At 60.3% G+C, this 57671-nt stretch carries 51 protein-coding genes (1 of these 51 running past the window's edge); 9 read left to right on the top strand and 42 right to left on the bottom strand.

Translation table 11 applies throughout. The annotated features are described in order from the left end of the window. The 11 genes from kdpB to B3N48_RS20400 all read right to left on the bottom strand — a co-directional run. On the bottom strand, positions 1-1501 hold the 5' portion of the coding sequence (gene kdpB, locus B3N48_RS20450; protein WP_296186967.1) for a potassium-transporting ATPase subunit KdpB. It extends 566 nt beyond the left edge of the window; 1501 of the gene's 2067 nt are visible here — the first part of the coding sequence; it begins with the start codon at positions 1499-1501; the stop codon falls past the left edge of the window. 10 nt (positions 1502-1511) lie between these two features. Further along, on the bottom strand, positions 1512-3206 hold the full coding sequence (kdpA, locus tag B3N48_RS20445) for a potassium-transporting ATPase subunit KdpA (RefSeq protein ID WP_296186965.1): 1695 nt from the start codon (positions 3204-3206) through the stop codon (positions 1512-1514). A 5-nt stretch (positions 3207-3211) separates the two neighbouring features. Further along, on the bottom strand, positions 3212-3307 hold the full coding sequence (kdpF, locus tag B3N48_RS20440; protein WP_296186962.1) for a K(+)-transporting ATPase subunit F: 96 nt from the start codon (positions 3305-3307) through the stop codon (positions 3212-3214). Between the two features lie 701 nt (positions 3308-4008). Then, complete coding sequence (locus tag B3N48_RS20435) at positions 4009-5061, bottom strand: AI-2E family transporter (RefSeq protein WP_296186961.1); 1053 nt, start codon at positions 5059-5061, stop codon at positions 4009-4011. Positions 5062-5159: 98 nt separating this feature from the next. Continuing rightward, the gene (locus B3N48_RS20430; protein WP_296186959.1) at positions 5160-5987 is read right to left on the bottom strand and encodes a DUF4892 domain-containing protein; all 828 of its coding nucleotides are present in this window, start codon (positions 5985-5987) and stop codon (positions 5160-5162) included. 138 nt (positions 5988-6125) lie between these two features. Beyond that, entirely contained in the window at positions 6126-6980 is an 855-nt protein-coding gene (locus tag B3N48_RS20425; protein ID WP_296186958.1) for an alpha/beta fold hydrolase, read from the bottom strand. Then, positions 6977-7810, bottom strand: coding sequence for an alpha/beta fold hydrolase (locus B3N48_RS20420; protein WP_296186956.1), 834 nt, complete (start codon positions 7808-7810; stop codon positions 6977-6979). Before B3N48_RS20420 ends, B3N48_RS20425 begins: the two co-directional genes overlap by 4 nt. A 120-nt stretch (positions 7811-7930) precedes the next feature. Beyond that, positions 7931-8374 carry a hotdog fold thioesterase gene (locus tag B3N48_RS20415; RefSeq protein WP_296186954.1) on the bottom strand — a complete coding sequence of 148 codons (444 nt, stop codon included), beginning with the start codon at positions 8372-8374 and terminating at the stop codon, positions 7931-7933. A gap of 181 nt (positions 8375-8555) precedes the next feature. Continuing rightward, positions 8556-9014, bottom strand: coding sequence for a phosphohistidine phosphatase SixA (sixA, locus tag B3N48_RS20410; protein WP_296186953.1), 459 nt, complete (start codon positions 9012-9014; stop codon positions 8556-8558). Then, positions 9011-9301, bottom strand: coding sequence for a DUF4389 domain-containing protein (locus B3N48_RS20405; protein ID WP_296187564.1), 291 nt, complete (start codon positions 9299-9301; stop codon positions 9011-9013). Before B3N48_RS20405 ends, sixA begins: the two co-directional genes overlap by 4 nt. 92 nt (positions 9302-9393) lie before the next feature. Next, positions 9394-10419, bottom strand: a complete 1026-nt coding sequence (locus B3N48_RS20400; RefSeq protein WP_296186951.1) for an NAD(P)H-dependent glycerol-3-phosphate dehydrogenase — start codon at positions 10417-10419, stop codon at positions 9394-9396. A 268-nt stretch (positions 10420-10687) separates the two neighbouring features. Between B3N48_RS20400 and B3N48_RS20395 the strand changes: the two genes are divergently transcribed. From B3N48_RS20395 to B3N48_RS20380, 4 genes are all read left to right on the top strand, one after another. After that, positions 10688-12613 (top strand): response regulator, encoded by a 1926-nt coding sequence (locus tag B3N48_RS20395; RefSeq protein ID WP_296186950.1) that lies wholly within the window; start codon positions 10688-10690, stop codon positions 12611-12613. Positions 12614-12826: 213 nt separating this feature from the next. Beyond that, on the top strand, positions 12827-13342 hold the full coding sequence (gene fabA, locus B3N48_RS20390) for a 3-hydroxyacyl-[acyl-carrier-protein] dehydratase FabA (RefSeq protein ID WP_166598593.1): 516 nt from the start codon (positions 12827-12829) through the stop codon (positions 13340-13342). A 10-nt stretch (positions 13343-13352) separates the two neighbouring features. Then, positions 13353-14573: a beta-ketoacyl-ACP synthase I gene (gene fabB, locus B3N48_RS20385; protein WP_296186945.1), complete on the top strand. Its 1221-nt coding sequence runs from the start codon at positions 13353-13355 to the stop codon at positions 14571-14573. A gap of 146 nt (positions 14574-14719) precedes the next feature. After that, the gene (locus B3N48_RS20380; protein WP_296186943.1) at positions 14720-15580 is read left to right on the top strand and encodes a pirin family protein; all 861 of its coding nucleotides are present in this window, start codon (positions 14720-14722) and stop codon (positions 15578-15580) included. Positions 15581-15656: 76 nt separating this feature from the next. On the opposite strand, the gene B3N48_RS20375 is transcribed toward B3N48_RS20380, so the two are convergent. Together B3N48_RS20375 and htpG are read right to left on the bottom strand one after the other, a co-directional pair. Then, positions 15657-16388, bottom strand: a complete 732-nt coding sequence (locus B3N48_RS20375; RefSeq protein ID WP_296186942.1) for a dienelactone hydrolase family protein — start codon at positions 16386-16388, stop codon at positions 15657-15659. A 77-nt stretch (positions 16389-16465) separates the two neighbouring features. Then, a complete protein-coding gene (htpG, locus tag B3N48_RS20370) occupies positions 16466-18370 on the bottom strand; it encodes a molecular chaperone HtpG (RefSeq protein ID WP_296186941.1) in 1905 nt (634 codons plus the stop codon). A gap of 339 nt (positions 18371-18709) precedes the next feature. Here htpG and B3N48_RS20365 point away from each other — a divergent pair, with 339 nt between their 5' ends. After that, entirely contained in the window at positions 18710-18964 is a 255-nt protein-coding gene (locus B3N48_RS20365; RefSeq protein ID WP_296186936.1) for a hypothetical protein, read from the top strand. A 102-nt stretch (positions 18965-19066) separates the two neighbouring features. On the opposite strand, the gene brnQ is transcribed toward B3N48_RS20365, so the two are convergent. The 10 genes from brnQ to sdhC all read right to left on the bottom strand — a co-directional run bounded on the left by brnQ (position 19067) and on the right by sdhC (position 32720). Further along, positions 19067-20380 (bottom strand): branched-chain amino acid transport system II carrier protein, encoded by a 1314-nt coding sequence (gene brnQ / locus B3N48_RS20360; protein ID WP_296186934.1) that lies wholly within the window; start codon positions 20378-20380, stop codon positions 19067-19069. A 788-nt stretch (positions 20381-21168) separates the two neighbouring features. Further along, positions 21169-22056: a succinate--CoA ligase subunit alpha gene (sucD, locus tag B3N48_RS20355; RefSeq protein ID WP_296186932.1), complete on the bottom strand. Its 888-nt coding sequence runs from the start codon at positions 22054-22056 to the stop codon at positions 21169-21171. After that, a complete protein-coding gene (gene sucC, locus B3N48_RS20350; protein WP_296186930.1) occupies positions 22056-23222 on the bottom strand; it encodes an ADP-forming succinate--CoA ligase subunit beta in 1167 nt (388 codons plus the stop codon). Before sucC ends, sucD begins: the two co-directional genes overlap by 1 nt. Positions 23223-23433: 211 nt before the next feature. Next, positions 23434-24873, bottom strand: coding sequence for a dihydrolipoyl dehydrogenase (gene lpdA, locus B3N48_RS20345; RefSeq protein ID WP_296186929.1), 1440 nt, complete (start codon positions 24871-24873; stop codon positions 23434-23436). A 173-nt stretch (positions 24874-25046) separates the two neighbouring features. Continuing rightward, the gene (gene odhB, locus B3N48_RS20340; protein ID WP_296186928.1) at positions 25047-26294 is read right to left on the bottom strand and encodes a 2-oxoglutarate dehydrogenase complex dihydrolipoyllysine-residue succinyltransferase; all 1248 of its coding nucleotides are present in this window, start codon (positions 26292-26294) and stop codon (positions 25047-25049) included. A 41-nt stretch (positions 26295-26335) separates the two neighbouring features. Next, on the bottom strand, positions 26336-29167 hold the full coding sequence (locus B3N48_RS20335) for a 2-oxoglutarate dehydrogenase E1 component (protein ID WP_296186927.1): 2832 nt from the start codon (positions 29165-29167) through the stop codon (positions 26336-26338). Positions 29168-29492: 325 nt separating this feature from the next. Beyond that, positions 29493-30197, bottom strand: a complete 705-nt coding sequence (locus B3N48_RS20330; RefSeq protein WP_296186926.1) for a succinate dehydrogenase iron-sulfur subunit — start codon at positions 30195-30197, stop codon at positions 29493-29495. A gap of 10 nt (positions 30198-30207) precedes the next feature. After that, positions 30208-31980, bottom strand: a complete 1773-nt coding sequence (sdhA, locus tag B3N48_RS20325) for a succinate dehydrogenase flavoprotein subunit (protein ID WP_296186925.1) — start codon at positions 31978-31980, stop codon at positions 30208-30210. Between the two features lie 3 nt (positions 31981-31983). After that, entirely contained in the window at positions 31984-32352 is a 369-nt protein-coding gene (gene sdhD, locus B3N48_RS20320) for a succinate dehydrogenase, hydrophobic membrane anchor protein (protein ID WP_296186924.1), read from the bottom strand. After that, entirely contained in the window at positions 32346-32720 is a 375-nt protein-coding gene (sdhC, locus tag B3N48_RS20315; RefSeq protein ID WP_296186922.1) for a succinate dehydrogenase, cytochrome b556 subunit, read from the bottom strand. Before sdhC ends, sdhD begins: the two co-directional genes overlap by 7 nt. 363 nt (positions 32721-33083) lie before the next feature. On the opposite strand from sdhC, the gene gltA reads away from it, so the two are divergent. Beyond that, positions 33084-34373 carry a citrate synthase gene (gene gltA, locus B3N48_RS20310; protein WP_296186921.1) on the top strand — a complete coding sequence of 430 codons (1290 nt, stop codon included), beginning with the start codon at positions 33084-33086 and terminating at the stop codon, positions 34371-34373. An 89-nt stretch (positions 34374-34462) separates the two neighbouring features. On the opposite strand, the gene B3N48_RS20305 is transcribed toward gltA, so the two are convergent. The 9 genes from B3N48_RS20305 to B3N48_RS20265 form a co-directional block, all read right to left on the bottom strand. Beyond that, a complete protein-coding gene (locus B3N48_RS20305; protein ID WP_296186920.1) occupies positions 34463-35068 on the bottom strand; it encodes an START domain-containing protein in 606 nt (201 codons plus the stop codon). A 73-nt stretch (positions 35069-35141) separates the two neighbouring features. Continuing rightward, positions 35142-35399 carry a YkgJ family cysteine cluster protein gene (locus B3N48_RS20300; protein WP_296186919.1) on the bottom strand — a complete coding sequence of 86 codons (258 nt, stop codon included), beginning with the start codon at positions 35397-35399 and terminating at the stop codon, positions 35142-35144. Positions 35400-35495: 96 nt separating this feature from the next. Next, positions 35496-36212 (bottom strand): translation initiation factor 2, encoded by a 717-nt coding sequence (locus B3N48_RS20295; protein WP_296186917.1) that lies wholly within the window; start codon positions 36210-36212, stop codon positions 35496-35498. 119 nt (positions 36213-36331) lie between these two features. Next, positions 36332-37771: a PLP-dependent aminotransferase family protein gene (locus tag B3N48_RS20290; protein ID WP_296186916.1), complete on the bottom strand. Its 1440-nt coding sequence runs from the start codon at positions 37769-37771 to the stop codon at positions 36332-36334. A gap of 229 nt (positions 37772-38000) precedes the next feature. After that, positions 38001-38816 carry an OmpA family protein gene (locus B3N48_RS20285; protein ID WP_296186915.1) on the bottom strand — a complete coding sequence of 272 codons (816 nt, stop codon included), beginning with the start codon at positions 38814-38816 and terminating at the stop codon, positions 38001-38003. Continuing rightward, positions 38813-39166, bottom strand: coding sequence for a DUF4398 domain-containing protein (locus tag B3N48_RS20280; RefSeq protein ID WP_296187563.1), 354 nt, complete (start codon positions 39164-39166; stop codon positions 38813-38815). Before B3N48_RS20280 ends, B3N48_RS20285 begins: the two co-directional genes overlap by 4 nt. 22 nt (positions 39167-39188) lie before the next feature. Then, positions 39189-40016, bottom strand: coding sequence for a substrate-binding periplasmic protein (locus B3N48_RS20275; protein ID WP_296186914.1), 828 nt, complete (start codon positions 40014-40016; stop codon positions 39189-39191). Positions 40017-40157: 141 nt separating this feature from the next. After that, entirely contained in the window at positions 40158-41087 is a 930-nt protein-coding gene (locus tag B3N48_RS20270; RefSeq protein ID WP_296186913.1) for an electron transfer flavoprotein subunit alpha/FixB family protein, read from the bottom strand. Continuing rightward, positions 41087-41836 (bottom strand): electron transfer flavoprotein subunit beta/FixA family protein, encoded by a 750-nt coding sequence (locus B3N48_RS20265; protein WP_296186912.1) that lies wholly within the window; start codon positions 41834-41836, stop codon positions 41087-41089. Before B3N48_RS20265 ends, B3N48_RS20270 begins: the two co-directional genes overlap by 1 nt. A 527-nt stretch (positions 41837-42363) precedes the next feature. Between B3N48_RS20265 and B3N48_RS20260 the strand changes: the two genes are divergently transcribed. After that, entirely contained in the window at positions 42364-44028 is a 1665-nt protein-coding gene (locus B3N48_RS20260; protein ID WP_296186910.1) for an electron transfer flavoprotein-ubiquinone oxidoreductase, read from the top strand. Positions 44029-44239: 211 nt separating this feature from the next. Here B3N48_RS20260 and B3N48_RS20255 read toward each other — a convergent pair whose 3' ends face one another. Continuing rightward, positions 44240-45145 (bottom strand): AraC family transcriptional regulator, encoded by a 906-nt coding sequence (locus B3N48_RS20255; RefSeq protein WP_296186907.1) that lies wholly within the window; start codon positions 45143-45145, stop codon positions 44240-44242. Between the two features lie 179 nt (positions 45146-45324). Here B3N48_RS20255 and B3N48_RS20250 point away from each other — a divergent pair, with 179 nt between their 5' ends. Further along, positions 45325-46377, top strand: coding sequence for an NAD(P)-dependent alcohol dehydrogenase (locus B3N48_RS20250; RefSeq protein WP_296186905.1), 1053 nt, complete (start codon positions 45325-45327; stop codon positions 46375-46377). Between the two features lie 174 nt (positions 46378-46551). Here the strand turns inward: B3N48_RS20250 and B3N48_RS20245 are convergent, their stop codons facing one another. The 5 genes from B3N48_RS20245 to B3N48_RS20225 form a co-directional block, all read right to left on the bottom strand. After that, positions 46552-47358 carry an IclR family transcriptional regulator gene (locus B3N48_RS20245; protein WP_296186902.1) on the bottom strand — a complete coding sequence of 269 codons (807 nt, stop codon included), beginning with the start codon at positions 47356-47358 and terminating at the stop codon, positions 46552-46554. Positions 47359-47422: 64 nt separating this feature from the next. Then, positions 47423-48736, bottom strand: coding sequence for an MFS transporter (locus tag B3N48_RS20240; RefSeq protein ID WP_296186899.1), 1314 nt, complete (start codon positions 48734-48736; stop codon positions 47423-47425). A 262-nt stretch (positions 48737-48998) separates the two neighbouring features. Next, on the bottom strand, positions 48999-50147 hold the full coding sequence (gene dgoD, locus B3N48_RS20235) for a galactonate dehydratase (RefSeq protein ID WP_296186898.1): 1149 nt from the start codon (positions 50145-50147) through the stop codon (positions 48999-49001). Between the two features lie 111 nt (positions 50148-50258). Next, positions 50259-50894 (bottom strand): 2-dehydro-3-deoxy-6-phosphogalactonate aldolase, encoded by a 636-nt coding sequence (locus B3N48_RS20230; RefSeq protein ID WP_296186897.1) that lies wholly within the window; start codon positions 50892-50894, stop codon positions 50259-50261. Position 50895: 1 nt separating this feature from the next. Continuing rightward, positions 50896-51912 carry a 2-dehydro-3-deoxygalactonokinase gene (locus B3N48_RS20225; protein ID WP_296186896.1) on the bottom strand — a complete coding sequence of 339 codons (1017 nt, stop codon included), beginning with the start codon at positions 51910-51912 and terminating at the stop codon, positions 50896-50898. 355 nt (positions 51913-52267) lie between these two features. Between B3N48_RS20225 and B3N48_RS20220 the strand changes: the two genes are divergently transcribed. Continuing rightward, on the top strand, positions 52268-53431 hold the full coding sequence (locus B3N48_RS20220; RefSeq protein ID WP_296186895.1) for an acyltransferase family protein: 1164 nt from the start codon (positions 52268-52270) through the stop codon (positions 53429-53431). A 411-nt stretch (positions 53432-53842) separates the two neighbouring features. Here B3N48_RS20220 and asd read toward each other — a convergent pair whose 3' ends face one another. The 4 genes from asd to B3N48_RS20200 form a co-directional block, all read right to left on the bottom strand. Beyond that, positions 53843-54955, bottom strand: a complete 1113-nt coding sequence (gene asd, locus B3N48_RS20215) for an aspartate-semialdehyde dehydrogenase (protein ID WP_296186893.1) — start codon at positions 54953-54955, stop codon at positions 53843-53845. An 81-nt stretch (positions 54956-55036) separates the two neighbouring features. After that, complete coding sequence (gene leuB, locus B3N48_RS20210; protein WP_296186891.1) at positions 55037-56119, bottom strand: 3-isopropylmalate dehydrogenase; 1083 nt, start codon at positions 56117-56119, stop codon at positions 55037-55039. A 138-nt stretch (positions 56120-56257) separates the two neighbouring features. After that, complete coding sequence (gene leuD / locus B3N48_RS20205; RefSeq protein ID WP_296186890.1) at positions 56258-56896, bottom strand: 3-isopropylmalate dehydratase small subunit; 639 nt, start codon at positions 56894-56896, stop codon at positions 56258-56260. 10 nt (positions 56897-56906) lie between these two features. Then, a partial coding sequence (locus B3N48_RS20200) for an aconitase family protein (RefSeq protein WP_296186888.1) occupies positions 56907-57671 on the bottom strand: 765 nt, incomplete at its 5' end.

Raw genomic sequence — 57671 nt, 5'->3', positions numbered from 1 at the left:
TCGCTTCGGCCAGCACGTCATCAACGCCCGCTTCTGCGGCAATCGCCGCAGCGGTCAGCGGGTTGTCGCCGGTGACCATGACCGTGCGAATCCCCAGCTTGCGCAGTTCCTCGAAGCGCTCGCGAATGCCCGGCTTGACCACGTCCTTGAGGTGAATCGCGCCCAGCAGGGTGTGATCGACCGCGACCAGCAGCGGCGTGCCGCCGGTCTTGGCGATCTTGTCGATCTCCCTGGCCAGACTGGCCGGCAAGTCGGTGCGGTCACGGCCAATGAAGCTGAGCAACGAATCCACAGCACCCTTGCGGTACGCACGGCCGGCAAAGTCGACACCGGACAAACGCGTTTCGGCGCTGAACGGCACGGCGGTGAGTTCGCTGGCCGCAGGTTCGGTCGTGGGATGCAACGCGCGCAGGTACTCGACGATGGACTTGCCTTCGGCGGTATCGTCCGCCAGCGAGGCCAGCAGCGTGCCTTCGCTCAATTCCTTGCCGCTCACGCCAGGCGCCGCGTAAACGGCTGCACAGCGACGGTTGCCGAAGGTGATGGTGCCGGTCTTGTCCAGCAGCAACACGTGTACATCCCCCGCCGCTTCCACAGCGCGTCCGGATTTGGCGATCACGTTCAGGCGCACCAGACGGTCCATGCCGGCGATGCCGATGGCCGACAGCAGACCGCCGATGGTGGTCGGGATCAGCGTCACCAACAACGCCACCAGAAACACCAGCGGCAGGCTGCCCCCGGCGAAATGGGCGAAGGGTTGCAGGGTCACGACCACCAGCAGGAAGATCAGGGTCAGACCGATCAGCAGAATGTCCAGCGCGACTTCGTTGGGGGTTTTCTGGCGTTTGGCGCCTTCCACCAGCGCAATCATGCGGGCCAGCGTGGACTCACCGGGGTTGGCGCTGATGCGCACCAAGAGCCAGTCCGAGACCAGGCGGGTATTGCCGGTGACCGCCGAACGGTCACCACCGGACTCGCGAATCACCGGCGCGGATTCGCCGGTGATTGCCGCTTCGTTGACTGCCGCGATGCCCGCGATGACTTCGCCGTCACCGGGAATCAGCTCCCCCGCTTCGACGCGCACCACATCGCCTTTGCGCAGGGTGCTGGCGTTGACCGTGACAAACGCACCGCCCGCCCCTTGCAGCCGGGCTTTGAGGCCCTCGGTGCCGGCCTTCAGGCTGTCGGCCCGGGCCTTGCCACGGCCTTCGGCCAGGGCCTCGGCGAAGTTGGCGAACAACACGGTGAACCACAACCACACCGCGATCTGCACCGCAACGAAGGTCGGCACGGCCGGGTTGGGGATCAGGCATAACAGCGTGGTCAGGATCGCGGTGAGTTCGACCACCAGCATCACCGGCGCGCGGTGCAACTGACGTGGATCGAGCTTGACGAAGGACTGGACCAGCGCCGGGCGCCACAGCGCGGTCAGGCCGGTTTTGGCAGGCTCTACGCTCGGGGCGTTCGCCGGGTTCTTTGTTACAGGCGCATGCATGTTCATGATTCAGTCCTCAGAAACCCAGGCTCAAGTGTTCGGCAATCGGTCCCAGGGCCAGGGTCGGCAGGAACGTCAGGCCACCCACCAGCAAAATGGTCACGGTCAGCAGGGCGACGAACAGCGGGCCGTGGGTCGGGAAGCTGTTGAGGCCGAGGGGCGCGGTCTTCTTCGCCGCCAGGCTGCCCGCCAACGCCAACACCGGCAGGATGTAGCCGAAGCGGCCGATGAACATCGACAGGCCGAGCATCAGGTTATGGAACAACGTGTTGGCGCTGAACCCGCCGAACGCCGAGCCGTTGTTCGCCGTGGCCGAGGTGTAGGCGTAAAGCAGCTGACTGAAACCGTGGGCGCCGGGGTTGCTCACCGCGCCCGCCGGGCCGGGCAGCGACGCCGCCAGCGCACCGAACACCAGCACGCCGATGGGCATGACGATCAGGGTTGCGACCAGCAGTTTCACTTCACGGGCCTGCAATTTCTTGCCGAGGTATTCCGGCGTGCGGCCAATCATCAGCCCCGCGAGGAACACTGCGATCAGCACGTTCAGCAGCATGCCGTAGAGCCCCGCACCGACTCCGCCGAAGATCACTTCGCCGACCATCATGTTGACCATCGCGATCATGCCGGTCAGCGGGTTGAGGCTGTCGTGCATGCCGTTGACCGAGCCATTGGACGCTGCGGTCGTGGTGGTCGCCCACAACACGGTAGCGGTGGTGCCAAAGCGGGTTTCCTTGCCTTCCATCGGCGCGGTCTGCTCGACCGAGGCCATGTTCAGCGTCGGGTTGGGCTGATATTCGGCCCACAACGCCGTGGCACCGCCGATCAAGAACAGCGCCAGCATGCACGCCAGGATCGCGCGACTTTGGCGCATGTCCTTGACGTAATGGCCAAAGGTGAACACCAGCGCCACCGGAATCAGGATGATCGACACCAGCTCGAACAGGTTGCTCCACGCGGTCGGGTTCTCGAACGGGTGCGCCGAGTTGACGCCGAAGAAGCCGCCGCCGTTGGTGCCCAGTTGTTTGATCGCGATCTGGCTGGCCGCCGGGCCGAGCGGAAGGGTCTGGTCGGCGCCTTGCAGCGTGACCGCATCGACGTAATGAGCGAAGGTTTGCGGCACGCCCTGCCAGACCAGAAACAGCGCCAGCACGATACACAACGGCAGCAGGCCGTAGAGGGTCGCGCGGGTCATGTCGGTCCAGAAGTTGCCGAGGTGTTGGGTCGAGCGACGACCAATCCCGCGACAGAATGCCACCAGCACGGCAATGCCCGTGGCCGCACTGACGAAATTCTGCACGGTCAGCCCCGCCATCTGGCTCAGGTAGCTCAGGGACGACTCGCCGCTGTAGCTCTGCCAGTTGGTATTGGTGACGAAACTCATCGCCGTGTTGAACGCCAGCGACCACTCCATCCCCGGCAGGCCTTGCGGATTAAGAGGCAACGCGCCCTGGAACAGCAGGATCGCGAACAGCGCGACAAACCCCGCCAGGTTGAACGCCAGCAGGGCCAGAGTGTAGGTTTTCCAGTTCTGCTCGACCTTGGGATCGACGCCGGACAGGCGATAACACACACGTTCGATCGGGCCCATCACCGGGGTCAGCCAGGTGCGCTCACCTTCCATGACCTTGTAATAGAACCGGCCCAGCCACGGCGCGGGCAGCAACACCAGCGCAAAAAACGCCAGAATCAGCAGATAGTCATTAGTGTGCATGGCCGTCATTCCTCGACCCGACCGGCACGCAACAGCGCCACCAGCAAATACACGAACAACCCCGCCGCCAACAGCAGAGACACCCCATCCACAACGCTCATGAAAAACTCTCCGTCATACGGCAATTGCCGTGGGACGAATTGTCGGATCGAGGGGTGTAAAGGAACGAGGTCGAGGGTCGGTGAATGGCATAAAGAAAGCGTAAAGAGTCGCGCAGCGTCGCCCCCCAGCGCCCGCACGCTGCCTATTCGCGGCCGTCGATCCTCTGGCGTCTCCTAAAGGGAGTGTGACGTGCCGACGATCCGGGCCTGGCGCAGGACCTGTAGGAGCAGCCGGAGGTACGACGGCCGCGATAGCGGTGTTTCACACGCCGCATCATCAACCGACCCGAGGCCTTCGTCCGACCGCGGCCCGTGCCGTCGTGCCTCCGGCGGCCCTACAGGGATTGTGGCGTGCCGAGGACCCGGGCCTGGCGCAGAACCCGTAGGAGCAGCCGGAGGTACGACGGCCGCGATAGCGGTGTTTCACACGCCGCATCATCAACTGATTCACCCGGGCGGCGGCCTGACCGTCGTCGTCGACCTGCCGCGCCTCTGCCCCCTACCCCCGCCTTGCGTCGAACGCGCCCCCGTGGGAGTGAGCTTGCTCACGAAGATTAAGGACCATGCGATAGAGTTGGTGTGCTTGTGCCCTGGCCTTCGTGAGCAAGCTCACCGCCACAAGCCCGACGATGGCCCTGGACTCGAGGTTCACATCCCCTCACCTGTCTGCGCGTAAGACAGCATGGGGGCACCTCGCATCGTCACTTGGGCAACTGCCGCGCGCGGCTGTCCCCTGCCCAGTCCAGCAACAGGCTGTAGGCCACGGCCAGCAAGGTCGGGCCGATAAACAGGCCGATGAAGCCGAACGCCAGCAACCCGCCGAACACCCCCAACAGCACAATGACCAACGGCAGGTTGCCGCCCCGGCTGATCAGATATGGCTTGAGCACGTTGTCCACACCACTGACGATGAACGTGCCCCACAGCCCCAGAAAAATCGCCATGCCGTAGTCGCCCTTCCACGCCAGCCAGGCGGTTGCGGGAATCCAGATCAGTGGCGGGCCCATGGGCACCAGACTCAGCAGAAACGTGCCAATCCCCAGCACCAGCGCCCCGGGCACGCCCGCGATGAGGAAGCCGATCAACGCCAGCACCGCCTGCGCCGCGGCCGTGCCGATCACCCCGTTGACCACCCGCTGCACCGTCCCCGCCACCAGATCGAGGTAATACGGGGCCCTGTCACCGATCAGCCGCTCCAGCAGGCTCAGCACGAACGCTGCCAGCCGTGGGCCGTCGCGGTAGAAAAAGAACACGAAGACAATGCTCAATGTGAGTTCGAGAATGCCGCCACCGATCTGCGCACTGCGCGCCAGCAGCCAGTTACCGACCTGCCCCAGGTACGGTTTGAGGCTCGCCAGCAGCGCTGCGCCCTGTTGATCAATGGTGTTCCAGTAACCCACCAGCCGCTCTCCCACCAACGGGACACTGACCAGCCAGGTCGGCGGATCGGGCAGGCCGTCCACCTGCACGTCTTTGACGAATGCCGTCGCGTCCCGCACGTGGTCGGCCAGGTTGAACCCCAGCCACACCAACGGCGCGGCCACCAACAGCATCCAGCCGAGGGTCAAGATGCCTGCCGCCAGCGACTCGCGCCCATCGAGTGCGCGAGTCAGCAGGCGCATCAACGGCCAACTGGCATACGCCAGCACCGCGCCCCAGAACAGCGCCGACCAGAACGGCGCCATGACCCACAGGCAGGCACCGAGCAGCGCCAGCAGCAGAATCTGCACCAACAGACGATCGTTATTGAACATGGATTCAGTCCATAGAAAAGAAGTCCGCAGACCTGAGCATAACGGCGGACCCTCTGGTTCGCCTCGTCATGTCGTCGTGCGTGGTTGTAGAACGCGGGTCAGCGGATGAGTTCGAGGGTCAGCCCCGGCGTTGGTGCGCTACCCGCTTCCAGCCGCGCAGCCCGTACGCCTTTGCCTACCAGGGCCTCGCGCCAGGCTTCGCCTTGCGGACCGGAAATCGTCACGCGCAGGGTGCTGTCCAGATTCAATCCTCGAGACAACAACGTCAGCCAAGGGTCCGTCGGCGCGCCGGTCAGCATTGGCAAGGTCAAGTCGCCGGAGCTTTTCAGCTCCCGCAACAGGGTCGCGGAGGTTGGCAAGAGTTCGCCCAGCGGCGCGCTGGCCTGGAACTGTTCGACATGCAGCATGGCCCGACGATTGCCGCGGGTGATGCTGTACAGGGCGACCAGGGTGTCGCTGTCCGGTGTCAGCCGCAGCAGCAAATAAGCTTGCCCGTTATCGCTGCCATACAGCCGGGAATTGCCGAACACCTCGTTGGCCCACAGGCTGCTTTCGCCGCAGTCACGGGCCTGGCACCAAAACAGCAACTGCGCGCCCTGCTGTTGCAACGCCTCGCGGGCAGCGGAGAAGGCTTCGTCGGCGGAGCGCTCGGGGGGCAGTTGGTAGGTCACGGAAGTGGCCGTGCCGCGCGCCGAGACCTGCCCGTCGAAACGCAGCTGGCCGCTGATCTTGCGAATAGCGCCCATGGGAAAGACCCGCTCCAGCTCCGAGGCGGGCCGGTAATCGACGATCTCGGCGTCAGTGGGACGAGGCAGATTGGGGAAATCCTGACTGCCTGCGACGTCGGCAGCATGGGCCATCGTCAACGGGCCGCTCAGGCACAACAGCAACCCCAACGCATGGGTCAGACGCATAGGGGTTCTCATCGCAGGGCAATCGGAAGGCAAACAGACGCCGCGCAGAGCGGCGGCGGAGGGAAAGGTGAACGGGTCAAGCGTGAGCAGTGGTCCATCGTGCAGTCTCCTGTTTCAACCCGCTCAGCCTCGGCAGTTGCAGGTCGCAAGTCAAGAAACGGCGAAGAACCGATTGAAACAGTCTGCAACAGAGCTCGCGCCCGCGTCATCGTTGAGGTGCAGATGGTGGCCGCCAGGCAGCACAGTGACGTCGAAAGCCACGCTGTCGAGCAAGGTTTTGTTCTGCGCCAGGATCCCGTCCTCGGCCACGATCAACTGTGCAGGACAGCGAACGCCGTTGACGAAGGAAAGCGCCTGCGAACGCGTCAGACGAATCGGCGACGCCAGGGTCAAGCGGCTGTCGCTGCGCCAGGTGTAGCCACCGGGCACCGGCATCAAACCTCGCTGGGCCAGCAGTTCGGCGGCTTCACGGCTCACCGCCACCGCCCCCTTCATTCGTGCTTCGACGGCCCGGTTCATGTCGGCGTACACCGGTTTGCGCTTGCTGGATTGTGTCAGCTGCGCCTGCAACGCGGCGCCCATGCGCTCGGCCGCTGACTCGGGCTCGCCCAACGGCGGAATCAGACCGTCGATCAGTGCCAATCGGTTTACCCGGTCAGGTAACGACCCCGCCACAATCACCGAGACGATCGCCCCCAGCGAATGTCCCAGCAACGAAAATGTTTCCCAGCCCATCTGCTGCGCGACCTGCAACACGTCATGGGCGTAATCCGGCAGGCCATAGCCGGCACCCGGCGGACGGTGATCCGAATGGCCATGCCCCGCCATGTCCAGCGCCAGAATGCGCAGCCCTTCGAGCTTCGGCGCCAGGCGGGCGAAGCTGTTGGCGTTGTCCAGCCAGCCATGCAGCGCGATGACCGGCTGACCCTCCTGAGGACCGAACAGGTGCGCCGCCAGTTCGATGTGCGGCAGGCTCAAACGGACGTCTTCGACGGAGCAGGTCATGCGTGGGCTCGCTGAGGCGGCGGCAGATCAGGTTCGGATGCGGCGCGGGCGGCCCAACGGGAAAACAGCTGCTTGAGCATCTGTGCGGTGTCCTCGGGGTACTCTAGCGGGAACATATGCCCGCCGGGCACACAAAGGTACTCGCCTTCGCGCATGCTTTTTACTGACAGCGCGTGATGACGGCGCACCACGTCGCTCTGCTCGCCACGGACCATGGCCAGCGGCACCTTCAGATGCCGGGCGATACCCGGGCTGGTGTGGGGCACGCTGCGGTAAATGCTCATCTCGATGGCAGGGTCGAAGCGCAGACGCAGTTGCTCGCCGTGGGGTTGCAGGCCGTGCAACAGGTAGGCTTCAAAACACTCGGGGTCGAAACGGCGAAACAGGGTCTTGCCGGAGAAGTAATGGCGCGCTGCATCAACGTCACTGAACACCTCACGACGCCCCAGCGTGCGGCCGGCCGGGGTGATGCGATCAATGAACCCGAAGCGCTTGGCAGCACGGATCATCCACTGATCGAAACGGGTGAGCACCGGGGAATCGAGCATCACCACGCCGCGGTACAGCTCGGGATGCCGCAAGGCCGCGTGATAGTGCAATACGCCGCCAAGGGAATGCCCCACGCCCCAGACCGGTTGCGATAGCGCTTGCAGGTGGTGAATCAGCTCATCCACCAGCGTCGTCCAGTTGTCGGTCACTGGAAAGCGCGGGTCATGCGCATGCTGCTCCAGGTGGGTAACCTCGAACTCATCCCCCAGCACGGCGAACAGCTTGCCGTAGGTGGCTGAAGGAAAGCCATTGGCGTGAGCGAAAAAAACGTGTTGGGCCATGCCCGCGCACCGTGAGAGCCGTGATCAAGGCGCCATTGTGCGCATCGGGTTCTGGCATCAGCAATGACCGGAACTGCCATCGGTGATGGCACTCCGGTCAACGGCGGCACTATTGCGCATTCAGCGCGCAGGCGGCTGTTCGCCGAGGGGCACGACTGCCACGGTCAGGCGCGAGATGCAACTGGCCTTGCCGTCGTCACTGGTCAGGCGGATGTCCCAAACGTGGGTCATGCGGCCAATGTGAACCGGGTGCGCCACGGCGGTTACGCGACCGCTGCGCAGGCCCCGCAGGTGGTTGGCGTTGACTTCGATGCCGACGCAGTAATATTTGCTCGTGTCGATGACCAGGTAGCTCGCGGAGGAACCGACAGTTTCCGCGAGCACCACCGACGCGCCGCCATGCAGCAGGCCATAAGGCTGATGGGTGCGATGATCGACGGCCATGCTGGCGGTCAGGGATTGATCGTCCACCGCCTCGAAGCGAATATCCAGTTGCTCGCCAATGGTGTTCTTCTGCATGGCATTAAGAGCATCGAGGTCGGGGGTTTCACGCCATAGGCTCATGGTTTTTCCTTGTTGTTTCATGAAGTCATTCGAGAGGTAATCGTTGTGCAGACGCCCTCGCCCTTGTAGGAGTGAGCTTGCTCGCGATAGCGGTATACCTGCGCCGGATACAGTGATTGACACAACGCATCGCGAGCAAGCTCACTCCTACAGGGGACAATGACCGACCCTGATTTCGGCGTCACTCCGGATGCCGAACGCCCAGCAGGTTCAGCGCCCCCGCCAGCGGAAAATCGCCTTCCAGCTCGGCCAGGCTGGCGGTCTGCATGGGCTCGGCCTGCTGCACATTGCCATGCACAGCCAGGCCGATCAACGACCCGACCAGGGGCTGATGGCTGACCAGCAACACGTTATCTGAGGCATAGAGGTCCAGATTTTCCAACGCCTTGCGCGGGTCGCTGTCCGGGGTCAACCATGGCACGGTCACCACGGCATCGGCAAAACCCAGCGCCTGACGCACCAATTCCGCCGTTTGCTGGGCGCGAACGTAGGGGCTGGCGATGATCCAGCGCAAGGGCTGCCCCAGCAAGTGTGCGGCGCTGTTCAGGACTTCTTTGCGCCCATTGGCGGTCAGCTCCCGTTCGGCGTCCGTGCGCGCCCGGTACTGAGCTTCGCCGTGGCGCAGAATCCACACTTTCATCGCTTCGGCTCCTCGTCGCGCACCGGGTGACGGGCGGCAGGCACGGTGTGTGGCGCTTCACCCTCAGGGGCTCGGGGCGCGGGCCAGTCGGCGAACGGCCACGGTTTCTGGTCGGTGTGGAACGTACCGAAGCGGCCTATGTGCGCCAGAAACTGGCTCAAGCTATCGCCGAACGACATCAGGCTCAGGCTGGGCGCGCCGTAAACCAGGCGATAGCCCAGTTGAACCAGCACCACGACGACAAGGACAATCTCAGCGACCTGCCAGACCACGACAAACACCACCATCCAGAGAATGCGCAGCAGGATCGATTCGTGTGAGTTGAAGTTTGATGCGTTCAAAGTGTTCTCCATGAGGCCAGGGGCGAGAGGCCGTTCAATCAATTGAAACCGCTGGTCGAGATGAAGTCGACGTCGGTCTTGGGTTCGGCACGCATGAGCAGTTCGATGACCTGCTCCAGCGTGCGCCCTTCGAAGAGAATGGCGTGCAGGCCGGCGACCAGCGGCATGTACACCTGCACTTCCTGGGCCTTGGCCTTGAGCACTTTCAGCGTGTTCACGCCCTCGGCGACTTCGCCCAGTCGGGTCACGGCCTCCTCCAGGCTCAAGCCCTGCCCCAGCGCAAAGCCGACCTGATAATTGCGGCTTTTTGGCGATGAGCAGGTCACGATCAGGTCACCGACACCGGCGAGTCCGAGAAAGGTCATCGGGTTTGCGCCCTGGCTGACCGCGAAGCGGGTCATCTCGGCCAGTGCCCGGGTGATCAGCATGCTTTTGGTGTTTTCGCCCATGCCCAGCGCCACGGCCATGCCGGCGATGATGGCGTAGACGTTTTTCAGCGCCCCGCCCAACTCCACGCCAAAACGGTCGGCGCTGGCGTACACGCGGAAGGTGCGACCGTGCAGCGCGGCCTGAACCTGCTGGCAGAGGTCTTCGTCTTCACTGGCGACCACCGTGGCGGTCAGCGCATGCTCGGCAATCTCGCGGGCCAGGTTGGGGCCGGACAGCACGCCAATCCGCGATTTCGGCGCGATGTCTTCGAGGATTTCACTCATCAGCTTGAACGTCTGCGCCTCGATGCCTTTGGTCAGGCTGACCAGCATCTTGCCGGTCAGCACATCAACGTGAGGCGTCAATACGCTGCGCAGCGCACTGGACGGGAGCGCGACGAATACCAACGACGCGGCCTGCAAAACGCTTGGCAGGTCGGTCGCCGGCTCCACCGCCTCGAGCACCTTGACGCCCTTGAGGTAGCGCGGGTTCTCGCGATTGACGCGAATCGCCTCGGCCTGTTCGGGGTCTCGCATCCATTGCAAGACCCGGTGACCATTTTCGGCCAGCAGGTTGGCCACCGCCGTGCCGAAACTGCCGCCACCCAGAACGGCGATCGGTTGCTGTTGGGTCATAAAACCATCCATCTAGAGCCATCGGATTTGGCGATGCAGCATTATACGGAGCGCGATGCCTGCCACCAGCGGCAAAACACCTCGGCGCCTCACATAAGCGGGAGCCCTACTCTTAATGAGGAAATCGCCTACGGCTCGGTTAAGATGCGCGCTCCGGATGAAAATTCCACCGCAGCGCCGATGACCTGTCGTCAGGTCGCTAACCGTCGAGACACGTTCATGGCCCCACTCACATGATCGCGATGTGCATGCCCCGAGGAGCGCGGCCTTGACCACGCAACGTGGCTGGAACATCAGCACCCGCACGCAGATTCTCAGCCTGGGCCCGGCCTTGTTGCTGACTCTGCTGCTCATCAGCTTTTTTACCGTCGTTCGCATTCAGGATTTGCGTCAGGAGCTGACGCACACCGGGCAACTGATCGCCAACCAGCTGGCACCTGCTTGCGAATATGGCGTCATCGTCGGCAATGACGACGTGCTCGAGAGCCTGATGAGGGCCACCATGAACACGCCCCACGTGCGTTTTCTCGAGGTCCAGGACAACACCGGCAAGGTGCTGGTGCACGTCGAAGAGCCGGGTGAACTGGCGCAGTCCCGGCAGATGGACGTCTTTCAGGCACCGATTCGTCTGCAACAGATCAAGCCTGAGAGCCATCGCACAGACATTGCCGACGACACGGTCAGCGTGCCTGTCGAGGACTACCTGGGCCGTGTGCTAGTGGGCATGTCCAGCGATGCCTTCAACGTGCGGGAACAGGAGATCCTGTTGAAGGCGGGCATTCTTGCCCTGTTCGCCCTGCTCTTCACCTACATCCTCGCGCGGCGGCTGTCGCTGAGCCTGTCCCAGCCGATCAGCGCCATGAGCGCCGCGGTGAAAGCCATTCAACACGGCGACTACAGCGCGCCGTTACCCGTGGCCGACGACGCTGAACTGGGCGATCTGGCGCGCCACATCAACAACCTCGCGCTGGGACTGGAGAAGGCCAGCCGCGAACAAAAACAGGCCATGGACGAACTGATCAGAACCCGCGAAGAAGCCGAGCGGGCGAACAGCGCGAAATCGGAATTTCTGGCCATGATGAGCCATGAACTGCGCACCCCTATGAATGGGGTACTGGGCATGCTGCAACTGATGGAAACCACGAAGATGACCGAGGAACAGGCCGAGTATGCCGCCTTGGCCACTGAGTCCACCGAGCATCTGTTGCGGGTCATCAATGACATCCTTGATTTCTCTCGCTTCGAACGGGATGCGCTGGAACTGGAGAACATCTCTTTCAACCTCGCCGACCTGATCGCCACGTCGGTCCAGGCGTTTGCCCACAACGCGCAACAGCGAGGTCTTGCGCTGGAACTTGCTCTCTCGCCGGGTCTGGACCTGTTGCGCGTCAAGGGCGACCCCACCCGTATCCGACAGATTCTGGTGAACCTGATCGGCAACGCCCTGAAATTCACCGAGTTCGGCAGTGTGCGGGTCGAGACCGCGTGGCAGGAACAGGACGCGCAGCACATCCTTTTTACCTGTGCGGTACGTGACAGCGGCATCGGCATTTCGGCGCAGCTCCTGGAGTCGATGTTCGATGCCTTCCAACAGGCCGACAACTCGATCTCCAGGCGTTACGGCGGCACGGGCCTGGGATTGCCCATCGCCCGCAACCTCGCCGAGCGCATGGGCGGGTCGCTGAACGCCGAGAGCAGCGAAGGGCTCGGTTCGGTGTTCACGCTGCGGATTCCCTTGCAGCGGGTCCAGCAAGAGGAGCCGCTTCCGTTGGCCGGTACGGTGGGCGAAGTCCCTCAGGACCGGGACGGCTGCGTGCTGCTGGTGGAAGACAACCCGGTCAATCGGACCGTAGTCGAAGCCATGCTACGCAGCCTGGGCTTGCAGGTCAGCGTGGCGGGAGACGGCGCGCAAGCGGTGAGCATGGCCAGCAAGGAACAGTTCGCCCTGATCCTGATGGACTGTCGTTTGCCGGTGATGGACGGCTACGAGGCCACCCGCCGGATACGCGAACTTCCCGGGCTCGAAACCCTGCCCATCATCGCCCTGACCGCCAACGCCCGGCACGGGGATCGCGACCTGTGCCTGCAATCAGGAATGAACGATTACTTGGCCAAACCCTTCAAACGTGCTGATTTAGAGCAGCTTTTGGCGCGCTGGTTGACCTTTAAGCCATCTGCGACTGGCGATAAATGATAAATTGCGGCAGTCTTGTGTGCCGTGATCGACCCGCGCCAACCTGCGGACGGACAATTTCAGTGCACAGGTGTACATTCATTTCGCCCGTGCTGTGACTTTCACTACAACGCAATAGTCTATGAGTAGGCTGCCAGACAGGGGCATATCCCGGCTGGCCAGATTGGGTAAGAACTGCCACACCCTGCCGCACAGGATTATCGAGGAGCTCGCATGACCAAACAAAACGCCTTTACCCGGGAAGACCTGCTGCGCTGCAGTCGCGGTGAGCTGTTCGGCCCAGGTAATGCGCAACTGCCCGCCCCTAACATGCTGATGATGGACCGCATCGTTCATATCAGCGAAGAAGGCGGCAAGTTCGGCAAAGGTGAATTGGTCGCCGAACTGGACATCACTCCAGACCTGTGGTTTTTCGGCTGTCACTTCGAAGGCGATCCGGTGATGCCTGGCTGCCTGGGCCTCGACGCCATGTGGCAACTGGTCGGTTTCTTTCTGGGCTGGCAAGGCCTGCCGGGGCGTGGCCGTGCGCTGGGTTCGGGCGAAGTGAAGTTCTTCGGTCAGGTCCTGCCGACCGCGAAGAAAGTCACCTACAACATTCACATCAAGCGCGTCCTCAAAGGCAAGCTGAACCTGGCCATCGCCGACGGTTCGGTCAGTGTCGACGGTCGCGAAATCTACACCGCCGAAGGCCTCCGCGTCGGCGTGTTCACCTCCACTGACAATTTCTAAGGGTATTCGCATGCGCCGCGTCGTTATCACTGGTCTGGGCATTGTTTCCTGCTTGGGCAATGACAAAGACACCGTTTCCGCCAACCTGCGTGCAAGCCGCCCTGGCATCCGTTTCAACCCGGAATATGCCGAAATGGGCCTGCGCAGTCAGGTGTCCGGCTCCATCGACCTCAACCTCGAAGAGCTGATCGACCGCAAGATCTACCGTTTTGTCGGTCACGCCGCGGCCTATGCCTACCTGGCGATGCAGGATGCGGTCAAGGACTCCGGCCTGACTGAAGAGCAAGTGTCCAACCCGCGTACAGGCCTGATCGCCGGTTCCGGTGGCGCGTCGACCCTGAACCAGATGGAAGCGTTGGACATCCTGCGCGAGAAAGGCGTCAAGCGCGTTGGTCCTTACCGCGTCACCCGCACCATGAGCAGCACCGTGTCGGCGTGCCTCGCGACGCCGTTCAAGATCAAGGGCCTGAACTACTCCATCGCATCGGCCTGCGCGACCAGTGCTCACTGCATCGGTACCGCCATGGAACAGATTCAGATGGGCAAGCAGGACATCGTTTTCGCCGGTGGCGGTGAAGAGGAGCACTGGAGCCAGTCGTTCCTGTTCGACGCCATGGGCGCCCTGTCCAGCAAGCGCAACGAAACCCCTGAAAAGGCCTCTCGTGCCTACGACGCAGACCGTGACGGCTTCGTGATCGCCGGCGGTGGCGGCATGGTCGTGGTCGAGGAGCTGGAACACGCCCTGGCCCGTGGTGCGAAAATCTACGCCGAACTGGTGGGCTACGGCGCAACCTCCGACGGCTACGACATGGTCGCGCCAAGCGGCGAAGGCGCTATCCGCTGCATGCAGCAGGCGCTGTCCACCGTCGATGGCAAGATCGACTACCTGAACACCCACGGCACGTCGACTCCAGTCGGCGACGTCGCGGAAATGAAAGGCGTGCGTGAAGTGTTCGGCAGCAACGCGCCAGCCATCAGCTCCACCAAGAGCCTGTCGGGTCACTCTCTGGGCGCCGCCGGCGTTCACGAAGCGATCTACTGCATGCTGATGATGGAAGGCAATTTCATGGCAGGCTCGGCGAACATCGACGAACTGGATCCGGAAGTCGCTGACCTGCCGATCCTGACCAAGACTCGCGAAAACGCCGAGATCAACCTGGTCATGAGCAACAGCTTCGGCTTCGGCGGCACCAACGCTACGCTGGTGATGAAGCGCTGGACCGGCCAGTGATTCGAGCCGTTCTTCGCACCTGAAAAAGGCGCCCTTCGAGGCGCCTTTTTCATGCCTGTCAACACACCGCGCCTGAGAGCACAGACGATCCAGACACTGCGGTTTATGCTGGGTACCTTGTCGCCACGTTCACCGAGAGCCCTGCCATGTTGACCATCATTCCCCGTGCAGAAGACGTCGAAGGCCAGCCGATCCTGCGCCCCCTGCCCTCCGCACAATGCCGTAGCGTCGGACCCTTCGTGTTCTTTGATCACTTGCTGGAAACGTCCTACCCGCCAGGTACCGGCATGGACATTCGCCAACACCCTCACATCGGGCTGTCGACCCTCACCTACCTGTTCGAAGGCGAAATCCACCATAAGGACAGCCTCGGCAGCGACCAACACGTCAAGCCCGGCGAGGTGAGTTGGATGACCGCAGGGCGCGCCATCGCCCACATCGAACGCACTCCGCAGGCGCTGCATGCCAGCGGCTCGCGCCTGCACGGCCTGCAAGTCTGGCTCGCCTCGCCCAAGGCACATGAACAAGGGGTGGGCCACTACAGCCACCACCCCGCCTCCACGTTGCCCGTGAGCGACGGCATGGGCATCGCGATCCGCATGATCGCCGGCAGCGGGTTCTGCCTGACGTCGCCGGTTCCCGTGCTGTCACCAACCCTGTACGCTGAACTGAAGATGCAGACCGCCACCACACTGCTGATCCCTGCGGAACATGAGCAGCGTGCGCTTTATGTGATTGAAGGTGATGTCGAGCTGGACGGCGCAACCGTGGATCCACACACACTGGTGGTGCTGAAGCCCGGCATGGAACCGACGCTGTGTGCGACCAGCGAATCCCATGCGGTGCTGATCGGCGGCGCGGCGCTGGACGGCCCAAGGCGGATGAACTGGAATTTCGTCGCCAGCGACCCGGCGCTTATCGATCAGGCCAGAGCGAAATGGGCAGCGGGCGACTGGCCGATCGTCCCGGGGGAAGTGGCGCGGATCGAGCTGCCCAAGAGCAGATAAAAGCAGCTGGGAGCCAGAAGCTGCAAGTCGGAGCGGCGCGCATCTGACCTGCCGCTCCGACCTTGAAGCTTGACGCTTAAGAATGCTGTTGGAAGACCTCATCCAGCAGGTTATGCATGGCGGTAAACGCACGCTTGGACACGGTCGGGTTGTACATCTGCACGCCCGGGTTGTTTGCGTGGGGGTCGGTGAACGAGTGGAATGCCCCGCCGTAGCTCAACAGTTGCCAATCGACGTTGGCCGCGCTCATTTCCGCTTCGAAGGCGGGCAACTGCTCTTTCGGCACCAGTGGGTCGGAGGCACCGTGCAGTACCAGGACTTTCCCTTTGATGTTCTTCGCGTCAGCAGGGTTGGTCGTGTCCAACGTGCCATGGAATGACACGGCGGCTTTCAGCGGCGCGCCCGTGCGCGCCAGCTCCAGCGCACAGCAGCCACCGAAGCAGAAACCGAAGGCCGCCACACGGCCCTGATCTACGGCAGCGACTGATTGCGTCGACAGCTGATCCAGCGCCGCCTGCATGCGTTTGTTCAGCAGCTTGCGGTCATTCTTCAACGGCCCCATCGCAGCCACGGCCTGATCGGCGTTGGTCGGACGTACGCTCTGGCCATACAAGTCTGCCAACAACACCACGTAGCCTTGGCTCGCCACCTGTTTGGCGATCTGCTCGGCATCTTCACTGATGCCCATCCAATTGGGAGCCATGACCAACCCCGGAGCGCCTTGGGCGCCCTCTGCGAAAACCAGACGGCTTTCGTAGGGCTGGCCGTCGATCTGATACACCACGGACTGCACAGTAACGTTGCTCATTGCTCACTCCTGCATTTGCGAAGGTGGGGAGACCAAATGACAAAACCCGCCGAAGCGGGTTTTGACGGGGGTTGATGTCAGACCGAGAGCTCGACCAACAGCTTGTTCAAACGACGCACGTAGGCGGCCGGATCTTTCAGGCTATCGCCGGCCGCGAGCGCGGCCTGGTCGAACAGGATGTGCGACAGCTCGCTGAAGCGGTCCTCGCTCTGTTCGTTGTCCAATTTGCCGATCAACGGATGGGTCGGGTTGAATTCGAAGATAGGCTTGGATTCCGGCACCTTTTGGCCGCTGGCTTCCAGAATCTGACGCATCTGCAGTCCCAGATCCTGCTCGCCGATGGCCAGGATCGCAGGCGAATCGGTCAGACGGTGAGACACGCGCACCTCGCTGACGGCGTCGCCCAGCGCGGCTTTCAGGCGCTCGATCAAGCCCTCCTTGTCCTTGGCGACCTCTTCCTGGGCTTTCTTATCCTCTTCCGAGTCCAGCTTGCCCAAGTCCAGATCGCCACGGGCCACGTCGACGAAACCTTTGCCGTCAAAGTCGCTGAGGTAGCTCATCAGCCACTCGTCGATACGGTCGGTCAGCAACAGCACTTCGATGCCTTTTTTGCGGAAGACTTCCAGGTGCGGGCTGTTCTTGACCTGCGCGTAGCTTTCGCCGGTCAGGTAATAGATCTTGTCCTGACCCTCTTTGGCGCGGCCCAGGTAGTCGGCCAGCGACACACTCTGCTCGCCGCTCTCGTCGGAGGTGGATGCAAAACGTAGCAGGCCGGCGATCTTTTCCTTGTTGGCGAAGTCTTCGGCCGGGCCTTCTTTCATGACCTGACCGAAGTTTTTCCAGAAGCCTTTGTATTCTTCCGGCTGGTTCTTGGCCAGCTTTTCCAGCATGTCCAGGACGCGTTTGGTCAGGGCGGACTTCATCGAATCGATGATCGGGTCTTTCTGCAGGATCTCGCGAGACACGTTCAGCGACAGGTCGTTGGAATCGACCACGCCTTTGATGAAGCGCAGGTACAGCGGCAGGAAAGATTCGGCCTGATCCATGACGAACACGCGCTGAACATACAGCTTCAGACCACGCGGCGCTTCACGCTGATACAGATCGAACGGCGCACGGGCCGGGACGTACAGCAGCGAGTTGTACTCCAGCTTGCCTTCGACCTTGTTGTGGCTCCAGCTCAGCGGGTTCTCGAAATCGTGAGCGATGTGCTTGTAGAACTCCTGGTACTCCTCGTCCTTCACCTCGGTGCGTGGACGGGTCCACAGCGCGCTGGCGCGGTTGACGGTTTCCCATTCTTCAGCAGGCTCAGGCTCGCCTTCCACTGCGTTCTGTTGTTTCGGCAGTTCGATCGGCAAGGCGATGTGGTCAGAATATTTCTTGATGATGTTACGCAGGCGGTAACCGTCGGCGAACTCGTTTTCCGCAGCCTTCAGGTGCAGAACGATGCGGGTGCCCCGCTCGGCCTTATCGACGGTGGCCACTTCGAAATCGCCCTCGCCTTTGGACGACCAGTGCACGCCCTCACTGGCAGGTGTGCCCGCACGTCGGCTGTACACGTCGACCTTGTCGGCGACGATGAACGCGGAATAGAAGCCCACGCCAAACTGGCCGATCAGGTGCGAATCCTTCTTCTGATCGCCCGTCAGGTTCTTCATGAAGTCAGCGGTGCCGGATTTTGCGATGGTCCCCAGGTGGGTGATCACGTCGTCGCGGTTCATGCCGATGCCGTTGTCTTCGAGGGTGACGGTTTGCGCGTCCTTGTCGAAGCTCACACGGATTTTCAGTTCGGCGCCGCCTTCCAGCAACTCAGGTTTGGACAGCGCTTCGAAGCGCAGCTTGTCCACGGCATCGGAGGCGTTGGAAATCAGCTCGCGAAGGAAGATCTCCTTGTTCGAGTACAACGAATGGATCATGAGGTGCAGCAGCTGCTTCACCTCGGTCTGGAAGCCCAGGGTTTCCTTTTGAGTTTCCACACTCATGGTCATCAAACTCCAATCAGTCCACACAAATAGGGGTAGCCGCCCAGCGCGTCTGTCAGCGCCGGGCGGCGGGTTGTCATCAAGGTGGGGGCTTGGTCAGGGATTTCAAGAGCCATGAGGCGAGTGTGTGCCGATCTTCATGGCCCTTCTATATCCAGGCCTGAAGGGCCCGTGTAAGGGGCAGAAGCGTGTGAGGCTGCAAAAACGATTAATCCACCCTGCGGCGACCCCGATCTAACCGCGATGAAAGGGTTGTTCATTTATCGCGATTAAACATGGAACTTACTTAATAAGGGCGGGTTCGAAGGCACGTAGATATTCAATAAGGAGAAACACCCCATGCGTAAGACTTTAGCCATTGCCCTCATGCTGTCTGCCACTCTGGGCCTCGCCGCCTGTGACAAAAAATCTGAAGATAAACAACAGGATGCCAACAAGGCTGCCCAGCAGTCTCAAGAGTCCATGCAAAAGGCTCAAGACAAAGTGAACGACGCTGCCAAAGAAAGTCAGGAAGCTGCGCAGAAGAATGCCGAAGCCGCTCAAGAGCGCGCCAAAGAGAACAATCAGCAAGCGCCCGCAGCAACTAAGCCGTAAGTTCCGAAGTTTCCAAAAAATAAAGCCCGCCTTGCGCGGGCTTTATTTTTGCTCAATGAAAATGCAACAGCGTGACGACACAACGCCCAAACCGCCCCTCCCCTACGCGAGCGCTTCGTTGCGTTTGCCCAGCATACGGTCGACCACCACAGCGCCGAAAAGCGTGATCAGCGAAGGGATCAACCAGGCCAGACCTTGCTCGCTTAACGGCAAATGCGCCATGGCATCAGGCAAGTATTCGCCGAAACCGGCACCCTTGATTGCATCGACGGTGCCGAACAGCAGCGACACCAGCATCACTGGCGCCACGACACGGCCCTGCGCCTGCCAGAAATCCTTGCAGAAACTCAGCGCTACCAGCGCGATGCAAGGTGGGTAAATCGCTGTTAGCACCGGGATCGAAAACTGGATCAGTTTGGTCAGCCCCAGGTTCGACACCAGCAACGAGAACGCTGCGAGCAGGATCACCAGCGTCTTGTAAGACAGCGGCAGCACTCGGCTGAAATACTCGGCACAGGCGCACGTTAGGCCGACCGCCGTGACCAGGCAGGCCAGGGAAATCAGCACCGCCAGGAAGCCGCTGCCCAGCGTGCCAAAGGTGTGTTGAACGTAAGCATGCAACACCGCTGCGCCGTTGGTAGCGTTGGCGGCCACAGCATGACTGCCAGACCCGAGGCGGAACAGGCTGATGTAAACCAGCGCCAGTCCGACGCCCGCAATCAGCCCGGCGATGATCGCGTAACGGGTGATCAGACGCGGCGACTCAACGCCTCGGGACCGGATCGCGTTGACGATAACGATGCCAAATACCAGCGCGCCAAGGGTGTCCATGGTCAGATAACCATTGATGAACCCTTGCGAAAATGGCGCCGCCACGTAGGCAGGCTGTGCAGTCCCCACGTCCCCGGCAGGCAGGGCAAATGCGGCGATGCCCAGAACGGCCAGCGCGATGATCTTCAACGGGGCGAGAAAACGCCCAACCGTGTCCAACAGACGCCCGGGGTACAGCGACACCCAGAACACCAGCAGAAAATACACCAGGCTGTAGAGGAAGAGCGCCAGCGGGCTTTCGCCCGTCAACGGCGCGAGACCTACTTCAAACGACACCGTCGCGGTGCGCGGCGTGGCGAACAACGGGCCCACGGACAGATAGCACACGGCCGCCAACAGCGTGCCCGCGACTTTGCCGATCGGGCTGCTCAATGCGTCCATCGCGCCCCCGACCTTGGCCAGCGCAGCCACGGTCACCACTGGCAAGCCTACGGCCGTGACAAGAAAGCCCAGCGCCGCCATCCACACATGAGGACCGGCCTGCAAGCCAACAATAGGAGGAAAAATGATATTGCCCGCACCCACGAACAACGCAAACGTCATGAAACCCAGTGCCAGGATGTCCTGACCTTTCAACACTTTCATCAAAGAAACCACACTGCTGAATCGGAATTAAGAAGAGGATTTCCCAAAGGGTCGAGGGAAATGCGGCCCATCCTTCTGAGATGGACCCGCCGCAGACCTTGGCTCCTTGTGAGGGCCAGGCCTGCAAAATGGCGCGTAGCCTACCCTATTTCCCGCACTAATACAGGGCAGGCCGACCACTGAACGCACGTTCACGTCGCATTTCGGAAAGGTCCTACAGCGAAGGCTTTTTCACAGAATGCCCCGAAGCGACACGTACGCTAGCGCTGTAGGAGCGAATTCATTCTCGAATCAGAGGGACAAATGATGGGCCTCCATCGCCAGAACTATTTTTCGCAAATGAATTCGCTCCTACAGGACAGACAGCGCACAACACAAAGACTTGCGCACGGCATCGAGCCGCGAAGAGCGTTAGCTCCAGCCTGAAAAGCCTCGTTCACGCGATAGTCCAGACGCAGAACGCGACTTGGGTGCAGGCCGAACGCAGGCGGGGCGGAATGGATCGAGCGGCACGGATGCCGCGAGAGCGCCGCAAGGACATGGATGTCCGTTCGGCGCGGGCCCATGGAGCGTCGCCGGCGTTCGGGAACCCTGACGAAGTCAGGGCCAAGCCAGGAGCAAATGGTTTTGGTTACTTTTCCCGAAAGGAAAGTGACTCGCTGTAAGAGCGGAACCGTTATCCGCAACGCCCAAAACAAAGGATCTTCACGCAAACCCATACCAAAGCTCTAGAAACACAAAAGCCACCCGAAGGTGGCTTTTGTCGATCAGTCAGCGATCAAAGGCGATCAGGCCTTCTTCACTTCCCAACCGGTCAGCTCAGCCAGAGCCTTGCCGATGTCTGCCAGCGAACGCACGGTTTTGACGCCTGCGTCTTGCAGCGCTGCAAACTTCTCGTCTGCAGTACCTTTACCACCAGAGATGATTGCACCTGCGTGGCCCATGCGCTTGCCGGGAGGCGCAGTCACACCCGCGATGTAGGAGACGACCGGCTTGGTCACGTTTGCCTTGATGTAGGCAGCCGCTTCTTCTTCAGCCGAACCGCCGATCTCGCCGATCATTACGATCGCTTCGGTCTTCGGGTCTTCCTGGAACAGCTTCAGGATGTCGATGAAGTTCGAGCCCGGAATCGGGTCACCACCGATACCAACGCAGGTCGACTGACCGAAACCGGAGTCAGTGGTCTGCTTCACAGCTTCGTAAGTCAGGGTGCCGGAACGTGACACGATACCGACTTTACCTGGCAAGTGAATGTGACCTGGCATGATGCCGATCTTGCACTCGCCCGGCGTGATGACGCCTGGGCAGTTAGGGCCGATCAGGGTAACACCCAGCTCGTCGCACTTGACCTTGGCATCCAGCATGTCGAGGGTAGGGATACCTTCGGTGATGCAGATGATCAGTTTGATGCCGCCGAACGCCGCTTCCAGGATCGAGTCCTTGCAGAACGCAGCCGGTACGTAGATAACGCTGGCGGTAGCGCCAGTGGTTTCTACGGCTTCACGAACGGTGTTGAACACTGGCAGGTTCAGGTGAGTGGTGCCACCTTTGCCTGGGGTCACGCCGCCAACCATCTTGGTGCCGTAGGCAATGGCTTGTTCGGAGTGGAAAGTACCTTGCGAGCCGGTGAAGCCCTGGCAGATAACTTTGGTGTCTTTATTGATCAGGACGCTCATTATTTGCCCTCCGCAGCTTTGACAACTTGTTGAGCAGCGTCGGTCAAGCTGGTTGCAGCGATGATGTTCAAGCCGCTTTCCGCCAGTACTTTAGCGCCCAGGTCAGCGTTGTTGCCTTCCAGACGAACAACGACCGGGATTTTCACGCCAACTTCTTTCACTGCACCGATGATGCCTTCGGCAATCATGTCGCAACGAACGATGCCGCCGAAGATGTTGACCAGTACTGCTGCGACGTTGGTGTCGGACAGAATGATCTTGAACGCTTCGGTCACGCGCTCTTTGGTAGCGCCACCACCTACGTCGAGGAAGTTGGCTGGCTTGCCGCCGTGCAGGTTGACGATGTCCATGGTACCCATGGCTAGGCCGGCACCGTTGACCATGCAGCCGATGTTGCCTTCCAGCGCGACGTAGTTCAGTTCGAACTTGGCAGCGTGGGCTTCACGTGGATCATCTTGCGATGGGTCGTGGAAGGTCTTCAGCTTTGGCTGGCGATACATAGCGTTGGCGTCGATGTTGATCTTGGCATCGAGACAGTGCAGATCGCCGTCAGCCTTGATCACCAGCGGGTTTACTTCGAGCAGGGCCAGGTCGTGGTCCTGGAACAGCTTGCCCAGGCCGACGAAGATCTTGGCAAACTGCGCAACCTGCTTGTCTTTCAGACCCAGCTGGAATGCCAGTTCGCGACCCTGGAATGGCTGAGCGCCAACCAGTGGGTCGATGGTGGCTTTGAGAATCTTCTCAGGCGTGTCGTGAGCGATTTTCTCGATGTCCACGCCACCTTCGGTGGAAGCCATGAACACGATACGACGGCTCGAACGATCGACTACAGCGCCCAGGTACAGCTCTTTGGCGATGTCAGTGCAGGATTCAACCAGGATCTTGGTGACTGGCTGACCGTTGGCATCAGTCTGGTAAGTGACCAGACGCTTGCCCAACCACTGTTGAGCGAACGCCGCAGCGTCTTCTTTGCTCTTGACGAGCTTTACGCCGCCCGCTTTACCGCGACCACCTGCGTGAACCTGGGCTTTGACGACCCACTCGGTTCCGCCGATCTTGTCACACGCTTCTGCCGCTGCTTCCGGGGTGTCTACTGCAAAGCCCTTGGATACTGGCAGGCCGTATTCAGCAAACAGCTGCTTACCCTGATACTCGTGAAGATTCATGCTTATTACCGTCTTCGTTAGGTACTGCGCATTCGGTGCTGCTCGTCATAGCGTGCCGCACCACCTGTGACCGCTTCTCCTCGAACGTCGCGCCTGCACGGGCGTGCTGGAGCGAAGTCCATGAGGAGGTCGAGTCCGACGGACCTTCCGCGGCAGGCCTTGTTAACAGGGCCTGCGACGGGCGGACCGTCGTGGTTTTTCTCAGCGTTTTTTAGCGCTTTTTCTTGTTCTGGATGTGGATGGCATGGCCATTCACGGCCAGAGCAGCTTCGTGCAAGGCTTCCGACAACGTCGGGTGCGAGAAGACCATCATGCCGATATCTTCGGCACTGGTACCGAACTCCATGCCGATGGCACCCTGCTGCACCAGTTCTGCTGCACCCGGGCCGATGACATGTACACCCAGTACACGGTCGGTCTTGGCGTCAGCGATGACTTTGACGAAACCGCCCGTGTCGTTCGCTGCCATGGCACGGCCACTGGCCGCGAACGGGAACTGACCGACGTTGACTTCGACGCCTTCGGCTTTCAAGGTCTGCTCGGTTTTACCAACCCACGCGATTTCCGGGTGGGTGTAGATAACCGAAGGGATCAGATCGTAGTTCATCTGGGTCTTGTGACCCTTGATGCGCTCGACGACCATGATGCCTTCTTCCGACGCCTTGTGAGCCAGCATCAGACCGCGAACCACGTCACCGATCGCGTAGACGCCAGGAACGCTGGTTTCGCACTGATCGTTGACGAAGATGAAACCGCGCTCGTCGATGTCGACGCCGCTGTCGGCAGCCAGCAGATCGGTGGTCACCGGACGACGGCCAACGGCCACGATCAGCCGATCGAACGTAATATTCTGCTCGCCGTCCTTGTCGGTGTAGTTGACGACGACTTCGTTGCCATTGACTTTCGAGCCGGTCACGCGAGCGCCCAGCTTGATGTCCAGGCCCTGTTTGGTGAAGGTCTTCTGCGCTTCCTTGGAAACGGCTTCGTCAGCGGCCGGCAGGAACTTCTCCAGCGCTTCCAGCACGGTCACCTTGGAACCCAGACGTGACCACACCGAACCCAGTTCGAGGCCGATCACACCCGCGCCAATCACACCCAGACGCTCAGGGACGGTCTGGAATTCCAGGGCACCGGTCGAGTCGACGATGACGTTCTGGTCGACAGGCGCCGGCGGAATGTCAATCGGACGCGAGCCCGACGCCAGGATGATGTTGTCGGCTTCGATGACTTCGGTGGTGCCGTCAGGTTTGGTCAGCTCGACTTTCTTGCCGGCCAGCAGCTTGCCGTGGCCTTGCAGGGAAGTGACGCCGTTCGCCTTGAACAGGCTGGCCACCCCGCCGGTCAGGCCTTTGACGATCTGGGCCTTGCGGCCAACCATGGCGGCCACGTCCATTTTCACGTCGCCGGAGATAGAGATGCCATGAACGTTGAACTGGTTCTTGGCTTCGTAGAATTTCCAGGAGCTGTCCAGCAGTGCTTTGGATGGAATGCAACCTACGTTCAGGCAAGTACCGCCGAGGGCCAGTTTGCCTTCTTTATCCTGATACTTCTCGATGCAGGCAGTCTTGAGACCAAGTTGCGCAGCCTTGATGGCGGCCACATACCCGCCAGGGCCTGCGCCAATCACTACCACGTCGAATTTCTGGGACATAAAAAAGAGTTCCTCTTTAGCTGCGAGCTTCAAGCTGCAAGCTACAAGCTGATCTGCGGTGACCTGCAGACCTGGCTTGCGACTTATTCATTGGATGCGAAATACCGACCGCAAGCTGCAAGCCGACCTGCTTCTATCTTGAAGCTCACGGCTTGCAGCGTGCGGCTGCCTCATCAGATGTCCAGCAACAGACGAGCCGGGTCTTCCAGCAGGTTCTTGATGGTCACCAGGAACGTCACAGCTTCTTTACCGTCGATCAGGCGGTGATCGTAGGACAGCGCCAGATACATCATCGGGCGGATAACGACCTGACCATTGATCGCCATAGGACGCTGCAGAATGTTGTGCATGCCCAGGATGGCCGCTTGTGGCGGGTTGACGATCGGGGTCGACATCATCGAACCGAAAGTACCACCGTTGGTGATGGTGAAGGTACCACCCGTCATCTCGTCGATGGACAGTTTGCCGTCGCGGGCTTTCTTGCCGAAGGTGGCGATGCCGCCTTCGATTTCTGCCAGGCTCATGTGCTCGGCGTTACGCAGAACCGGAACCACCAGGCCACGGTCGCTGGAAACGGCAACGCCAATGTCCGAATAACCGTGGTAAACGATGTCGGTGCCATCGATCGAGGCGTTGACAGCCGGGAAGCGTTTCAGCGCTTCGGTGGCCGCCTTGACGAAGAACGACATGAAGCCCAGGCGCACGCCGTTATGGCTCTTCTCGAACAGGTCCTTGTACTTCGAACGAAGGGCCATGACTTCGGTCATGTCAACTTCGTTGAACGTGGTCAGCATGGCCATGTTCGACTGAGCTTCGACCAGACGCTTGGCAACAGTGGCCCGCACGCGCGTCATCGGAACGCGCTTCTCGGTGCGGTCACCCGCGGCGAACACAGGCGCAGCAGGCGCCGCGGCAGGCTTGGCAGCAGGGGCAGCGGCCGGAGCGGATTTCTTCGCTTCGATGGCAGCAACCACGTCTTCCTTGGTCACACGGCCGTCTTTGCCAGTGCCTTTGACGCTGGACAGGTTGATGCCGTTTTCTTCGGCCAGCTTGCGGGCAGCCGGAGCGCCGATGGCGTCTTCGTCACCGACAGCCGGAGCCGGAGCAGCGGCCGGAGCGGCTGGAGCGGCTGCAGGGGCAGCAGCCGGTGCAGCAGCGGCAGCCGGGGCGGCCGAAGCAGTAGCGCCTGCATCAAGGGTAGCGATCAGTTCGTTGGACAGGACGGTGTCGCCCTCGCCTTTCACGATGGAAGCCAGAACGCCGTCTGCTTCGGCCAGCACTTCGAGCACGACCTTGTCGGTTTCGATGTCGACCAGCAGCTCGTCACGTTTTACCGCTTCGCCCGGTTGTTTGTGCCATTTGGAAATGGTGCCGTCGGCAACGGATTCCGGGAAAGAGGGGGCTTTGATCTCAATAGCCATTGTCTGTAATTCCTTAATTCGGTTTCTAGTGCGCGAAGGCGTTAAACAGTGAACGCGTCTTGCAGCAGTTTTTCCTGCTGTTCGGCGTGCATCGAAGCGTAGCCACAAGCTGGCGCGGCAGAAGCATCACGACCGGCGTACTCGAGAACGAGGTTGCGGTTGTGATTGCCAATGCTACGGCGCAAGTGATGCTGGCTGCTGTACCAGGCGCCCTGGTTCATCGGCTCTTCCTGACACCAGACCACGTGGGTCAGGTTGGTGTAAGGCGCGATGGCTTCCATCAGGTCATCTTCCGGGAACGGATAGAGCTGCTCGATACGCACGATGGCAATATCTTCGCGGCCCTCGGCACGGCGTTTTTCCAGCAGGTCGTAGTAGACCTTGCCACTGCACAGGACCAGGCGAGTGACCTTGGCCGGATCGAGGGTATCGATCTCCGGAATCACCGTCTGGAACGAGCCTTCGGCCAGATCCTCAAGGGTCGAAATGGCCAGTTTGTGACGCAACAGCGACTTCGGCGTCAGCACCACCAGCGGCTTGCGCAGCGGACGAATCACCTGACGGCGCAGCAGATGGTAGATCTGAGCCGGCGTGGTTGGCACGCACACCTGAATGTTGTGTTCGGCACACAGTTGCAGGTAGCGCTCCAGACGCGCCGAGGAGTGCTCGGGACCCTGACCTTCGTAGCCGTGCGGCAACAGCATGGTCAGACCGCACAGACGGCCCCACTTGTGCTCACCACTGGTGATGAACTGGTCGATGACGACCTGTGCACCGTTGGCGAAGTCACCGAACTGGGCTTCCCAGATCACCAGCGCATTTGGCGAGGTGGTCGAGTAGCCGTATTCGAATGCCAGCACCGCTTCTTCCGACAGGAACGAGTCATACAGGTCGAAGCGAGGCTGACCGGCATACAGGTTCTGCAGCGGCACATAAGTGGTGGCATCTTTCTGGTTGTGCAGAACGGCGTGACGGTGCGAGAACGTACCGCGACCGACGTCCTGACCTGTGATGCGCACCGGGTGACCTTCGAAAGCCAATGTGGCATAGGCCATGGTTTCCGCGTAACCCCAGTTGATCGGCAGCCCGCCGACTTGCATCTTCTGGCGGTCTTCGTAGATCTTCTGGACCTGACGCTGAACCACGAAGCCCTCGGGCAGTTCCATCAGCTTGGCCGACAGTTCCTGGAGGGTCTTGAGGTCGAAACGGGTATCGTGACGTGCGGTCCAGGCATGGCCCAGATACGGACGCCAGTCGACGAACAGTTCCTTGTTAGGTTCTTTGACCAGGCTTTTCACAACGTGCATGCCGTTGTCGAGGGCGTTGCGGTACTCGTCGACCTTGGTTTGCGCGCCAGCGGCGTCGAGCACACCGGACGCAGCCAGCGCATCGGCGTACAGCTCACGGGTGGTGCGCTGTTTGGCAATCTGCTGGTACATCAACGGCTGGGTGCCACTTGGCTCGTCGGCTTCGTTGTGGCCGCGACGACGGTAGCAGACCAGATCGATCACCACGTCGCGCTTGAACTGCATGCGGTAGTCAATGGCCAGCTGGGTCACGAACAGGACGGCTTCAGGGTCATCGCCATTCACATGGAGAATCGGCGCCTGAATCATCTTGGCTACGTCGGTCGCGTACTCAGTGGAGCGCGCATCCAGCGGGTTGCTGATGGTGAAACCGACCTGGTTATTGATCACGATGTGGATCGTGCCGCCGGTCTTGAAACCGCGGGTCTGCGACATCTGGAAGGTTTCCAGCACCACGCCCTGACCTGCGAATGCAGCGTCGCCGTGGATGGAAATCGGCAGAACCTTCTCGCCAGTGGCATCGTTGCGGCGGTCTTGACGCGCACGCACGGAACCTTCCACCACCGGAGATACGATCTCAAGGTGAGACGGGTTGAATGCCATGGCCAGGTGAACTTCACCGCCGGTGGTCATCACGTTGGACGAGAAGCCCTGGTGGTACTTCACGTCACCGGAACCCAGCTCGACCTTCTTCTTGCCTTCGAACTCGTCGAACAGCTCGCGTGGGTTCTTGCCGAAGGTGTTGACCAGCACGTTCAGACGGCCACGGTGGGCCATGCCGATGACCACTTCTTTGGTGCCGTAGGAACCGGAACGCTGAATCAGCTCGTCCAGCATCGGAATCAGGCTCTCGCCACCTTCCAGACCGAAGCGCTTGGTGCCCGGGTACTTGGTACCCAGATACTTTTCCAGACCCTCTGCCGCGGTGACGCGCTCGAGCAGATGGCTCTGAATCTCAGCGGAGTACGCTGGACGGCCACGCACGCTTTCGAGGCGCTGCATGAACCAGTTGCGCTGGTTGGAATCGACGATGTGCGTGAACTCGGCGCCAATGGTGCGGCAATATGTCTTCTGCAAGGCGTCGACGATTTCGCGTAGGCTCGCCTCCTCCTTGCCGATGAACAGGTCGCCGGCACGGAAAGTGGTATCGAGGTCAGCGTTGGTCAAACCGTAATGGTTGATCGACAGGTCAGCTGGCGCAGTACGCTTCCACAAACCCAGGGGATCAAGTTGCGCACCCTGATGGCCGCGCATACGGAATGCCTGGATCAGTCGCAGCACTTCAACTTGCTTCTTCTCGTGCTCGCTGCTCACGCTACCGGCGGAGACCGGCTGAGCGCGGCGCTGGTTTTTGCCCAGCAACACGAAATGATCGCGAACCGTAGAGTGCGATACATCGTTGGCAGTGCCACCTTCTGCAGGCAGCGTCTGAAAGTAGGTGCGCCACTCTTCTGGCACAGCGTTAGGGTCGTGCAGGTAGAGCTCATAGAGCTCTTCCACATAGGCAGCGTTACCACCGGAAAGGTGGGCGCTGTTCCACATGCGCTGCATCACGCTTTCTTGCATGCTTGGTCACCCTCGGTTAGGGGACACCACCGGCGTCGACACCCGCGCAAATTTGAATGCCCATGCAGCGCCTGTTTCAAGCGCTGACTGCACCAAGTTGCCAGGGATCACGCAGATAGTCCGGGTACCAGCCCGGATGCCCCTGCTGGTCTCATTTCTTCAAAATAAGAGCCGCGGCCACATGACCACTGCTCAGGTTAAAACTACGGCGCCGGTTGAAGCCTGCGCCGCAGCGTCTACGGGTACAACATTTCAAATACCGCTATGCATCGATGCCACGACGTGCAACGAACCGGCCCGTGACGTTTTCGCACGGGCCGGAACATCAGATACCGCTGGTGAGGAGCATGCTGCGTACGTGACCGATAGCCTTGGTTGGGTTCAGACCTTTCGGGCAAACGTTCACGCAGTTCATGATCCCGCGGCAACGGAACACGCTGAACGGATCGTCCAGCGAGGCCAGGCGTTCCTGGGTCTTGGTGTCACGGCTGTCTGCCAGGAAGCGGTAGGCTTGCAGCAGTGCAGCTGGACCGAGGAACTTGTCAGGGTTCCACCAGAACGAAGGGCAGGAAGTGGAGCAGCAAGCGCACAGGATGCACTCGTACAGACCATCCAGCTTCTCACGCTCTTCAGGCGACTGCAGACGCTCGATGGCCGGAGCCGGCGTGTCGTTCTGCAGGAATGGCTTCACCTTCTCGTATTGCTTGTAGAAGATGCTCATGTCGACGACCAGGTCACGGATGACCGGCAAGCCAGGGAGCGGACGCACCACCAGCTTGTTGTTCTTCACCACGGAAGACAGCGGCGTGATGCACGCCAGGCCGTTCTTGCCGTTGATGTTCATGCCGTCGGAACCGCAAACGCCTTCACGGCAGGAACGACGGTACGAGAAACCTTCGTCCTGCTCTTTGATCAGTGCCAGCACGTCCAGCACCATCAAGTCTTTGCCACCGGTATCAACGTCGAACACCTGGGTTTTGGGTGCCGAGTCGCTGTCGGGGTTGTAACGGTACACTTCGACTTTCAACATAGCGGCCACCTTAGTAAGTCCGTACTTTTGGTTCGAACGCCGGAACGGTCTTCGGCGCAAAGTTGACTGCACGTTTGGCCACCCGCTTTTCACCCGGGTAGTACAGGGTGTGGCACAGCCAGTTCACGTCATCACGATCTTCGTAGTCTTCACGGGCGTGTGCGCCGCGGGACTCGGTACGCGTGTCGGCGGCCACTGCCGTCGCTTCTGCGACTTCCAGCAGGTTTTGCAGTTCCAACGCCTCGATACGCGCGGTGTTGAAGCCCTGGGATTTGTCGTTGATCTTCACGTTGGCGATGCGCGCGCGCAGGTCAGCCAGTTGCTCGATGCCTTTCTTCATGTATTCGCCAGTACGGAATACACCGAAATAGTTCTGCATGCAGCTCTGCAGCTCGCGACGCAGGGTGGCAACGTCTTCACCGTCTGTGCGGCTGTTCAGTGCATTCAGGCGCGACAGTGCAGCGTCGATGTCAGCCTGAGTGGCGTCGTCGTATTCGATGCCATCGGTCAACGCCTTCTCCAGGTGCAGACCGGCAGCGCGACCGAACACCACCAGGTCGAGCAGCGAGTTGCCGCCCAGACGGTTGGCGCCGTGAACCGATACGCATGCGACTTCACCGACCGCGAACAGACCCGGAATGATCTGGTCGTTGCCTTCGGCGTCCATGGTCATGGCCTGACCGTGAATGTTGGTGGCAACGCCGCCCATCATGTAGTGGCAAGTCGGAACGACAGGTACTGGCGCGACAACCGGGTCAACGTGAGCGAATGTCTTGGACAGCTCGCAAATACCTGGCAGACGACTGTGCAGGACTTCCTCGCCGAGGTGGTCCAGCTTCAGCATAACGTGGTCCCCGTTAGGGCCACAGCCGTTACCGGCAATGATTTCTTTCACCATCGAGCGGGCAACAACATCGCGACCGGCAAGGTCTTTCGCATTCGGCGCATAGCGCTCCATGAAGCGCTCGCCGTGCTTGTTGATCAGGTAGCCGCCTTCACCACGGCAACCCTCTGTGACCAGTACACCTGCGCCAGCAATGCCGGTTGGGTGAAACTGCCACATTTCGATGTCCTGGACCGGCACGCCTGCACGCAGCGCCATGCCGATACCGTCACCGGTGTTGATCAGGGCGTTGGTAGTGGAAGCATAGATACGACCCGCGCCGCCGGTGGCCAGTACAGTGGCCTTGGCCTTGATGTACATGGTTTCGCCGGTTTCGATGCAGATGGCAATCACGCCCACGAATGCGCCGTCGGCGTTCTTCACCAGATCGACTGCGTAGTATTCGTTCAGGAACGTAGTGCCTGCCTTCAGGTTGCCCTGATACAAGGTATGCAGCAGTGCGTGACCAGTACGGTCGGACGCTGCGCATGTACGAGCAGCCTGCCCGCCTTTACCGAAATCTTTCGACTGACCACCGAAAGGACGCTGGTAGATACGACCGGTTTCGGTCCGGGAGAACGGCAGGCCCATGTGGTCAAGCTCGAACACCGCAGCCGGGCCTTCCTGACACATGTATTCGATAGCGTCCTGGTCACCGATGTAGTCGGATCCCTTGACGGTGTCGTACATGTGCCAGCGCCAGTCATCGTTCGGGTCGGCCGACGCGATGGCGCACGTGATACCGCCTTGTGCAGATACGGTGTGCGAACGGGTTGGGAAGACCTTGGTCACGACAGCGGTCTTGTGGCCACCCTGAGCCAGTTGCAGCGCTGCGCGCATGCCCGCACCGCCGCCGCCAATGATGATGGCGTCGAATGAAAGTGTATTGATGTTAGCCATGAATCAGATACCCCAAAGAATCTGCACACCCCAGACGAAGTACGCGAACATCACGATGCCGCACACTGCCTGGAACAGGAAACGCACAGCCAGTGCGGACTTGCCGAAACTCATGGGAGTCAGGTAGTCGGTCGCGATGGTCCACATGCCGACCCAGGCGTGCGCGCCCAGGGCAACCAGCGCCAACAGGCTGAAGATGCGCATTCCGTTATGGGAGAACAGACCGTGCCACGTGGCATAGTCCATGCCAGGGTGCGCGACCAGGTATCCAATCAGGAAAATGAAATAAGCCGCGAGCACTACAGCGGAGACGCGCTGCGCCATCCAGTCGTAGAGGCCCGAACGAGACAGGTTCGTAACGCTGGTTACCATATCCAAACTCCCGCCAGAACGATCAGCACCACGGAAATGGCGATGACGATTTTCGAGCCCAGCTTTCCGCCTTCCAGTGTCTCACCGACACCCGTATCCATGATCAGGTGACGAACACCCGCTACCAGGTGATACAACAGGGAAGACAGAAGCCCCCACGCGATGAACTTGGCCAGAGGACTGGTCAAGGATGCCTTCACGTCGGCGAAACCCTCTTCTGAACCCAGCGACTTGCTCAATGCGTACAGCATGAAGGCAAGGCCGACGAAGAGAATGATGCCGGAGATGCGATGAAGGATCGACGTAATCGCAGTGATGGGGAGTTTGATGGTCCTTAGGTCTAGGTTTACAGGTCGTTGGCTATTCACGGCTTTTTTTCACACTGAAGAGCCCCTAACAATCAGGGCAAGTTGTTGGGAAGTGCACTGGTCAGGTACCCACTACCCAGGAAGTGACGACACCCAGAAAAACGGGCCTGCAAGCCCCTGGCGGTCGGGTGCCGAGTATAGACAGTTAGCCCACTAATGACAACGCACAGACCCGCCCCTAATGGCGGATTGCTTTAGCGCGATAAAAGGCGTAAATGGCAGGGAAATTCGCGGAAAACCTCAGGTTAAAGCCTTCTGCCACAACGCTTTTGGCAAATTGACTTTAGAATTTATCTCACTATAGTGATGCGGGCCCTGCGTGGGGGGCCTGTCTGATGATTTGAAGCATTAATAGGAGGCCACATGGCTGACAAAAAAGCGCAGTTGATCATCGAGGGCGCAGCCCCCGTCGAGCTGCCCATTCTGACCGGCACCGTTGGTCCCGATGTAATCGACGTACGCGGCCTGACCGCCACCGGACGCTTCACATTCGACCCAGGCTTCATGTCGACCGCCTCATGCGAATCCAAGATCACCTACATCGACGGTGACAACGGCATTCTGTTGCACCGTGGCTACCCGATCGAGCAGTTGGCCGAGCAGTCGGACTACCTGGAAACGTGCTACCTGCTGCTTAATGGCGAACTGCCAACCGCCGAGCAAAAAGCCCAATTCGTCGTCACCGTGAAGAACCACACCATGGTGCACGAGCAGCTGAAAACCTTCTTCAACGGTTTCCGTCGGGACGCTCACCCGATGGCTGTCATGTGCGGCGTGGTTGGTGCCCTGTCGGCTTTCTACCACGACTCGCTGGACATCAATAACCCGCAACACCGCGAGATCTCCGCCATCCGCCTGGTGGCGAAGATGCCGACCCTGGCCGCCATGGTCTACAAGTACTCCATGGGCCAGCCCATGATGTACCCGCGCAACGACCTGAGCTACGCGGAAAACTTCCTGCACATGATGTTCAACACGCCGTGCGAGATCAAACCGATCAGCCCGACGCTGGCCAAGGCCATGGACCGGATCTTCATCCTCCACGCCGATCACGAACAGAACGCTTCGACTTCGACGGTCCGCATGGCCGGGTCTTCGGGGGCTAACCCGTTCGCCTGTATCGCTGCCGGTATCGCGGCACTGTGGGGCCCTGCTCACGGCGGTGCAAACGAAGCCGTGCTGACCATGCTCGATGAAATCGGTGATGTCTCGAACATCGACACCTTCATCGCCAAGGCCAAGGACAAGAACGACCCGTTCAAACTCATGGGCTTCGGTCACCGCGTTTATAAAAACCGCGACCCGCGCGCCACCGTGATGAAACAGACCTGCGATGAAGTCCTGCGCGAGCTGGGCATCACCAATGACCCGCAGCTGGAACTGGCCATGCGCCTCGAAGAGATTGCCCTCACCGATCCGTACTTCATCGAGCGCTCGCTGTACCCGAACGTCGACTTCTACTCAGGCATCATCCTGAAGGCGATCGGCATTCCAACCAGCATGTTCACTGTGATTTTCGCCCTGGCACGTACCGTCGGCTGGATCTCCCACTGGAAGGAAATGCTTTCCAGCCCGTACAAGATTGGCCGTCCGCGTCAGCTGTACACCGGTGAAGTCTCTCGCGACATTGTTGCCCTGGCCGACCGTAAATAAACACGAAACATCAGCAAGCAACACTCCATAAAAAAGGCTGCCAGTGGCAGCCTTTTTTGCATCTGGGAAAAACTGTACGGGTTGCAGGCCTACTTCGCCGCCCGCTCACGTAGCGCCTTCAACGTATTGAACGGCGCATCCACAACGAATTTGTTGGCCAGCCAAGACGGCACACTGCCACCCGGCTCGGTGTGCACCTGATAGGTAACTTCTGTTTCATTCGGGCCTTTAGGGACCATTCTCCAGAAGCCTTCAACTTGAGCTACCCGTACAAAACCTTTTTCTTCGGGGATGTAATCAGGCTGTCCCAACAGGTTTCGCGTAAGCGAGCCATCAGCGCCCTCCACGGTCGTGATTTGCAGCACGGAGTCACGAGGAGTCACGGGCCAAGGGGTATTGAACTGAGTGTAGGTCCAGGTTTTGTCGCCTTCATGCTTGAGGATCTTTTGCGATTTGCACTCATGCACCCATGCACACGCGCCAGTAACGTCCTCTTGAAGGCTGCGCAACTTGGCGACGCTGGCTTTGATGATGGCAACGCCTTGATAGGCCTTGTACTGAGAGCCTGGCACTTCACTGAGCGACACTTTGATGCCGTCTTCTTGCTTGGCGACCTTCCAGTCTTCAGCCTGCGCCATGCCTGTAACCAGCACAGTCATGCCAAGCCCGAGTGCGATCCGGTACAGCGAACCCATATTGTTATTCCTTATTGTCTGTCGTTCAGGTGCATTCAGCCTCGTGCACTGCGATTGCTACATTCACTGCGCCTCACGCGACCGAAGTGGCGTGTTCCCACCAGCCGATCAGGCGCACAGCTTCTTCGGAATCGCCGCCACACACGTCCGGATCCGCCATGAATCGGCTGCACACCGCAGGCCGCTCGGGCTGCCCGAAAATCAGGCACAGCATGTCGACCGACAGCTGGACACAACGTTCGCCAGCGGGTTTGCCCTGCGGCATACCTGGAATCGGTGATGAAATAGAAGGCGCGATGCAACACGCACCACAGCCCGGACGGCACTCCATTGGAAACATCCTCACAAGGGGCAGTGAATGTGATGGGATCTTAAACGCTAAAACGTTCGTTTGAAAACGCTCAAGGGGAATGCCCGTTTGGTGGCGTCACTGCTTGAATTTGAAATCCAGCGCAGCGCCCTCCACTTCCTTGCGCGATTCGTTGCGCAACTGAAGTTGCATTTCATTGCTCAACAAACGGCCCTGAAGCTGAAAGTCCGGGTCGCTGTTTGTGTCGGGAAACATCTTGGGAAGGATCGGCTTAGCCCCGCCAGACGGCGCTTTCGGCTTGGTCGCCGCAGTGATCACGCTGGGTGGCGGCGTAAGCTGTTTGACCATGTCGGGAGGCAGGCTAAGGTCCAGAGCGGCCTTGGGCAAACGCGTGTCTTTGACGACTTGGGCAGGTGACTTGCTCTTGCTTGCCACGGGCGCGCGATTGGCAATCTCGGCGTTATCCGCTTTAACCTTGGCGGATTTGGCATTGACGCTGGGCGTCTTCTGCTCGACGGCGGCGGCCTTGCTAGGCGTGGCGATTCTGGCGGCCGTGGCTGACGTGCCGGAATCAGGCTTGCTGGCCGCAACGACCGGCACGACGCCCACGTTAGGCTTCAACTCATGGACCGGCACGGGGGGTTTTGCAATCTCGCTCGCAGGCTCCGTTGCGGCGGGCGGTACCTGCGCAGCTGCGGGCGCAGGCGCTTGGGTCTCAGGAGCAGCAACGGGTGTCTGAGCGGCAACTTTCGGCGGCGGTGGCGGAGTTTTGTCAGCGTCACAGGCACTGAGCAACACCAACATCAGCAAACCGATACAACGCAGTGAATTCATAATCAATCGGCAGTTAACCAGGCAGAAGCCATATGCTGGCCCTTTGCAAGGCAGGTGACAAGTGAAGGCCCTGCCAATGCGACCTATAAATCAGCGGAAAATGTAAAACCGCGACGCGTTCACCACGCCTGACCGGCGTCCTCACACAGCTGTTTAGCAAGCATTCCCACGGTCATCAGCGCCCTCTCCGCTTCGCGATTCCAGGGCAGGCCGCAGTTGAGGCGAATGCAGTGATTGAATTGCTCTGTGTTACTGAAGATCAGCCCCGGCGCAATGCTGATGCCCTGTTCCAGCGCCCTTACATGCAATTCCTGCGTGTTGACCCGACCCGGCAAACTGATCCACAGGATAAATCCCCCCGCAGGCCGACTGATTTGTGTGCCTTCGGGAAACATCTGCTGCACGGCAAGCTGAAAAGCGCTGAGATTTTTTCGGTGCTCCTGGCGGATGTAGCGCAAATGACGGTCATAACCGCCATTCTCCAGATAGGAAGCCACTGCCATCTGCGTCACGCTGCAGGCCGAATGGGTGCTGAACGTCTGTAGCCGCTGAATTTCCGCCTGGTATTTGCCGGCGATCATCCAGCCTATCCGCACGCCCGGCGACAGGGTCTTGGAGAAGCTGGAGCAGTAAATCACATGCCCCAGTCGGTCAAATGCCTTGAGCGCCCTGGTCTTGTTTTGCTCGTACATTAGTTCGCCGTAGATGTCGTCTTCGATGATCTGAATGTCGAAGTCAGACGCCAGGCGCAGCAGGTGTTTCTGCCGCTCTTCCGGCATCGTGCTACCGAGCGGGTTGCTCAGGCGCGAGGTCATCACCAGCGCTTTGATCGACCACTGATTCGCCGCCAATTGCAGGGCTTCCAGGCTAATACCAGTATTCGGGTCACTGGGGATCTCGATGACCTTCAAGCCCAGCAAATCCGCCAGTTGCAGCAGCCCGTAATAGGTCGGCGATTCGGCTGCAATGAGGTCGCCAGGGCTAGTCAGCACCCGCAGCGACATCTGCAGCGCGTCGACACAGCCATGGGTAATCACCACCTCAGATGGATCGACGACCACGCCGGCATCACGCATGCGAATCGCGACCTGCCGCCGCAGCGGCTCGAAACCGGGGCTGAACATGTAATTGAAGGCGCGAGGGCTCTGAAAGCGCGTGACCTTGGCCAATTGCTGATGCAGGGCGCGCAGCGGCAGATAATCGATGTGAGGCACGGCTGCGCCGAAGGCGTATACCCCCTCACGACGCGCTTCCACCAGTACTTGCTGAATGATGCTGGCCCGCGTGACCAGACCTGGCCGCTCGACCCTGGCAATATCAGGGGTCGGAGCCGTTAGCGCTGGGGTCTGATGAACGTAATAACCGGATTGTGGCCGGGCGCGAATCAGCCCTTGATCCTCGAGATTGGCGTACGCCTGTAACACCGTGGCATGGCTCACATTGAGCTGGGAGCTCATCTTTCGAACCGAGGGCACGCGCTCGCCGGGCTGGTAAACGCCGCGCCGAATGTCTTCCGCCAACTGCTGGGCAATACGCTGATACAGCAGGAGATTGGTCATTTCGCGTCCCTCGATTTCACGTTTGTGATCGCTGCCCTCAATGATCCTGGCAACGAATCGCGCAAGCTACCCACACAGTTCCGAAGTGTACGGGGACAGTTCACCTTTCGGCTAGCGAATGCTCGGTGTGTTGAGAATCATCATGCGCCGTATACGCCAAATGAGCGGCTTTAATTTCGCAAACCCGTCCGAATTTTGTGTCCGAATTGGCCGCTATCACGCCTATGCATCAGCGTGCTGGACTGAGCGTGCCTTTTTCGTCCGAGAAAACGATTTCAACGCGCCGGTTTTGCGCTCGGCCCTGCTCAGAACTGTTCACATCGACCGGAAACTGATCGCCGTACCCTTCCACCCGAATTCGCTCATCCTCGACGCCAAGGTCCGAGAGTACATCGGCAACGGCCTGCGCCCGTTCACGGGAAAGCTGAAGGTTCTCCTGGGCGTCACCGGTACTGTCGGTGTAGCCCTCGATCCGCACCACGCGCTTCGGATTGAACTGAAGAAACTGCACGACCTTCAGCACCGTGCGATTGGCCGAGCTTTTCAGTTCGGCGCGACCGGTGTCGAATAACATGTCGCCCAGGGTCATCACCAGCCCGCGCTCATTTTGCCGGGTCGACAGGCTGATGACCTGATCCTCAGCCCACTTGCCCTGTTGCTGCGCGCCCGACAGTTTCGCTTCACGTAACGCCAATTGCAGACGCTGGCGTTCCAGCTCAAGACGGGCCAGTTTTTCCTGGTTGAGCAGGAGCTGGCTATGTTCGGCCGCGATCGCGCTGTAGCGGCTGCTCAAGTAAGCGTAATGACTGACGTCGTCGGAACTGCCGATGTAACTGGACAGACGTTCAGCACGGGCCAGCAACTCGCCTGCCCGAATCACATCCTTTGGCGCGCTGCGCAGCACATTGGTATCACTTTTCACGTTCTGAAAATCGGCGTTGGCACGTTGCAGCGCGCTCTCGCTGTTTTGATGACCGGCGCAGCCGTACAAACCGGCACTGCCAACCAATAGGCAAACACTCAGCACCCGCGGAAAGCCATTCATTGGGCAGCCCCCAGCTGTTTGCGCAGGCGATCCAGTCGTGTGTTCACTTGGGTCAGTTGCTCGTTACTCTTTTCGGTGAGCACCCGGGCTTCGGCGAGCCGCGCATCCAGCTCAGCCTGTTCAGCCTGCATGCGGGCTTGCTTGTAGGATTTGTCCGAGATGTCGGCCTGCGCCTGAGCCAGCTTCCGCTGGGCGCTGGCCATCTCCGGCTCTTCGTCAGTCGCGCCTACGGCTGCCGCTTGAGCAACGGCCTGCTCGGTAAGTTTCAATTGTTCCGCGGGGACGGGGTCGTTGGCGCAGCCGAAAAGGGAAGTGATGGCCGCGGCCGCGAGTAAAGGTCGAATCTTCAAAAAAACGCTCAAAAAAACATTCCTACTGATTTGCGGTGCTGGTGGGCTGTTGCAGCTGTGCTTTCCACACGTCCAGATTGCGGGAAATGGCGTCTGCGGAGCGGCCCGAAGCGGCCAATTCTGTCATTTTTTTCGCCAGCTGTCCGCGCAACCACGGCTCATTGCAGGCGGAGTTAAACGATAGCGCGAGGTACAGCCCCGGCCTGTCAAGGGGCAGCGGCTGGGCCTGTATATCCTTGGCCATGCCCAATGTCTGGGTCAGCGCCATGCCTGCATAGCGACCCGCTAGCACGAATTCGACCTGGCCTAACATCAGCTTCTGAAACGTCTGGGTCAGGTTCGGCTGTTTTTCAAGGGTCAAATGCTCTTTGACCGCGAGGTCGAATCCGGCAGTGATCCGGGTTTTTTCGGAAATAGCCCCCGAATGATCATGCAGATCCGCCAGCGAGTTGAAGGGCTGCGCATGCCCTGACCGGGTCCAGACCAGTATTTCGTTTTGCGTGATCGCCGGGTGGATGAAATCCAGCGATTCGAGCTCGCTGGCGTTCAGCGGCGTGTCGGCCAACAGATCCATGCGTCCGGTGCGGACTTCTTCCAGTGCCTGACTGCGCTTGCCCGCGTACAGCAACTCGACCTTGATACCGATCCGACTCGCCGCGTCCTTGAGCAAATCCGCATTGGCCCCCATCAGATGTTTGGGATCTTGCGGGTCGCGCCATAAATAAGGAGGGGCATCCGGGCTGCCGGTCACGATCAGGCGCTCGCATTTGCCCGCCGCCTGAGCGACCAGCGGTGGCACCAGCAATAACCCTGCGACCAGCGACGTCAACGCCCGCTTCGGCAACGACATGGCAACGTCCTTTTTTCGATCCAATAAAAAACCCGCTCATTCAAGGCTGTGAAAGGCGTATTTCATCGACGGTTCTCGATGCTCAACGCTTTCCAACACCCCCGAAACGAGCGGGTTCTCTTTATAAGTCAAGCGGCTGAATTAGACCAGCTTCTCCAACTCGGGTACCGCTTCGAACAGGTCAGCGACCAGACCGTAGTCGGCCACCTGGAAGATCGGCGCTTCTTCGTCCTTGTTGATCGCAACGATCACTTTGGAGTCTTTCATGCCGGCCAGGTGCTGGATCGCGCCGGAGATACCGACGGCGATGTACAGCTGTGGCGCAACGATCTTGCCGGTCTGACCGACCTGCATGTCGTTCGGCACGAAACCAGCGTCGACGGCTGCGCGGGACGCACCGACGGCAGCGCCCAGCTTGTCGGCCAGCGCGTACAGGTGTTTGAAGTTGTCGCCGTTCTGCATGCCACGACCGCCGGAAACGACGATTTTGGCAGCGGTCAGCTCAGGACGGTCGGACTTGGCCAGCTCTTCGCTGACAAAGGACGATTTGCCTGCGTCGTGAGCAGCGCTGACTGCTTCAACAGCGGCAGAACCGCCTTCAGCCGACACCGCGTCGAAACCGGTAGCACGAACGGTGATGACCTTGATGGCCGCCGACGACTGAACGGTGGCAATGGCGTTACCGGCGTAGATCGGGCGCTTGAAGGTGTCAGCCGATTCAACCGAGATGATCTCGGAGATCTGGTCGACGTCCAGCTGTGCAGCCACGCGCGGGAGAATGTTCTTGCCGTTCGAGGTGGCAGCGGCCAGTACGTGGCTGTAACCGGAAGCAAGCTCGGCGACCAGCGGGGCAACGTTTTCTGGCAGTTGGTGGGCATAGGCTGCGTTGTCGGCAACCAGGACTTTGCTCACGCCAGCGATTTTCGCGGCGGCTTCACCGACTGCGCCTACGTTCTGGCCTGCGACCAGCAAGTGAATGTCGCCACCAATCTTGGCAGCAGCGGCAACGGTGTTCAGCGCGGCAGGCGCGATGGCGCCGTTTTCGTGCTCAGCGATTACGAGAATAGGCATCAGATCACCTTCGCTTCGTTTTTCAGTTTCTCGACCAGTTCTGCGACCGACTTGACCTTGATGCCAGCGCTGCGAGCCGCCGGGGCTTCGACTTTCAAGGTCTTGTTGGTGGAGGACGTGGACACACCCAACGCATCAGGGGTCAGCACTTCGAGCGGCTTCTTCTTGGCCTTCATGATGTTAGGCAGCGACGCGTAGCGCGGCTCATTCAGGCGCAGGTCGGTGGTGACGATGGCCGGGAGCTTCAGGGAAACAGTTTGCGCACCGGCGTCGATTTCGCGAGTGACGTTGACGCTATCGCCGGAAATTTCGACCTTGGAAGCGAAGGTGCCTTGGGCATAACCGCTCAGGGCTGCCAGCATCTGGCCGGTCTGGTTGTTGTCGCTGTCAATGGCCTGCTTGCCGAGGATGACCAGTTGCGGCTGCTCTTTATCAACGACCGCTTTCAGCAATTTGGCGACTGCCAGGGAGGTCAACTCGTCAGCAGATTCCACGAGAATGGCGCGATCGGCACCCAGTGCCAGGGCAGTACGCAGTTGCTCCTGCGCGGTGGTCGGACCAATGGAAACGACGACGATCTCGGTCGCGACGCCCTTCTCTTTCAAGCGAACGGCTTCTTCTACAGCGATTTCGCAGAAGGGGTTCATCGACATTTTGACGTTAGCGAGATCGACGCCGGAGTTGTCCGCTTTGACGCGAACCTTGACGTTGTAGTCGACCACTCGTTTGACAGCTACAAGAACCTTCATGGATTCCTCGTTACTCTCCGGTGAAAAGAAATCGCCAGGCCCGGCCCGGCGATGGGTACACGTCAGTGTAAAGAACACCTTTGAAAACAGCGTATTCGTCGTTACTTAACGGTGAGTTCAGCAAAAAACGCTGATGTCTCCCCCTCAGACCACGTCACGGGCAGACCGGGCGTGTAAACTGCACCCCGCCTGTCGATTCCCGGCGAGGGCGCGTTCCCGTTGCACGGCACTCACACTGCTTTCAGAGGCGTTCGTTACCGACGGTCAGCCTACGGCGAGCGCAAAACCGCCCGTATCTTGACCGGAACGCCTATTTCGGTCAATACGACAAAAACGCCAGTCACAAGCCGTCTCCCTATGTTTTATCAGGGTTTCAGCTGATTCAAACAAACGTTTGTATTGGACCCGCAAGGTGGTGTAGATATAATGCGCCCCTTTAAAGATGATGCCCGAATGACATCCCTACGGGCGCTAATCCGCAACGACCTATAAAAAATACCGTTGAGCCTTTGATCAGGAGATAGCCAGTGGAACGCGAATTTATGGAATTCGACGTCGTGATCGTCGGAGCCGGGCCAGCCGGACTGTCCGCCGCATGCCGTCTGAAACAGAAGGCCGCCGACGCTGGTCAGGAAATCAGCGTGTGCGTCGTCGAAAAAGGCTCCGAAGTGGGTGCCCACATTCTGTCCGGTGCCGTGTTCGAACCTCGCGCGCTGAACGAGCTATTCCCGGACTGGAAAGAGCTCGGCGCGCCGCTGAACACGCCGGTCAAAGGCGATGACATTTATGTGCTGACCAGTGCCGAAGCCGGTACCAAAGTCCCCGGCGCCTTCGTGCCCAAGACCATGCACAACGAAGGCAACTACATCATCTCCCTCGGTAACCTGTGCCGCTGGCTCGCGCAGCAGGCGGAAAACCTGGGCGTCGAGATCTACCCGGGCTTCGCCGCTCAGGAAGCGCTGATCGACGAGAACGGCGTGGTGCGCGGGATTCTCACTGGCGACATGGGCGTTGACCGCGAAGGCAACCCCAAAGAAGGCATGTACACCCCCGGCATGGAACTGCGCGGCAAGTACACACTGTTCGCCGAAGGCTGCCGTGGTCACATTGGCAAGCAACTGATCAAACGGTTCAATCTGGACAGTGAAGCCGACGCCCAGCATTACGGCATCGGCCTGAAAGAAATCTGGGAAATCGACCCGGCCAAGCACCAGCAAGGTCTGGTGGTGCACACCGCCGGCTGGCCGCTGGACGTGATGGGCACCGAGAACACGGGCGGCTCCTTCCTCTATCACCTGGAAAACAATCAGGTGGTCGTTGGCCTGATCGTCGATTTGTCCTATGCCAACCCGTTCCTGTCGCCGTTCGACGAATTCCAGCGCCTGAAGCATCACCCGATCCTCAAGCAGTATCTGGAAGGCGGCAAGCGCGTGAGTTACGGCGCCCGCGCAATCTGCAAAGGTGGCCTGAACTCGTTGCCGAAAATGGTTTTCCCGGGCGGCGCGCTCATTGGATGCGATCTCGGCACCCTGAACTTCGCCAAGATCAAAGGCAGCCACACCGCCATGAAATCCGGCATGCTCGCGGCGGAATCCGTGGCGGATGCCTTGTTCGCCGGCAATGAAGGCGGCGATGCGCTGAACACTTACGTCGAGGCGTTCAAGGGCAGTTGGCTGCACGAAGAGCTGTTCGCCAGCCGCAACTTCGGCGCAGCAATCCACAAGTTCGGCCCGATTCTGGGCGGCGCCTTCAATTTCATCGATCAAAACATTTTCGGCGGCAAGATCCCGCTCACGCTGCATGACAACAAGCCCGACTATGCGTGCATGAAGCTGGCCGCCGACTCGAAGAAGATCGACTACCCCAAACCGGACGGCAAGCTGAGCTTCGACAAGCTGAGTTCGGTGTTCATCTCGGGTACCAACCACGAAGAAGAGCAGCCGTGCCACCTGAAGCTGAAGGACCCGAGCATCCCGATCAACGTCAACTTGCCGAAATATGACGAGCCTGCGCAGCGCTACTGCCCGGCGGGCGTGTACGAAGTCGTGACCCAGGAAGACGGCGCCAAGCGCTTCCAGATCAACGCCCAGAACTGCGTACACTGCAAGACCTGCGACATCAAGGACCCTTCGCAGAACATCACGTGGGTCACGCCGGAAGGTGCGGGTGGGCCAACGTACCCGAACATGTAAAAGCAGCGGCAAACTTCAAGCTGTAAGAGAAAGGCGCCGATCATGGCGCCTTTCTTGTGGGCTACGAAATCTCACCGGCTCAGCGGACTGCCCCAAGCCGGTGGGAGCGGATTCATTTGCGGTGCACCAGCACAGACGACGCATCCCTATCGCCTGAACAATCGTCTCGCGAATGAATTCGCTCCTACATAAGTGCGTCAACAGCAAGGCGTTACGCCGGAATCCTCAGCAGCGCCCCCTCTTCTCCCGGATTGCGTTCGAAGTAACGTTTGTATTCGCGGCTGAATTGCGACGTGCTTTGATACCCCACCTTGTGCGCCACCTGCGCCACACCCAGGCCCTCGCCGATGAGCATTTGTTGAGCCTTCAGCAACCGCAGGCGCTTGAGGTACTGCACCGGCGAGAGCATGGTGCTGCGTTTGAAATGCTCGTGAAAGGTCGAAGCACTCATGTTGGCGCGACGGGCGAGTTCATCGACGCTCAACGCTTCGTTGTAGTGATCGCGCAGGTACTGCAACGCTGCAGCGATCCGAGCGAAATGCCCCTGCTGTTCGACCAGTGCCCGCAATACACCCGCCTGAGGCCCCCGCAGCGCCGCGTATAAAACCTCCCTCACCCGCGCCGCGCCCATCACCTGAGCGTCCTGCGGGTCATGCAGGCAGCGCAACAAACGCTCGACGCTCTCGCGCATCGACGCGTCCAGCTCGGCCGAGCTCATCGACTCGGGAGTCTGCGCCTTGACCATCACGCCCGGCGCCTGGCCCATGGCCTGCACCAGTTCGCTCAAGACCGCGCGGTCGATCGACACCGCAATGCCATACATCGGCTCGTCCTCGGTAGCGAAGGTCTCGCACATGAACGGCACCGACAGCGCCTGCACTAGATAGTGGCCCGCGCCATATTCCAGCGTTCGCGACCCGAGGCGGGCGAGCTTGCTGCCCTGAGCGATGATCACCAGGCTCGGCTCATAAATCTGCGGACTGCTGGCGACGTAGTCATTCCAGGACATCGCCTGCACGCCGGGGACGAGGGTGTCGACGAAACCGGGGCGCGTGGTCAGGGATTTGATCAGGGACACCAACGGGGTGTTGGCGTCGGAATGGAGAGTCAGTGACATGGGCAACCGGACAGAGGATTAGACAGTGCGATCATCGCAGATCTGCGGTGCAAAGCAGCCCCTGCGGATGAATCTCCGGAGGATTGTGCATGACACACGTAGGAATGGTCATGGCTGCTGGCGGCTTGGTTGCCCAGAATACACGGCCTCAACTGTCATCGTTTTTTGCGAGGTTTCTCATGTACACAGCCATTGGTTACGCCGCTCAGTCGGCCACCACTCCCCTCGCCCCCATGACCTTCAACCGCCGCAGCCCGCGTGCGGACGATGTGGCTATCGAGATTCTGTACTGCGGCGTTTGTCATTCCGATATTCACCAGGCGCGCAATGAATGGGGCATCGCGGTGTACCCGCTGATGCCCGGCCACGAAATCGTCGGCAAGGTCACCGAAGTCGGTGCCAATGTGACAAAGCACAAAGTCGGTGATCTGGTCGGTGTCGGTTGCATGGTCGACTCCTGCCGCCACTGCGAAGCCTGCGCGGCGGACCTTGAGCAGTATTGCCTGGAAGGCCCGACCCTGACCTACGCCACGCCGGACCGCGTCGACGGTAGCAACACCATGGGCGGCTACTCCAGCAGCATCGTGGTCAGCGAGCACTTCGTCGTGCGCATTCCCGAGACGCTGAACCCGGCCGCCGCCGCGCCGATTCTCTGCGCGGGCATTACCACCTACTCGCCGCTCAAGCATTACGGCGTCAAGGCGGGCGACAAGGTGGGCGTGCTGGGCATGGGCGGCCTGGGCCACATGGGTATCAAGTTCGCCAAGGCCATGGGCGCGGAAGTCACGCTGTTCACCCGTTCGGCGAGCAAGGCGGAAGAAGCACGTCGTCAGGGCGCGGACCATGTCATCGTGTCCACCGACGCCGAGCAGATGAAGGCGGCGGCAGGTCACTTTGACTTCCTGCTGGACACCATCCCGGTGCAGCACGACCTTAACCCCTACCTGGAAACCCTGCGTTTCGACGGCGTGCACATTCTGGTGGGTCTGATCGAGCCGGTGGACCCGGCGCTGCATACTGCCAATCTGGTGATGAAGCGTCGCGTACTGGCCGGTTCGTTGATCGGCGGGATCGCGGAGACTCAGGAGGTGCTGGATTTCTGTGCCGAGCATGGCATCAGCTGCGACATCGAGATGCTCGACATCAAGAACATCAACGAGGCGTACAGCCGCATGATTGCAGGCGACATCAAATATCGTTTTGTGATTGATATGGCGACGTTGAAGGCGTGACGCTCCACATGATCGTTCCCCGGGCGCTGCGTGGGAACGATCATACGACCCGATCACTGCAGGAGCGAGCTTGCTCGCGATAGCGGTGTAACAGCCGCTTATTGAGGCCAATGGAAGGCCGCAATCGCGAGCAAGCTCACGCCTACCGGTGAGGCGTTTCGTCAGACAGATCGGTCACCCACCCAACTCCGCCGACAAGCGCGCCGCCACTTCCTTGATCATTGGCGCCAGCTCGGCCATTTTTTCCAACGGCATGTACGGCACGGTGCTGGCAATGCTGATCCCGGCGACGATGTATTTGCTGGCATCGCGAATCGGCGCAGCCACGCAACGGATTGACGGCTCGTTGTCTTCCAGGTCGAACGCGTAGCCGCCCTTCACATACTCACGCATCCGCTCGCGCACCTGCTCCCACGTCTGTTCCTGATGCGCAGGCCACTGCGCGGGCTTCGACACCTCTGGCAGGCTGATATCGTACAGCCGCTGCCACTCGCTTTCCGGGCTGTCCAGCAACAGCGCTTTGCCGATCCCGGTGCGCGCCAGCGGCATGCGATGCCCGACCCGCGAACGCATTTCCGGCCCATTGCGCCCGGGATTCTTGTGCAGGTACAGCACTTCATCGCCATCGCGTATGGCCAAGTGCACGGTGTCGCCGGTCAGCGCGGACAACTCATCGAGAAACGGCCGCGCCAGCATCGCCAGCGGCAGTTCTTCCCGCGCCTGAAACCCCAGTTCGATCAGCTTGGGTCCCAACACATACCCCACCTGCGGCAGCACGCGCAGGTAGCGTTCGTCCACCAGGCAACTGGCGAGGCGGTGAGTGGTGCTGCGGGTGGTGCCGATCAGCCGGGCAATTTGCTTGAGGTCTCGGGCGCCACTGGCCACGGCCTGTACCACGCCCAGCCCGCGTAACAGGGTTTGCGTGCCGGTGGGCGCGGCGTCCTTGCCTGTAACGGCTGCGGTGTCGGAAGAATCGTGCATATCGCGCCTTATCGAATCGGAGAGCGGGCGGCATTATCGTCGCCCGCGCGGGTCAGTCCAAGGGTTAAAGCTCGATCCGCTCGACCTTGCCCACCAGGAGGATGTAGGACAGCGCCCCCAGCAGCGCCAGCACGGCGATGTAGGTGATGGCCGGTGCGAACGACTCCCCGGATGCCAGAAAGCCGATCACGATGGGGGTGGCAATAGCCGACAGGTTGCCGATCAGGTTGAAGGTGCCGCCGGTGAGGCCCAACAGACGCGCCGGGGCGAGCGTCGACACCAGCGACCAGGTGATCGACGCCAGGCCGTTGCCGAAAAACGCCAGCGCCAGAAACGCAATGACCAGTGGCGTCGAGTCGACGTAGTTGGCGCCGATGATCGACGTGGAGATCAGCAGGCCTGCGATGATCGGCAGTTTGCGCGCGAAACCCACGGTGTGGCCGCGACGGATCAGCCAGTCGGAAAAGAAGCCCGAGCACAGCACGCCGACGAACGCCGCGAGAAACGGCAACGAGGCCAGCAATCCGGACTTGATGAAGTCCATGCCGCGATATTTCACCAAGTACGTCGGGAACCAGGTGAGGAAGAACCAGAGGGTCGAATTGAGGCAGAACTGCCCGAGATAGATGCCCCAGAGTTTGCGTTTGCTGAGGACGATACCGAGGTCCGTCCAGCTAAAGCCGCGCTTGGCGTTGGACGTGTCGGTTTCAATGTCCACCAGGCCGCCGCCCTCTTTGATCAGGTCGATTTCGCCCTGATTCACGCCTTTGAAATCGCGAGGCTCGCGATAGACCATGTACCAAATCACGGCCCAGACCACGCCCACGCCACCGGTGGCGACGAACACCATGTGCCAGCCGAACGTGGCTTGCAGCCAGGCCAGGATCGGGGTCAGGAACGCCAGTCCGACGAACTGCCCCGAGGTGTAGAAGCCGACCGCCGTGGCCCGTTCCTTTTCTGGAAACCACGCGGTGACGACCCGGCTATTGATCGGGTACGCCGGGGCTTCCAACGCGCCCACCGCCATACGCAACACGAACAGGGCAATGAAGCTGCCGACAAAGCCAAGACAAATCGTGGCGATCGACCACAGCGCCAGCGCGACGGTGTAGAGAATGCGTGGTGGCACGCGATCCACCAGCCAGCCACCGGGCAATTGCATGGCGGCGTAGGTCCAGCCGAAGGCCGAGAACACCAGGCCGACATGAACCGGGTCGATGCCCAGCTCGCTGGTCAGCGCAGGTGCAGCGATGGACAGGTTGCTGCGGTCGAGGTAGTTGATCACCACCGTAATGAACAGCAGCACCATGATGAAATAGCGTTTGCGGGTCGGCGTGGCTGTGATCGCCCGCGCCTCCGGCAAGGTCTGTGTGCGCATGGGGGGTGCCTCTTTTTATGGTTGTCTGAGGTCTGGAAGTCGGGTGGTGCCAATAAGTACGTCTTCGTGAGCAAGCTCACACCCACAGGTGATCCGGGTCATCGTCCACATTTGTGTCAGACACAAAACCCATGGGAGTGAACTTGCTCCCGCCTACAGGCGATCCGCGTCGTCGTTCACATTTGCGTCAGACACAAAGCCCATGGGAGTGAGCTTGCTCACGAATGGGGTCGGCTCGGATGAGCGTCGACCCCTGGTCCCATCACCACTCGGCAAAACTGCCATCGGCATGACGCCAGATCGGGTTGCGCCAGCGGTGACCGATGGCCGCGCGCTCCTTGACGTATTCCTCGTTGATCTCGATGCCCAGGCCCGGGCCGTTCGGGATTTTCACCATGCCCTTGTCGTAATCGAAGACTTCGGGATTCTTGATGTAATCGAGCAAATCGTTGCTCTCGTTGTAGTGGATGCCCAGGCTCTGTTCCTGAATGAACGCGTTGTAGCAGGCCGCGTCCAGTTGCAGGCACGCCGCCAGCGCGATCGGGCCCAGCGGGCAATGCAGGGCCAGGGCCACGTCGTAAGCTTCGGCCATGTTGGCGATCTTGCGGGTTTCGGTGATGCCACCGGCGTGGGACGCATCCGGCTGGATGATGTCGACGTAGCCTTCGCTGAGCACACGCTTGAAATCCCAACGGGAGAACAGCCGCTCGCCGAGGGCAATCGGCGTGCTGGTCAGCGGGGCCAGTTCTTTCAGCGCTTCATAGTTTTCGCTGAGCACCGGTTCTTCGATGAACATCAGCTTGTACGGGTCCAGTTCCTTCATCAGCACCTTGGCCATCGGCTTGTGCACCCGGCCATGGAAATCAACGCCGATGCCGACGTTCGGGCCGACCGCATCCCGCACGGCAGCCACGTTGGCCAGCGCCAGATCGACTTTCTCGAACGTATCGAGGAATTGCAGCTCTTCAGTGCCGTTCATTTTCACGGCGGTGAAGCCGCGGGAAACGGCTTCTTGGGCAGCGCGAGCAGTATCAGCGGGACGGTCGCCGCCGATCCACGAATACACGCGGATCTTGTCGCGCACCTGACCGCCCAGCAAATCGCTGACCGACACGCCCAGCGCCTTGCCCTTGATGTCCCACAGCGCCTGATCGATACCGGCCAGCGCGCTCATGTGAATCGCGCCACCCCGGTAGAAACCGCCGCGGTACAGCACCGTCCAGATGTCCTCGATGTTGCGCGGGTCTTTTCCGATCAAGTAGTCGGACAATTCTTCAACGGCCGCAGCCACCGTGTGCGCTCGACCTTCGACCACGGGCTCGCCCCAACCGGTGACGCCCTCATCGGTTTCCACTTTGAGGAAACACCAGCGCGGCGGGACGATGAAGGTCGTAAGTTTGGTGATTTTCATCTCGGTTCTCTCTTATTCGAAAATGCTTATTCAAAGATGCTTATTCGAAATGCGTGTTCGAAGACGCTTGTTCAACGGCGCGTCTGAGACGGCTGCAAGCATCCCTTCGGGTTATTGATCGTTCGCCGGACGGGCCTGATTCCACGCGGCGACATAGGCCTTCGCGCGCTCGGCGACGTCATCGGCACTCATGCCCGGCTTGAACAGGCCTGAACCCAGACCGAAGCCGCGTACTCCCGCGTCCAGGAACATTTTCATGTTGTCTGGCGTAATGCCGCCCACGGGCAACAAGACGGTCCCGGCAGGCAGCACTGCCAGCCAGGCTTTCACCACAGCAGGGCCCATTTGTTCGGCGGGAAACAGCTTCAGCACGTCAGCGCCATTGGCCAGCGCGGCGAAGGCTTCGGTCGGCGTGGCAACGCCCGGGGCCAATAACAGGCCTTCAGCCTTGGCTGCCCGCAGCACCTCAGGATCGCTGTGAGGCATGACGATGACCTGCCCGCCTGCTGCCTTGACCTGACGCACCTGCTCAGGGGTCAGCACCGTACCGGCACCGATCACGCAATCGGCCGGCAAACGCTGACGCAGCAGACGGATACTTTCGTACGGTTGCGGGGAATTGAGCGGGACTTCGATAACGCGAAATCCGGCGGCATACAAGACATCGCCGATGGCAGGGGCTTCTTCCGGGCGCAGACCACGAAGGATTGCAACCAGACCGTTTCGCGCGAGGGCGTGTTTGAGCATGTCAGTTCTCGACGTGGGAGGGCCGTTGTGCGGCCATAGAAAGGGAATCCATCAGACCGGCTTGCACCGCGACCTGCCACAAACCGCGCTCGGTGGCCTGTTCGGACAGGGTCACGTGGGCGAAGCCATTGGCGTTCAATGCGCGTCGATAGCGTTCGAGTAAGGGGCCGCTGCCGATGAGGACCACCGAGGGCAGCGGTCTGCCGGCCTGCGCCAGCAAGTGGGTCAGCGCGACGATTTCGTGCCCGATCAACAGACCGGACAAATAATCAGGCTGCGCGGCGCCGTTGAGCACTCCCGTCAGGCCCAACGTGCGGCTGCTGAAGATGGTCGACAGGGGGCCCGCCGCGCCTTCTGGCGAACGGGACACGCCCACGCCACGGTCGAACGCAGCAGCATCGAACGCCTCGTTGCGCTGCATCGTGCGGCCGAGAATGGTATGGCTGGACAACGCGGCGTACACCTCGCCCGTCATGAACGTATCGAAATGTTCGATGCAGCCGTCCACCGCCCTCACCCACTTCGAATGGCTGCCGGGCAGGCCGATCAGCAGAGGTTCGCGGGCGTCGTCGGCAGACAGCGAATCAAGCGCACCGAGGACTTGGGTTTCTTCGCCGCGCATAACGTTGGGCAGTGCCGAGCGCTGCAGCACGCCAGGCACGATATGAACGTCGACCCCACGCACGCTGCGCACGGCCACCAGGCCATCGCTCAATGCGCCTACGCTGGCGGGGGTTTCCTGATACGCCGCCTCACGCCAGCCCTGCGCACTGCCGACCATGCCACAGGCAATCACCGGCAGATCGGGTTCGGCGTCCAGCCAATCACCACAGGCCTCGTCGAAGGCCAGTTCGAAACCGTTTGAACACGCCTGCCCGGCGATCAAACGAGGCGTCGTCGGCAGTTGCATGATGCCCGCGCTGAGCGAGCGATGGTCCAGGACCCGGCCGTGTTCGCCGAGTCGGTACGCACGGAGGGAGGTCGTTCCCCAATCGAGCGCGATCAATTGCGCCTGCATGGCTTCACCTGATTGTTATTGATGAGTGAATGCGTGGCGAACTATAAGCTTCAACCCATCAATATCTCAACATGTAAATTTGCATCCCACATAGTGGGATTAAGCTTAGGGCTTTTCAGCATTGATCGAACCGACATGCCCTGCGGTATGGTGTCTAGCGTGAGGTCTGGGGCATACTCCGACTCACTGTACCGTCCCTGCCCTTCTGTCCACCCGCTCATCGGCCCTCTGCGCCGAGGTGGTAACTTCACTGCTTTGTTTGTCGTCCGTGCCGCTTCCGTGGCCGGACAGGTGCTATCTGCGCTGTCAGCACTGCCGCTTTGGCCTTTCCATTCATCTACAAAGGACCCGTCAGATGAAGCGATTTCTCGTGCTCGACAGTTTGCGCGGCCTCTGCGCACTGGCCTTTATCGTTCATCACTCGCACATAGAACGCAGCATCACTGAGCTGACGTTCTTCCGAAATGTCAGCCAGTTCGCGGGACTTTTCTTCGCCCTCAGCGGGTTTCTGATCTACCGGCGCTACAGCGATCACCTGCATACCCCTCGGCAGGTGGGCGAGTTCATGGTCACACGTGCCTGCCGGGTAATGCCGATGCATGTGGCGGTGCTGCTGTTCTTTATCGGGTTTGAATGCCTGAAGTGGGTGCTGGAGCAACGCGGGCTGTCGTTGAATTACCCAGCGTTCAGCGGCGATCGCGCACCGAGGGAAATCCTCCCGAACCTGCTGCTGATCCAAGCCTGGTGGCCAGGCTTCAACGCGCTGTCGTTCAACTATCCGTCGTGGGTGATCAGCGTCGAGTTCTACATCTGGATGAGCTTCGCACTGATTCTGTTCGCCCTTCCAAGCCTGGCACGCAAGCTGATCACACTGCTATGCGCGCTGGCATTTATCGCCTTGTATAAGGACTTCAGTCTGATTCCGCACAATGTGCTGTGGGGCGTTTCCTGTTTTCTTGCAGGCGCGATCACTTACCGGATTTATGCCCGGGTGCGGGATGCGATCCCGGGGCCAGTCATCGCCACCGTGTTGGAGGTGGCGGTGCTGGCAGGGATTTACGGGCTCATGACCGAGGGCGAACAACCGCTGACCCTCGAACTAGGCCTGTTGTTTTGCCTGGCGCTGCTGATCTTCGCCTACGAGGCGGGGCTCATTTCGAAGCTGTTGCTGTTCAGGCCGTTTCCGGCGCTGGGGCAATTGTGGCTGTCGATGTACCTGACTCATGCCGCAGTGATCTTCGTCGTGGCAACGGCGCTGACCGTGGCGGCGAAATTCAGCGGGTATGCGTTGCTGGTGGACAAGCCGAGCGAGGCGTCCGGCGCGATGGTGCGTTATCTGAGTACGGGCAGTGCCCTGAACGACAACTTGCTACTGGTGTTTGTGGGAGTGGCGGTAGTAGTGGTGTCGATGTTGACGCACCGCCACATCGAAGTGCCGGGGATGCGGTTTGGCCATCACTGGAAACATCAGACGTTGATGCGCCGGCGCAAGGACGATCCACCGGCTGAGAGGGTTTGAGGCGTATACACCGTGATCTGAAGGCGTTGCTGCTAAAGAGGCATACCATTCGCCACACACGAGAACGCCGCACATTGAATGTGGGAGCCCCCTTGCTGCGGGCCGGGATCGGACGAATACGCCAGGCCTGACGCATTGATGCTGACTGACACACTCCATTCGCCAGCAAGCCGGCTCCCACGAATACGAAATCGGTCGCAGATTTTATGAGCTTTGCACGCCCTTGCGGGAGTCGGCGTGGTGCGGGCCATGATCGGCCGAACGAGGTTCGCCAGCCAACACAGAATCTCCCACCGTGGCGACGGTGCAGCGTCATGAGGCATCACCGACAACGGCTACGTACCCATTCTCCAATCCCATAAAAAAACCGCCCCAAGAGGCGGTTTTTCTCATCTTTGGCAAAACGCCGGATCAACGCTCCAGCAGAATCCGCAGCATGCGACGCAAAGGTTCTGCCGCACCCCACAGCAGTTGGTCGCCCACGGTAAACGCGCCCAGGTATTGCGAACCCATGTTCAACTTGCGCAGACGCCCTACCGGAATGTTCAGTGTGCCGGTCACCGACGTCGGGCTCAGCTCCTGAATGCTGGCCTCGCGGTTGTTCGGCACCAGCTTCACCCACGGGTTGTGCTGGCTGATCATCCCTTCGATATCGGCAATCGGCACGTCCTTGTTCAGCTTGATGGTCAGCGCCTGGCTGTGGCAACGCATCGCACCAATGCGCACGCAGATGCCATCGACCGGAATCGGCCGGTTGAAGCGACCGAGGATTTTGTTAGTCTCGGCCTGGCCTTTCCATTCTTCACGGCTCTGACCGTTGGGCAGTTCCTTGTCGATCCAGGGGATCAGGCTGCCCGCCAGTGGCACGCCGAAGTTTTCGGTCGGGAACGCGTCGCTGCGCATGGCCTCGGCCACTTTGCGATCAATGTCCAGAATCGCGCTGGCCGGGTTGGCCAAATCGTCGGCAACCGACGCGTTGATGGTGCCCATCTGCTTGATCAGCTCGCGCATGTTCTGCGCGCCGGCGCCGGAGGCAGCCTGATAGGTCATGACGTTCATCCACTCGACCAGACCGGCCTCGAACAGGCCACCCAGGCCCATCAGCATCAGGCTGACGGTGCAATTGCCGCCGATGTAGTTCTTGGTGCCCGCATCCAGTTGCTGATCGATGACCTTGCGGTTGACCGGGTCGAGGATGATCACCGCATCGTCCTGCATGCGCAGGGCCGAGGCCGCGTCGATCCAGTAACCTTGCCAGCCCGCTTCACGCAGCTTCGGGAACACCTCGTGGGTGTAGTCGCCACCCTGGCAGGTCAGCACGACGTCCAGGGTCTTGAGCTCGTCGATGCTGTAGGCATCTTTCAGCGGCGCAATGTCCTTGCCCACCGAGGGGCCTTGTCCGCCGACATTGGAGGTGGTGAAAAACACCGGCTCAATGAGATCGAAATCCTGCTCTTCCAGCATTCGCTGCATGAGCACGGAACCCACCATGCCGCGCCAACCGACCAGACCTACACGTTTCATCGCAACTACACCTTCATTAAAAGTGGGGCCTCGTTGCACAGCGAGTTTTCGACTCGATCTTGCGCAAGCGGGCCCGAGATATTACAGATTGCGCAGCGCGGCGACTACGGCATCACCCATTTCCTGCGTACCGACTTTGGCAGTGCCTTCGGACCAGATGTCGCCGGTGCGCAGGCCTTGGTCCAGCACCAAGCTCACGGACTTTTCGATGGCGTCCGCCGCCGTGTGTTGATTGAAGCTGTAACGCAGCATCATCGACACCGACAGAATGGTCGCCAGCGGGTTGGCAACGCCCTTGCCCGCAATGTCCGGCGCCGAACCATGGCACGGCTCGTACATGCCCTTGTTGTTCGAATCCAGCGACGCCGATGGCAGCATGCCGATGGAACCGGTAAGCATCGACGCTTCGTCGGACAGGATGTCGCCGAACATGTTGTCGGTGACCATCACGTCGAACTGCTTCGGTGCGCGTACCAGCTGCATGGCCGCGTTGTCCACGTACATGTGGCTCAACTCGACGTCCGGGTAATCCTTGGCCACCTGCTCGACCACTTCGCGCCACAGTTGACTGGAAGCCAGTACGTTGGCCTTGTCCACAGAACACAGCTTCTTGCCCCGCACGCGGGCCATGTCGAAGCCGACGCGGGCAATACGGCGAATCTCGCTCTCGCTGTACGGCAGCGTATCGTAAGACTGGCGCTCGCCGTTTTCCAGCTCGCGGGTACCCCGCGGCGCGCCGAAGTAGATGCCACCGGTCAGCTCGCGAACGATGAGGATATCCAGGCCGGCGACGATCTCGGGCTTGAGGCTGGAAGCGTCGGCCAGCTGCGGGTAGAGGATCGCAGGGCGCAGGTTGGCGAACAGACCCAGCTGCGAACGGATTTTCAGCAAGCCGCGCTCAGGACGAATGTCACGCTCGATGGCGTCCCATTTCGGACCACCTACCGCACCCAGCAACACCGCATCGGCAGCACGTGCACGGTCCAGCGTCTCATCGGCCAATGGCACGCCGTGCTTGTCGATGGCCGCGCCACCGATGACGTCATGGCTCAGTTCGAAACCCAACTGATACTTCTCGTTGGCCAGTTCCAGCACCTTGACCGCTTCCGTCATGATTTCCGGACCAATGCCGTCACCGGGGAGAATCAGAATCTGCTTGCTCATGGAACCCTCGTTTCAAAATGGCGTTCGGCCTCTGGAGCGAGGCCGACTCGGGAGCTGCAAGTTTCGAGCGGCAAGCGGCAAGAAGAAGCCGCGCCACGTCACAACTTGCCGCTTGTGGCTGAAAACTTGTAGCTGCTTCTACCGGAACAGCCAAGGCTGCGAAGCACGATGTTTGCTCTCGAACGTTGCAATCGCATCGCCGTCCACCAAGGTCAGGCCGATGTCGTCGAGCCCATTCAACAGGCAGTGCTTGCGGAAGGCATCGATTTCGAAGCGGTAGACGTTGCCGCTTTCCGCCGTCACGGTCTGCGCGGCGAGGTCCACGTTCAACTGATAGCCGGGCTTGGCTTCTACGGCCTTGAACAGCTCATCCACTTCGCTTTCGCTGAGGATGATCGGCAGCAGACCGTTCTTGAAGCTGTTGTTGAAGAAGATGTCGGCGTAGCTCGGCGCAATGATGCTGCGGAAGCCGTACTCTTCCAGCGCCCACGGCGCGTGCTCACGGCTCGAACCACAACCGAAATTCTCGCGGGCCAGGAGCACGCTGGCGCCTTGGTAGCGTTCGTGATTGAGGACGAAATCCGGGTTCAGCGGGCGTTTGGAATTGTCCTGATACGGCTGTCCCACGTCCAGATAACGCCATTCATCGAACAGGTTCGGACCGAAACCGGTGCGGCGGATCGACTTCAAAAACTGTTTGGGAATGATTTGGTCAGTGTCGACGTTGGCGCGGTCCAGAGGAGCGACCAAGCCGGTGTGTTGAGTAAAAGGCTTCATGCGGGGCTCCTTAGTGCTGGCTCAGAGTGCGAACGTCGACGAAACGGCCGTTGACTGCCGCCGCCGCGGCCATTGCCGGGCTCACCAGGTGAGTACGGCCACCGGCACCCTGACGGCCCTCGAAGTTACGGTTGGAGGTGGACGCGCAATGTTCGCCACTTTCCAGGCGGTCCGGGTTCATCGCCAGGCACATGGAGCAGCCCGGTTCACGCCACTCGAAACCGGCATCGATGAACACCTTGTCCAGCCCTTCCTTCTCGGCCTGGGCTTTCACCAGACCCGAACCCGGCACGACGATCGCTTGCTTGATGGTCGATGCCACTTTACGGCCTTTGGCGATGTCTGCCGCCGCACGCAGGTCTTCGATCCGCGAGTTCGTGCAGGATCCGATGAACACGCGATCGAGCTGAATGTCGGTAATCGCCTGATTGGCCTTGAGGCCCATGTATTTCAGGGCGCGCTCGATAGAGCCACGCTTGACCAGATCGGGTTCCTGCGCAGGATCCGGCACATTCTGATCCACGGCGAGGACCATTTCCGGCGAGGTGCCCCAGCTCACTTGCGGCTTGATCTGCGTCGCATCCAGCTCGACCACGGTGTCGAACACTGCGTCGTCGTCGGAAACCAAGTCTTTCCAGGCAGCGACCGCAGCGTCCCATTGCTCGGCAGTGGGTGCGAAAGGACGCCCTTTGACGTAGGCAATGGTCTTTTCATCGGTGGCCACCAGGCCGACACGCGCGCCTGCTTCGATGGACATGTTGCAGATGGTCATGCG

Source organism: Pseudomonas sp. UBA1879, assembly GCF_002338065.1.
In the GTDB taxonomy this organism is placed as follows: Bacteria; Pseudomonadota; Gammaproteobacteria; order Pseudomonadales; family Pseudomonadaceae; genus Aquipseudomonas.
The sequence above is the reverse complement of the archived record's forward strand: the minus strand, read 5'-3'. Positions and strand labels throughout refer to the sequence as shown.

Coding starts and splice junctions, on each gene's coding strand:
- kdpA (WP_296186965.1), bottom strand. CDS start 3,206: ATGCACACTAATGACTATCTGCTGATTCTGGCGTTTTTTGCGCTGGTG.
- kdpF (WP_296186962.1), bottom strand. CDS start 3,307: ATGAGCGTTGTGGATGGGGTGTCTCTGCTGTTGGCGGCGGGGTTGTTC.
- B3N48_RS20435 (WP_296186961.1), bottom strand. CDS start 5,061: ATGTTCAATAACGATCGTCTGTTGGTGCAGATTCTGCTGCTGGCGCTG.
- B3N48_RS20430 (WP_296186959.1), bottom strand. CDS start 5,987: ATGAGAACCCCTATGCGTCTGACCCATGCGTTGGGGTTGCTGTTGTGC.
- B3N48_RS20425 (WP_296186958.1), bottom strand. CDS start 6,980: ATGACCTGCTCCGTCGAAGACGTCCGTTTGAGCCTGCCGCACATCGAA.
- B3N48_RS20420 (WP_296186956.1), bottom strand. CDS start 7,810: ATGGCCCAACACGTTTTTTTCGCTCACGCCAATGGCTTTCCTTCAGCC.
- B3N48_RS20415 (WP_296186954.1), bottom strand. CDS start 8,374: ATGAGCCTATGGCGTGAAACCCCCGACCTCGATGCTCTTAATGCCATG.
- sixA (WP_296186953.1), bottom strand. CDS start 9,014: ATGAAAGTGTGGATTCTGCGCCACGGCGAAGCTCAGTACCGGGCGCGC.
- B3N48_RS20405 (WP_296187564.1), bottom strand. CDS start 9,301: ATGGTGGTGTTTGTCGTGGTCTGGCAGGTCGCTGAGATTGTCCTTGTC.
- B3N48_RS20400 (WP_296186951.1), bottom strand. CDS start 10,419: ATGACCCAACAGCAACCGATCGCCGTTCTGGGTGGCGGCAGTTTCGGC.
- fabA (WP_166598593.1), top strand. CDS start 12,827: ATGACCAAACAAAACGCCTTTACCCGGGAAGACCTGCTGCGCTGCAGT.
- fabB (WP_296186945.1), top strand. CDS start 13,353: ATGCGCCGCGTCGTTATCACTGGTCTGGGCATTGTTTCCTGCTTGGGC.
- B3N48_RS20380 (WP_296186943.1), top strand. CDS start 14,720: ATGTTGACCATCATTCCCCGTGCAGAAGACGTCGAAGGCCAGCCGATC.
- B3N48_RS20375 (WP_296186942.1), bottom strand. CDS start 16,388: ATGAGCAACGTTACTGTGCAGTCCGTGGTGTATCAGATCGACGGCCAG.
- htpG (WP_296186941.1), bottom strand. CDS start 18,370: ATGAGTGTGGAAACTCAAAAGGAAACCCTGGGCTTCCAGACCGAGGTG.
- B3N48_RS20365 (WP_296186936.1), top strand. CDS start 18,710: ATGCGTAAGACTTTAGCCATTGCCCTCATGCTGTCTGCCACTCTGGGC.
- brnQ (WP_296186934.1), bottom strand. CDS start 20,380: ATGAAAGTGTTGAAAGGTCAGGACATCCTGGCACTGGGTTTCATGACG.
- sucD (WP_296186932.1), bottom strand. CDS start 22,056: ATGAGCGTCCTGATCAATAAAGACACCAAAGTTATCTGCCAGGGCTTC.
- sucC (WP_296186930.1), bottom strand. CDS start 23,222: ATGAATCTTCACGAGTATCAGGGTAAGCAGCTGTTTGCTGAATACGGC.
- lpdA (WP_296186929.1), bottom strand. CDS start 24,873: ATGTCCCAGAAATTCGACGTGGTAGTGATTGGCGCAGGCCCTGGCGGG.
- odhB (WP_296186928.1), bottom strand. CDS start 26,294: ATGGCTATTGAGATCAAAGCCCCCTCTTTCCCGGAATCCGTTGCCGAC.
- B3N48_RS20335 (WP_296186927.1), bottom strand. CDS start 29,167: ATGCAAGAAAGCGTGATGCAGCGCATGTGGAACAGCGCCCACCTTTCC.
- B3N48_RS20330 (WP_296186926.1), bottom strand. CDS start 30,197: ATGTTGAAAGTCGAAGTGTACCGTTACAACCCCGACAGCGACTCGGCA.
- sdhA (WP_296186925.1), bottom strand. CDS start 31,980: ATGGCTAACATCAATACACTTTCATTCGACGCCATCATCATTGGCGGC.
- sdhD (WP_296186924.1), bottom strand. CDS start 32,352: ATGGTAACCAGCGTTACGAACCTGTCTCGTTCGGGCCTCTACGACTGG.
- gltA (WP_296186921.1), top strand. CDS start 33,084: ATGGCTGACAAAAAAGCGCAGTTGATCATCGAGGGCGCAGCCCCCGTC.
- B3N48_RS20305 (WP_296186920.1), bottom strand. CDS start 35,068: ATGGGTTCGCTGTACCGGATCGCACTCGGGCTTGGCATGACTGTGCTG.
- B3N48_RS20300 (WP_296186919.1), bottom strand. CDS start 35,399: ATGGAGTGCCGTCCGGGCTGTGGTGCGTGTTGCATCGCGCCTTCTATT.
- B3N48_RS20295 (WP_296186917.1), bottom strand. CDS start 36,212: ATGAATTCACTGCGTTGTATCGGTTTGCTGATGTTGGTGTTGCTCAGT.
- B3N48_RS20290 (WP_296186916.1), bottom strand. CDS start 37,771: ATGACCAATCTCCTGCTGTATCAGCGTATTGCCCAGCAGTTGGCGGAA.
- B3N48_RS20285 (WP_296186915.1), bottom strand. CDS start 38,816: ATGAATGGCTTTCCGCGGGTGCTGAGTGTTTGCCTATTGGTTGGCAGT.
- B3N48_RS20275 (WP_296186914.1), bottom strand. CDS start 40,016: ATGTCGTTGCCGAAGCGGGCGTTGACGTCGCTGGTCGCAGGGTTATTG.
- B3N48_RS20270 (WP_296186913.1), bottom strand. CDS start 41,087: ATGCCTATTCTCGTAATCGCTGAGCACGAAAACGGCGCCATCGCGCCT.
- B3N48_RS20265 (WP_296186912.1), bottom strand. CDS start 41,836: ATGAAGGTTCTTGTAGCTGTCAAACGAGTGGTCGACTACAACGTCAAG.
- B3N48_RS20255 (WP_296186907.1), bottom strand. CDS start 45,145: ATGTCACTGACTCTCCATTCCGACGCCAACACCCCGTTGGTGTCCCTG.
- B3N48_RS20250 (WP_296186905.1), top strand. CDS start 45,325: ATGTACACAGCCATTGGTTACGCCGCTCAGTCGGCCACCACTCCCCTC.
- B3N48_RS20245 (WP_296186902.1), bottom strand. CDS start 47,358: ATGCACGATTCTTCCGACACCGCAGCCGTTACAGGCAAGGACGCCGCG.
- B3N48_RS20240 (WP_296186899.1), bottom strand. CDS start 48,736: ATGCGCACACAGACCTTGCCGGAGGCGCGGGCGATCACAGCCACGCCG.
- dgoD (WP_296186898.1), bottom strand. CDS start 50,147: ATGAAAATCACCAAACTTACGACCTTCATCGTCCCGCCGCGCTGGTGT.
- B3N48_RS20230 (WP_296186897.1), bottom strand. CDS start 50,894: ATGCTCAAACACGCCCTCGCGCGAAACGGTCTGGTTGCAATCCTTCGT.
- B3N48_RS20225 (WP_296186896.1), bottom strand. CDS start 51,912: ATGCAGGCGCAATTGATCGCGCTCGATTGGGGAACGACCTCCCTCCGT.
- B3N48_RS20220 (WP_296186895.1), top strand. CDS start 52,268: ATGAAGCGATTTCTCGTGCTCGACAGTTTGCGCGGCCTCTGCGCACTG.
- asd (WP_296186893.1), bottom strand. CDS start 54,955: ATGAAACGTGTAGGTCTGGTCGGTTGGCGCGGCATGGTGGGTTCCGTG.
- leuB (WP_296186891.1), bottom strand. CDS start 56,119: ATGAGCAAGCAGATTCTGATTCTCCCCGGTGACGGCATTGGTCCGGAA.
- leuD (WP_296186890.1), bottom strand. CDS start 56,896: ATGAAGCCTTTTACTCAACACACCGGCTTGGTCGCTCCTCTGGACCGC.